Origin of the sequence: Oribacterium sp. NK2B42, assembly GCF_000424445.1 — a bacterium.
GTDB lineage: Bacteria > Bacillota > Clostridia > Lachnospirales > Lachnospiraceae > Oribacterium.
On record NZ_AUJX01000030.1, the window covers coordinates 1 to 51,317 of the forward strand.

General features: G+C 43.1%; 41 protein-coding genes. 6 read left to right on the forward strand and 35 right to left on the reverse strand.

Annotation, left to right across the window (positions count from 1 at the left end; translation table 11 throughout):
- Window positions 1–576 precede the first annotated feature (576 nt).
- From G625_RS0108790 to G625_RS0108835, 10 genes are all read right to left on the reverse strand, one after another.
- Complete coding sequence (locus G625_RS0108790) at window positions 577–1,242, reverse strand: HAD family hydrolase (RefSeq protein ID WP_029200827.1); 666 nt, start codon at window positions 1,240–1,242, stop codon at window positions 577–579.
- Window positions 1,243–1,385: 143 nt separating this feature from the next.
- Window positions 1,386–1,817, reverse strand: a complete 432-nt coding sequence (locus G625_RS0108795; RefSeq protein ID WP_029200828.1) for an aspartate carbamoyltransferase regulatory subunit — start codon at window positions 1,815–1,817, stop codon at window positions 1,386–1,388.
- Between the two features lie 11 nt (window positions 1,818–1,828).
- Window positions 1,829–2,755, reverse strand: a complete 927-nt coding sequence (pyrB, locus tag G625_RS0108800; protein WP_029200829.1) for an aspartate carbamoyltransferase — start codon at window positions 2,753–2,755, stop codon at window positions 1,829–1,831.
- Between the two features lie 209 nt (window positions 2,756–2,964).
- Complete coding sequence (gene pyrE, locus G625_RS0108805) at window positions 2,965–3,600, reverse strand: orotate phosphoribosyltransferase (RefSeq protein WP_029200830.1); 636 nt, start codon at window positions 3,598–3,600, stop codon at window positions 2,965–2,967.
- A 140-nt stretch (window positions 3,601–3,740) separates the two neighbouring features.
- Window positions 3,741–4,439, reverse strand: coding sequence for an orotidine-5'-phosphate decarboxylase (gene pyrF, locus G625_RS0108810; RefSeq protein ID WP_029200831.1), 699 nt, complete (start codon window positions 4,437–4,439; stop codon window positions 3,741–3,743).
- Between the two features lie 145 nt (window positions 4,440–4,584).
- Window positions 4,585–5,496, reverse strand: coding sequence for a dihydroorotate dehydrogenase (locus G625_RS0108815; RefSeq protein ID WP_029200832.1), 912 nt, complete (start codon window positions 5,494–5,496; stop codon window positions 4,585–4,587).
- Window positions 5,490–6,212, reverse strand: a complete 723-nt coding sequence (locus G625_RS0108820) for a dihydroorotate dehydrogenase electron transfer subunit (RefSeq protein ID WP_029200833.1) — start codon at window positions 6,210–6,212, stop codon at window positions 5,490–5,492. The genes G625_RS0108815 and G625_RS0108820 overlap by 7 nt, the downstream gene beginning before the upstream one ends.
- A gap of 64 nt (window positions 6,213–6,276) precedes the next feature.
- On the reverse strand, window positions 6,277–6,675 hold the full coding sequence (locus tag G625_RS0108825) for a hypothetical protein (RefSeq protein ID WP_029200834.1): 399 nt from the start codon (window positions 6,673–6,675) through the stop codon (window positions 6,277–6,279).
- A complete protein-coding gene (locus G625_RS0108830) occupies window positions 6,668–6,940 on the reverse strand; it encodes a type II toxin-antitoxin system HicB family antitoxin (protein ID WP_029200835.1) in 273 nt (90 codons plus the stop codon). Before G625_RS0108830 ends, G625_RS0108825 begins: the two co-directional genes overlap by 8 nt.
- Before the next feature lie 7 nt (window positions 6,941–6,947).
- Complete coding sequence (locus G625_RS0108835) at window positions 6,948–7,835, reverse strand: helix-turn-helix transcriptional regulator (protein WP_044932114.1); 888 nt, start codon at window positions 7,833–7,835, stop codon at window positions 6,948–6,950.
- Window positions 7,836–8,185: 350 nt separating this feature from the next.
- Here G625_RS0108835 and G625_RS0108840 point away from each other — a divergent pair, with 350 nt between their 5' ends.
- Window positions 8,186–8,971 (forward strand): type III pantothenate kinase, encoded by a 786-nt coding sequence (locus tag G625_RS0108840; RefSeq protein WP_029200837.1) that lies wholly within the window; start codon window positions 8,186–8,188, stop codon window positions 8,969–8,971.
- Window positions 8,972–9,056: 85 nt separating this feature from the next.
- On the opposite strand, the gene tgt is transcribed toward G625_RS0108840, so the two are convergent.
- From tgt to G625_RS0108885, 9 genes are all read right to left on the reverse strand, one after another.
- Window positions 9,057–10,238, reverse strand: a complete 1,182-nt coding sequence (tgt, locus tag G625_RS0108845) for a tRNA guanosine(34) transglycosylase Tgt (protein WP_029200838.1) — start codon at window positions 10,236–10,238, stop codon at window positions 9,057–9,059.
- 219 nt (window positions 10,239–10,457) lie between these two features.
- A complete protein-coding gene (locus G625_RS0108850) occupies window positions 10,458–12,647 on the reverse strand; it encodes a protein translocase subunit SecDF (protein WP_029200839.1) in 2,190 nt (729 codons plus the stop codon).
- Between the two features lie 198 nt (window positions 12,648–12,845).
- Window positions 12,846–13,370, reverse strand: a complete 525-nt coding sequence (locus G625_RS19095; protein ID WP_044932116.1) for a signal peptidase II — start codon at window positions 13,368–13,370, stop codon at window positions 12,846–12,848.
- 129 nt (window positions 13,371–13,499) lie between these two features.
- Window positions 13,500–14,585: a MocR-like pyridoxine biosynthesis transcription factor PdxR gene (gene pdxR, locus G625_RS0108860; RefSeq protein ID WP_029200840.1), complete on the reverse strand. Its 1,086-nt coding sequence runs from the start codon at window positions 14,583–14,585 to the stop codon at window positions 13,500–13,502.
- A 6-nt stretch (window positions 14,586–14,591) separates the two neighbouring features.
- Window positions 14,592–15,509 carry an AraC family transcriptional regulator gene (locus tag G625_RS0108865; protein ID WP_049895818.1) on the reverse strand — a complete coding sequence of 306 codons (918 nt, stop codon included), beginning with the start codon at window positions 15,507–15,509 and terminating at the stop codon, window positions 14,592–14,594.
- Between the two features lie 138 nt (window positions 15,510–15,647).
- Window positions 15,648–16,271: a manganese efflux pump MntP gene (locus G625_RS0108870; RefSeq protein ID WP_330365026.1), complete on the reverse strand. Its 624-nt coding sequence runs from the start codon at window positions 16,269–16,271 to the stop codon at window positions 15,648–15,650.
- A gap of 240 nt (window positions 16,272–16,511) precedes the next feature.
- Window positions 16,512–18,284 (reverse strand): methyl-accepting chemotaxis protein, encoded by a 1,773-nt coding sequence (locus G625_RS21215; RefSeq protein ID WP_049895819.1) that lies wholly within the window; start codon window positions 18,282–18,284, stop codon window positions 16,512–16,514.
- 376 nt (window positions 18,285–18,660) lie between these two features.
- On the reverse strand, window positions 18,661–20,052 hold the full coding sequence (gltA, locus tag G625_RS0108880) for an NADPH-dependent glutamate synthase (RefSeq protein ID WP_029200843.1): 1,392 nt from the start codon (window positions 20,050–20,052) through the stop codon (window positions 18,661–18,663).
- 15 nt (window positions 20,053–20,067) lie between these two features.
- On the reverse strand, window positions 20,068–20,949 hold the full coding sequence (locus G625_RS0108885; protein WP_029200844.1) for a sulfide/dihydroorotate dehydrogenase-like FAD/NAD-binding protein: 882 nt from the start codon (window positions 20,947–20,949) through the stop codon (window positions 20,068–20,070).
- A gap of 874 nt (window positions 20,950–21,823) precedes the next feature.
- Between G625_RS0108885 and mgtE the strand changes: the two genes are divergently transcribed.
- Window positions 21,824–23,113, forward strand: a complete 1,290-nt coding sequence (gene mgtE, locus G625_RS0108890; protein ID WP_442852569.1) for a magnesium transporter — start codon at window positions 21,824–21,826, stop codon at window positions 23,111–23,113.
- Window positions 23,114–23,367: 254 nt separating this feature from the next.
- Here mgtE and G625_RS0108895 read toward each other — a convergent pair whose 3' ends face one another.
- Together G625_RS0108895 and G625_RS0108900 are read right to left on the reverse strand one after the other, a co-directional pair.
- Complete coding sequence (locus G625_RS0108895) at window positions 23,368–24,669, reverse strand: IS4 family transposase (protein WP_029200846.1); 1,302 nt, start codon at window positions 24,667–24,669, stop codon at window positions 23,368–23,370.
- 418 nt (window positions 24,670–25,087) lie between these two features.
- Complete coding sequence (locus G625_RS0108900) at window positions 25,088–26,305, reverse strand: iron-containing alcohol dehydrogenase (RefSeq protein ID WP_029200847.1); 1,218 nt, start codon at window positions 26,303–26,305, stop codon at window positions 25,088–25,090.
- 458 nt (window positions 26,306–26,763) lie between these two features.
- Between G625_RS0108900 and G625_RS0108905 the strand changes: the two genes are divergently transcribed.
- A complete protein-coding gene (locus G625_RS0108905; RefSeq protein ID WP_029200848.1) occupies window positions 26,764–27,408 on the forward strand; it encodes a hypothetical protein in 645 nt (214 codons plus the stop codon).
- A gap of 65 nt (window positions 27,409–27,473) precedes the next feature.
- Here G625_RS0108905 and addA read toward each other — a convergent pair whose 3' ends face one another.
- Together addA and G625_RS0108915 are read right to left on the reverse strand one after the other, a co-directional pair.
- On the reverse strand, window positions 27,474–31,391 hold the full coding sequence (gene addA, locus G625_RS0108910; RefSeq protein ID WP_029200849.1) for a helicase-exonuclease AddAB subunit AddA: 3,918 nt from the start codon (window positions 31,389–31,391) through the stop codon (window positions 27,474–27,476).
- Entirely contained in the window at window positions 31,375–34,836 is a 3,462-nt protein-coding gene (locus tag G625_RS0108915) for a PD-(D/E)XK nuclease family protein (protein WP_029200850.1), read from the reverse strand. Before G625_RS0108915 ends, addA begins: the two co-directional genes overlap by 17 nt.
- Window positions 34,837–35,042: 206 nt before the next feature.
- Between G625_RS0108915 and G625_RS0108920 the strand changes: the two genes are divergently transcribed.
- Window positions 35,043–35,624 (forward strand): ECF transporter S component, encoded by a 582-nt coding sequence (locus G625_RS0108920; RefSeq protein ID WP_044932118.1) that lies wholly within the window; start codon window positions 35,043–35,045, stop codon window positions 35,622–35,624.
- A 192-nt stretch (window positions 35,625–35,816) separates the two neighbouring features.
- On the opposite strand, the gene G625_RS19105 is transcribed toward G625_RS0108920, so the two are convergent.
- A complete protein-coding gene (locus G625_RS19105) occupies window positions 35,817–36,821 on the reverse strand; it encodes a hypothetical protein (RefSeq protein WP_044932120.1) in 1,005 nt (334 codons plus the stop codon).
- Window positions 36,822–37,120: 299 nt separating this feature from the next.
- Between G625_RS19105 and G625_RS23045 the strand changes: the two genes are divergently transcribed.
- Window positions 37,121–37,627, forward strand: a complete 507-nt coding sequence (locus G625_RS23045; protein ID WP_049895820.1) for a hypothetical protein — start codon at window positions 37,121–37,123, stop codon at window positions 37,625–37,627.
- Between the two features lie 569 nt (window positions 37,628–38,196).
- Here the strand turns inward: G625_RS23045 and G625_RS0108935 are convergent.
- The 11 genes from G625_RS0108935 to G625_RS0108985 all read right to left on the reverse strand — a co-directional run bounded on the left by G625_RS0108935 (window position 38,197) and on the right by G625_RS0108985 (window position 49,849).
- A complete protein-coding gene (locus G625_RS0108935; protein WP_029200852.1) occupies window positions 38,197–38,535 on the reverse strand; it encodes a HepT-like ribonuclease domain-containing protein in 339 nt (112 codons plus the stop codon).
- Window positions 38,532–38,834 (reverse strand): nucleotidyltransferase family protein, encoded by a 303-nt coding sequence (locus tag G625_RS0108940; protein WP_029200853.1) that lies wholly within the window; start codon window positions 38,832–38,834, stop codon window positions 38,532–38,534. The genes G625_RS0108935 and G625_RS0108940 overlap by 4 nt, the downstream gene beginning before the upstream one ends.
- Before the next feature lie 145 nt (window positions 38,835–38,979).
- Window positions 38,980–40,122 (reverse strand): glycerate kinase family protein, encoded by a 1,143-nt coding sequence (locus G625_RS0108945; protein WP_029200854.1) that lies wholly within the window; start codon window positions 40,120–40,122, stop codon window positions 38,980–38,982.
- A gap of 196 nt (window positions 40,123–40,318) precedes the next feature.
- Window positions 40,319–40,747 carry a PPC domain-containing DNA-binding protein gene (locus G625_RS0108950; RefSeq protein ID WP_029200855.1) on the reverse strand — a complete coding sequence of 143 codons (429 nt, stop codon included), beginning with the start codon at window positions 40,745–40,747 and terminating at the stop codon, window positions 40,319–40,321.
- A gap of 249 nt (window positions 40,748–40,996) precedes the next feature.
- Window positions 40,997–41,887, reverse strand: a complete 891-nt coding sequence (garR, locus tag G625_RS0108955) for a 2-hydroxy-3-oxopropionate reductase (RefSeq protein ID WP_029200856.1) — start codon at window positions 41,885–41,887, stop codon at window positions 40,997–40,999.
- A 402-nt stretch (window positions 41,888–42,289) separates the two neighbouring features.
- Entirely contained in the window at window positions 42,290–43,936 is a 1,647-nt protein-coding gene (locus G625_RS0108960; protein WP_029200857.1) for a PrpR N-terminal domain-containing protein, read from the reverse strand.
- A 229-nt stretch (window positions 43,937–44,165) separates the two neighbouring features.
- Window positions 44,166–45,098 (reverse strand): alpha/beta hydrolase, encoded by a 933-nt coding sequence (locus tag G625_RS21225; RefSeq protein WP_029200858.1) that lies wholly within the window; start codon window positions 45,096–45,098, stop codon window positions 44,166–44,168.
- A gap of 271 nt (window positions 45,099–45,369) precedes the next feature.
- On the reverse strand, window positions 45,370–46,269 hold the full coding sequence (locus tag G625_RS0108970; RefSeq protein ID WP_029200859.1) for an alpha/beta hydrolase: 900 nt from the start codon (window positions 46,267–46,269) through the stop codon (window positions 45,370–45,372).
- Window positions 46,270–46,485: 216 nt separating this feature from the next.
- Window positions 46,486–47,979 carry a tripartite tricarboxylate transporter permease gene (locus tag G625_RS0108975; RefSeq protein WP_029200860.1) on the reverse strand — a complete coding sequence of 498 codons (1,494 nt, stop codon included), beginning with the start codon at window positions 47,977–47,979 and terminating at the stop codon, window positions 46,486–46,488.
- Window positions 47,980–48,127: 148 nt separating this feature from the next.
- Window positions 48,128–48,613, reverse strand: a complete 486-nt coding sequence (locus G625_RS0108980; RefSeq protein ID WP_029200861.1) for a tripartite tricarboxylate transporter TctB family protein — start codon at window positions 48,611–48,613, stop codon at window positions 48,128–48,130.
- 102 nt (window positions 48,614–48,715) lie between these two features.
- Complete coding sequence (locus G625_RS0108985) at window positions 48,716–49,849, reverse strand: Bug family tripartite tricarboxylate transporter substrate binding protein (RefSeq protein ID WP_029200862.1); 1,134 nt, start codon at window positions 49,847–49,849, stop codon at window positions 48,716–48,718.
- 279 nt (window positions 49,850–50,128) lie between these two features.
- On the opposite strand from G625_RS0108985, the gene G625_RS19120 reads away from it, so the two are divergent.
- Window positions 50,129–51,112 (forward strand): LysR family transcriptional regulator, encoded by a 984-nt coding sequence (locus G625_RS19120; RefSeq protein ID WP_049895821.1) that lies wholly within the window; start codon window positions 50,129–50,131, stop codon window positions 51,110–51,112.
- The last annotated feature ends 205 nt before the right edge of the window (window positions 51,113–51,317 follow it).

Sequence of the window (51,317 nt, forward strand, 5' to 3'; positions counted from 1 at the left end):
AAGGACCAAAACGAGTGAAAGCATCAGGATAGTATTGCTTTAGCAAAGATATCATCTTTGCCTGATAGGCGGCATGACCGCCTAGGTTAATAGGCTTGCACATGAACAAACACCTCCGATCGAGAATTATCCGGCGCCGCGAAGGACGCATTTACTTCTTAATCAGATAGGCCGCGAAGCGGCCGCAGATTTGGGAGGATTTGTCAAGTCCTATATTTGGTATTTTTTAAAAAAATGGGGGGATTTGAGAAATGGAACAAAAGAAAAAGCCCTTGGAATCTAGGCTAAAGATTCCGAGAGCCTATTCCAGAGTGGAAGGGGTGATCTTCCAGGTATTGTGATCCAGTAATGTATGATCCAGATCAAAGGCAACGAGGCCTTTGTATTTTTTGTTATTTGACATAAAACCTCTTTCTAAAGGCTGAAAAACAGGAACGCTCCTATTGTAGCATAAGATTTAAGTTATATACTTCTTTACTTATTATGTCTTCGTTAGAAATATTTTATGAATGTGTAGTTGACTCATATAACGCACATCAGATACTTTCACATTACTTTTTTACATCGAAACAGAAACTACTCCTCTTCTATCATTTTTATCACCATTTTATCCATGGTATCGGAGTATTCCTTTTTGTAATGAAGGGCACTTAGTCCTGCATTTAAGGCCCCTTCCACATCCTTCTTTAGGCTGTCGCCTATCATAAGTATATTCTCCCTGTCCACACTGAATTTACTCACAAGCAGGTCATAGGCTGAAGGTGACGGCTTTTCAGCTCCTGCCTCCTCACTGGTCACAAGCACCTCTATATAATCTTCAAGGCATAAACGTTCTATCTTTCTGTGCTGGATATGGGCAGTGAGATCTGTCAGCATGCCGATTCTGATGTCATGATCCTTCAGATATTTCATAAGAGGAAGAACGTATGGAAAAGGCCTCATATTATCAAGTATGGAGTTCCAGTAAACATCATAAAGCTCAAGAGCCCCTTTTGCGGGATTCAGTTTCATATCCTCCAGAAACTTCTGCATATAAAGTATCCTGTTATGTGAGGCCGCAACATTTTCACCTAAGGATTTTTTTACGGCAACTCTTGCTGCATCAAACCTCTGTTTAAATTCTTCATGGCTTAATGAATACTTGTCACATGCAAAACTGCAAAGCTCCGTAAGAGCGGTTTTTTCACAGCCGCTGTAATCATAAATTGTATTATCGATGTCAAAGGCTATCGCTTTTATCATTAAATTCTCCTACTATGTGACAGAACGCAGCAGTTCAGCCGGTGAACCATGGGGGACGGAGTTGGTGGTTCGTTTTTTAAAATGAGCCACCAACTCCGTCCCCATGGTTCACCGGCTTGATTGTTACATATATTGGATTTATATTAATTCAATTCTTCACTTCTGACAATGGTATCACAATACATGCATCTGTAAAGCGCTTTTGTACGGTCAACGATCTTGAATACCTGGGGAAGCTCCTGCTCGATGGAGATGATGCATCTCGGGTTCTTGCACTTAAGAACGTTGGTAAGGGTTTCGGGAAGCTGAAGAGTTTTTTTGTCAACTCTCTTTCCGTCCTTGATGTAGTTTACGGTTATGCCGGGATCGATATATCCAAGCACATCCAGGTCGATGTCCAGATCCTCAGAGATTTTCACGATATCCTTTTTGCCCATTTTACGGGAGGAACAGTTCTGTATGAGGGCCACCTGTGAATCAAGCTTGTCAAGATGAAGGTATTTGTATACAAGCATTGCCTTTCCGGCTTCGATATGGTCAAGTACTATTCCATTTTCAATTCCATCTACTGTCATCCTGCGCCTCCTTACTTATCAAGACCTAAAAGGAATAAAATCAGAGCCATACGCATCTGTTTTCCGCATAAGGTCTGGTAGAAATATTTAGCTCTTTCATCTTTGTCCACAGCCACTGAAATCTCGTTTACTCTTGGGAGCGGGTGAAGTATAGCCATGTCAGGTTTTGCGTTCTTGAGCTTTTCAGGAGTCAGAATGTATATATCTTTCAAACGGAGGTAATCCTCTTCGTTAAAGAAACGCTCCTTCTGAACTCTGGTCATGTAGAGAATATCAAGCTTGGGAATTGCCTCTTCAAGTGAGGTGGTTTCCTCGAATTCCACACCAGCTTCCTTAAGCTTATCAAGCTCATACTCCGGAATCTTAAGCTCTTCCGGTGAGATGAGGATGTACTTGTTGTCGGGATAGCGGAGCATCGCATCTATAAGTGAATGAACTGTACGACCGAACTTGAGGTCACCGCAAAGTCCCAGGGTAATGCCGCTGAGGGAACCTCTGGTCCTCCTGATGGTAAGTACGTCTGCAAGAGTCTGGGTCGGATGGAAATGTCCACCGTCACCGGCATTAATGAATGGCACTGTGGTATGCATAGAGGCAACCACCGGCGCACCTTCCTTGGGGTGACGCATTACCATAATGTCTACATAGTTTGACATTACGGAGATTGTGTCGGCTACGGACTCGCCTTTTGCAGCGCTGGAGCTTGAGGCTCCCGCAAAGCCAAGGATCTGTCCGCCAAGAGCCAGCATGGCAGACTCAAAGCTCAGTCTGGTTCTGGTTGAGGGCTCGTAAAAGAGTGTTGCTAACTGTTTGTGGGCGCATTTGTCCTGATATATCTCCGGATTCTTCTCGATATCATCGGCAAGGTCCATGAGATGATCGATTTCCTCAACTGTGAGGTCCAGAATGTTTATAATGCTTCTGGGGGTTGGTTGCATGATTTTTCTCCTCCTGACATGTGTTTGTAAACCGTCCGGAAAATGCAAGGCATGTGCGCCGGCCCACGAGATTGAAAGTACATCCTGCTTGGAATGTTCGCACCCGATCACACTTACGTGTGTCGTGTACGTACATTCCAAGCAGTCTGTTCTTTCAACTCGCAAGCCTATGCACCCATCCCTTGTATTTCCCTACATTTCTTAAAAATTTAATTTCTCCATGACTCATCCGAGGGGTTATCACGGAATTTTAAGAGTCTCGCTTCATCTTCTGGTTTGATGTAGTTCTCCTGAACGGCAAGCTTTACGAGGGTGTCGAGGTCGCAGAGGGAGGTGTTTTCGATGTTTGCTTCTTTGAGGCGGTCGATGCCTTTCTGCATGCCGTAGGTGAAGATGGAGATTATTCCGAGGACGTCGGCACCTGCTTCACGAAGAGGATTTACGCAGTCAAGTACTGATCCTCCGGTAGAGATGAGGTCTTCGATGACAACGACCTTCTCTCCCTTTTCGAGGCGTCCTTCGATCTGATTCTTTCGGCCGTGGTCTTTTGCGGAGCCTCTTACATAGCCCATGGGAAGTCCGAGGATGTCGGCTGCTATAGCTGCATGTGCGATACCGGCTGTGCTGGTTCCCTCGAGGGCTTCTGCCTCAGGATAGAGCTCTTTTACTTTTTCTGCGATGGCGTGCTCTATGAGTGTACGTACCTCAGGGTAACTGAGTACCAGTCTGTTGTCACAGTAGATTGGGGATTTAATGCCTGATGCCCAGGTGAATGGGTCATCCGGTTTTAAAAATACTGCTTTGATGGATAAAAGTCCCTTAGCGATTTCTTCTTTTGTAGCCATGATATTCTCTCCTTTATGAACTTCTGACAATTCTCACTGTCAGATAAGTGTCTTTGATGATTTCTCTTATTTTCCGATGTCGAAGAATGATCCAACGTCATCCTTGCGGTTACACAAACGGTCAGTTAAAAGCTCTTGCTTCAGCCAACGAAATCCTTCATTGCTCTCTCGTATGCTTCAACGGGATCAGCAGCTGCGGTAATGGATCTTCCAACTACGATATAATCGGAACCGATCTCCTTTGCCTTCGCGGGTGTTGTAACTCTTGACTGGTCACCTACAGCGTCTCCTGCAAATCTAATGCCCGGAGTTACAGTCATGAAGCTGTCGCCTAAAGTTTCGTGAATGCTTCCGGCCTCGAGAGGTGAACATACAACACCATCAAGTCCTGCGGCTTTGGCATTTTCGGCATACTTTACAACCACATCCTTTATGGGCTGATCGATGAGAAGCTCGTTTGCCATAGTCTCCTGGGAGGTTGAGGTAAGCTGTGTGACAGCAATAAGAAGAGGTCTTGTGCCGTCTTCTCTGGTAAGTCCTTCAACCGCAGCCTGCATCATTTTGATGCCTCCGCTTGCGTGAACATTAGTCATGTCTACGCCAAGGTCGCGAAGTGACTTCATGCCGCCTTTTACGGTATTTGGAATATCGTGAAGCTTCAGATCCAGGAATATCTTGTGGCCTCTGTTTTTGATTTCCTTTACTATACTTGGCCCCTCTGCGTAAAAAAGCTCCATTCCGATTTTAACAAAGGGTTTTCTTCCTGTGAATTTATCAAGGAACTCATAAGTCTTTTCTGCGCTTGGAAAATCCAGCGCGATGATCACATCTTTTCCCATAATATCTCCATTTCTCCGGTCTTATTCAGACGGTATTTACTCAGTTAGTATCTTGATATTTAAAATCCGTTATTACGATATTTTAATCTATCAAGCTAAGATTAATTCAAGTAAGTCTATTTAATAGCCAATCGCTGTTTGTTTACTACTCCACGCATCCAATGATGTCACTTAATTTTTCTATCTTCAGTTCCTCAAGAAGCTCAGGAAGCTCCTCGATGATTTTCTGGCAGGCAAATGGATCCACCAGATTTGCGGCACCAACTTCAACCGCACTGGCTCCGGCCATCATCATTTCAACCACATCCTTTGCGTTTGAAACACCACCCATTCCTATAACGGGAATGTTTACGGCCTTACTTACCTGGTAAACCATTCTTACTGCCACAGGGAAGATGGCCGGTCCCGAGAAGCCGCCCATCTTGTTGTGAATCACCGGCTGACGGCGTCTAATGTCTATCCTCATGCCAAGAAGTGTGTTGATAAGTGCAAGTCCGTCAGCTCCCGCATCCTCTGCCGCTTTGGCGATGTAAACGATATCCGTAACATTGGGACTAAGCTTAATGTAGACGGGCTTTTTTGCTGCCTTTTTAACTTCTCTTGTGACTTCCGCCACATTATCACTGCTGGTTCCAAAGGCCATTCCGCCGCCGTGAACATTAGGGCAGGAAACATTAACCTCAAGGATACCTACCTCAGGCACCTCGCTCATGGCCTCAGCAAGCTTTACGTATTCAGGGACGCTGAATCCGGAAATGTTGGCGATGAGGGGTTTATGAAAATGCTTCGCAAGCTCGGGGATTTCAAACTTGATGACTTCCTCCATGCCGGGGTTCTGAAGACCCACGGAATTGATCATGCCCTGATAGCACTCGGCTATACGGGGGAGCTCATTGCCATAACGCTCTTCGACTGTTGTTCCTTTGAAGGAAATGGATCCCAGTATATCAAGGTCATAAAGATCCCAATATTCTTTTCCGAACCCGAAGGTTCCGGATGCCGGGATCACAGGGTTACTGAGTTTGATTCCGGAAAGCTCCGTCGTTAAATCTACCATGCGATTTCCTCCATCATGAATATAGGACCGTCCTTGCAGACACGTTTAAATCCGTTCTTTGTCTTTTTGCTGCAGCCCATGCAGGCTCCGAAGCCGCAGCCCATCCTGGTCTCGAAACTGAACTGTCCGTCCTTAACCACGTTGTAAACTGCTTTCAGCATTGGCTCAGGTCCGCAGCAAAGCGCATAGTCATGGTCTCCGATGATGTCTGTGACGAAGCCTTTGGCGCCATAACTGCCGTCTACTGTTGCTATATTTACAGGTACGCCCAATGCCTTGAATTCGGCCTCATAGAAGACATCGGACTTTGTGTTAAAGCCGAGAGCTACATAGGGGGTGATGCCCATCTGCTTGAGGCATTTTGCAAGAGCATACATAGGCGGAACACCGACTCCTCCTCCTGCTATAACAGGATTCTTTGGAATCTTCCGGAGGTCATATCCGTTTCCGAGACCAGTAAGGACGTTAATATAGTCTCCCGGTTCCATGTAGCTCAGGTCTTCGGTTCCCTCACCCACAACTTTGTAGATCAGAGTTAGTCTGTTCTCAGACCAGTCGCAAACCGATATAGGTCTTCTGAGAAAGCGTCCCGGTATTTTAATGTCTACAAATTGTCCGGGTCTCGTGACATCGCTTGTATCACCGTCCAATGTCATCTTAAAGATGTCAGCAGTAAGTGCTTCATTGGTCAGTATCTTGAACTCAACATCCTTCATTTACATCTCCTGACTTTGTTCATTTTCATAGATATGCCCTTTTTACGGTAAAAAAATACCAGCCTCAAACAAATGAAATAACATTTGTCGAGTCTGGAATATTAAACAAACCGTTCATGTCATAAACGGCACTTCTATGAATCGTATCTGTGAATTTCTTGAAAATAAATAAAAGAACCGGAAAATCAAAAATATAAATATCAGAGACCACAGGGCCTTTTCTATCTATATTTTGGGTCTTAAGAAGAGTTGTCATAATTCCTCCCAAAAGTGGTTTCCAAGTTCTCGGATAATATAACATAAGGAATAGGGTATGGCAAGGGTAATTTAGTTGGCCGTACCCGCTGGCGCTCCGCCGGTCAGGTTCGGCGTTGATAGCCTCACCTGATCCCTTCGGGACCAGAGCTTCGCTCTGGCCATATCGGTCGGAGTTTTCCTGATGGAAAACTCCTCCCTCACTCATCCCAGCCCTCACGTGGCATGATGATCATCATTTCAACAAATCTTTCTTCGGGAGTAAGGTTTACATCGTCTTTGTGTGTTACTTCCGGGAGGTCGTTGGTGTCGGCCAGCTCGAGCTGGATCCAGTCGATGGCATTGGCTCTGGCATCTGCAAGGGCTTCGTCTTCTGTGGCTCCGTCTCCGAAACACTGGTCGAGATCAAAATACTCTACGCGGTATCCTCCTTCCGGTTTTTTATATAATTTAGCCGGGTAATAAAATGTCATGGTCTGATTAATCCTCCTTGCCAAACCGTTTACGGAATTTATGCGGTGTTTCTCCGGTTACGGATCGGAATATCTTTATAAAATTACCGATATTATGGAATCCGCACTCTTCAGCAATCTCATAGACATGAGTATCGGTGTCTTTAAGAAGTCTGGCGGCCTGTTCAACACGATATCTGTTGATATAATCAAGGGGAGATACCCCTGTGACACTTCCGAAAAATCTTATAAAGTACTGTTCGTTAAGTCCCGTAAGTTCCGATAAATTTCGTATATAAAGCTTTTCTTTATAGTGTTCTCTTATGAATATGATTGAATCCTTAATGGCCTTAACCTGCTTTTCCGTATCGGTAATTTCCTTGTCTTCTATCATACCGAAAGAATAGATAAGGGCTATCACATGCAAAAGATCTGCCTTTATCATAAGCTGATCTGCCACAGAATCAAGCTCATATTTACGTACACTCACACTGTTGGTATTGCTCTTTTTTCCAAACTCACGATACCTTCTCACCATATCATTAAAGGATCTCAGTACCTGTAGGAAACCAAAATCGGATACGGTAATGAATTCATTGAACCTGATACTGCCCTTAAGAAGCGGATAAATAAGAGCTTCATTAACCGGGTCGCTGTCATTTTTGAAGCAAAGATCCTCAAGCTTTACACGGATTGAGTATTCAACGCCCTTTTCATCAAGAGACTCAAGCTTACGGATAACCCCTGAATTCACGATACAGAAACACTCATCAGTGATGTCATACTCCTTCAGGTTGAGCATAAGCTTATAATGTCCGTTTTTAAAATATATGATTTCCGGTTCGTCATGCCAGTCCAGACCAACATCAAGCTTTTCTTCCTGACTGTTTATGGACTCATAAAGTAATGCTGCCATTATATCCTCGATTCAAAGCTACCATGTAAATGTAGCTTCGGTTAATGTTTACGTTCAAAATCATCGAAAAAGGATATTGAAACCTTTCGATATAGTACTAATGTCATGATAACATAATTTTTTGACGCAATCAAAGGATATTATGCCACCCAAATCTTACAAAAATCATTTTATTGTATAATTTTTATTTTTGCAATGATACAAGTAATGATGTATATTACTTTATAACACCAACGGCTATCGTACCGGTTAAAGAAAAGGTTCGCTATGCCTGAATAAGGTGTTACAAAGCAAAGACATTAAACTTAAGTATATTCATTAAGTACTGTCTTTAGCTGTTAGGAGGAATTATGATTCTGGCTGTGGATTGTGGGAATTCCCATACAAAAATCGGATGCGTAGATAACGGAAAAGTTCTGGATCCGGTGGTTCGACTGGAAACAAATCAAAACAAAACACTTTTTGAATATGCTTCGGACATTGACCGCATATTATGTCTTACCAACCTGAAAGAGAAAAAAATAGACGGAGTCATCATTTCCTGCGTGGTTCCTCCATTGAGAGAGGTGCTTTCGGATGCACTTAAAGTAGTGACGGGGAAAAATGCCGTGATAGTTGGTGCCGGAGTAAAATCGGGAGTACGTTTAAAGATAGATGATCCCGGAACCATAGGCTCAGATCTGGTTTCTGCGGCTTCAGCTGCCAAAAATCTATACAAGCTTCCTGCAATTATAGTTAACCTGGGAACAGCAACCACCGTAACTGTCATCGATAAAGAAGGGACATATACAGGAGGTGTATTCATGCCGGGAGTGACATTATCAATGAATGCTCTTTCCAGAGAAACCTCTCTTTTACCTTCCATCGATCTGACACCGCCAAAAAAGCTTATATGCACACAGACAAATGATGCCATGAAGGCAGGTATAATCTACGGCGCAGCCGGAGCTATCGACGGAATCATTGACAGATTCATAGAAGAGATCGGTGATTCTTCGCCAACCATCATTGCAACCGGAGGAATAGCCCCAAAAATCATCAAATACACAAGACATAAAATGATACTCGACGAAAACCTTTTGTTAGAGGGTCTTTGGTACATCTGGCAGGCTAATCAGAGTTCAAGATCAAAATAATCTTTCCAACAGAGGTATATCAACATAGTGAGGAGCCTGAGGGCATCCATTTTAAAATGGATGCCCTCAGGCTCCGTATCATTTACTACTCTTCCCCTCTGTCGTAGGTTCCGAGCTTATGGATAGCATCCTCTTTCCACTCTGTCCAGTTGTCACCTCTGATGGCTCCGCGGATCTCTTCAGTGAGATGATTGTAGAAATACAGATTATGAAGTACGCACATACGCATACCAAGCATCTCTTTAGCCTTCAGAAGATGGCGGATGTAAGCTCTGCTGTAGCCGCCTGTATAAGAACCGTCCTCCCTCTTAAGACCTGCGCAGACAGGACATTTGCAGCCCTCCTCTATAGGTCTTTCATCAAGCTCATATTTCTGATTGAAAAGATTCATCTTTCCCTTATGTGTATATACATGACCGTGACGACCGTTTCTTGAAGGATATACACAGTCAAAGAAGTCAATGCCTCTGTCCACCGATTCAATGATATTGGCGGGTGTACCTACTCCCATAAGGTATGTAGGCTTCTCCTTCGGAAGATGTGGGACAACAATATCAAGTATATGATACATCTGCTCATGTGTCTCACCGACTGCAAGACCGCCTACAGCATAACCATCCATATCCATCTTACTGATGATATCTGCATGCTGTATGCGAATGTCATCGATTATACCGCCCTGATTGATACCGAAAAGCAGCTGATCCTTATTTACTGTATCAGGCAGTGAATTTAATCTTGCCATTTCCTTCTTGCATCTTTCCAGCCATCTGGTGGTTCTTTCAACTGAAGGAAGTATATATTCTCTATCAGCAAGAGCAGGCGGACACTCGTCAAAAGCCATTGCAATGGTAGATCCCAAATTTGACTGGATCTGCATGGATTCTTCGGGACCCATAAAAATTTTCCGTCCGTCTATATGGCTTTGGAAATAAACGCCCTCTTCCTTGATTTTTCTGCCGGTTCCTGCAAGGGAAAAAACCTGAAATCCACCGGAGTCTGTAAGTATGGGACGATCCCACTTCATGAATTTGTGAAGACCGCCAAATTTCTTTATAAGCTGATCTCCGGTGCGTACATGCAGGTGATAAGTATTGGACAGCTCTACCTGTGTACCTATGGTTCGAAGATCGTCTGTTGATACTCCGCCCTTTATTGCAGCAACAGTACCTACATTCATGAAAACCGGTGTCTCGATAGAGCCATGTACGGTTTCCATATGCGCCGACTTTGCACGGCCGCTGGTTTTGATGATTTCATATTTCATTTTTGAACCTCAATTTCTTAGTTCCTGAAAGAGCACTCCGGGAAAGCAGCCCGGCGCCACTTTGATCATATCGTCCGGGGCAATACCATTTAACCGGTGAACATCGGTATGCAATGCAGACATCCCTACCCCTTTCGATACAGAAAAAGACCGACTCGCATGAGTCGGTCTCTAATTTATAAGAATATTCCAATTCCGTCAAGACTTGTGGCTAAGAGATTATTTCTTAGCAGTCTTCTTTGCAGCCTTTGCTTCAAGCTTTGCTGCCTTCTCCGCTGCAGCCTTTTCAGCCTGCTTCTTCATGGCGCGATTTGTAAGGTCAAACCAGAGCGGACCTGCAATTGTTATTGAAGACCATGCACCGGCTACGATACCAACCATAAGAGGCATTGTGAAATCACGGATTGAAGAAACTCCGAAGATATAAAGCACAATAACCATGATGAAGGTTGTAAGTGAAGTATTGATGGAACGTGTAAGTGTCTGTGAAATAGCTGTATTTACACAGTCTGCCTTATCCTTTCTCTTTTCAGGATCTGCAAGATTCTCACGTATACGGTCAAATACAACGATTGTTGCGTTGATGGAATAACCAACGATAGTAAGAATACATGCAATAAAGGTTGAGCCAACTGCCCACTTAAGACCTGCATAGAATGCAACTGTCACAAGTACGTCATGTGTAAGGGCAAGAACGGAAGCTGAAGCAAATCTGATATCCTTGAATCTGATCCAGATATAGATGAGCATGCAGATTATGGCAATGATAAATGCCCAAACTGCGTCAGCCTTCATTTCATTTGAAACAGCACCTGAAATGTTTTCTGTTGTAATCTTTGATTCATCAACTGCGAATTCGTCAACCAGCTTCTGGTAAAGGTCTTTTCTCTCTTCTGTAGTGAGAGTTCTTGTCTTGATGATTACTTCGTTTGTACCGGCTACCTTAGAAGCCTGAACAGAAGCATCACCACCGGTTACTTCCTTGAATATAGGTGAAACCTTTGCATCCACATCTTCAAGTGAAAGATCCTCGTTAAAGGTTACGTTTGTTGAAGAACCACCCTGGAAATCAAGATCATAATTGAAAAGATTTCCGATAGATGCCTTGTTCATGCCAAGGAATATGAATCCTGCAAGGATCACAACTGCTGAAGCTGTATAAGCTTTCTTACGGAACTTGATGAAATCAAAAATCTTGATATCCTTACGTACACCATAAAGCTTAGGATCTGTAGCTCCGAACTGTACAAAAGTCCAAAGAAGGCTTCGTGTTACAAAAAGTGCTGTGATAAGTGAGATAACGATACCGATGGCCAGTGTTGAAGCAAAGCCCTTAACGGTACCTGAACCTCTTAAGTAAAGCACTGCAGCTGCGATAAGTGTTGTGATATTTCCGTCAAGGATGGCAGAAAGTGCCTTGCTGTAACCGGCCTTGATGGAATTCTCTACGCTGTTTCCGAGACCAAGTTCTTCCTTGATACGTGTAAAAATGATGACATTGGCATCAACCGCCATACCTATGGAAAGGATGATACCTGCGATACCCGGAAGGGTAAGGGTTACTTCAAATGCCTGTAATATAACAAGCTCAAGTCCTGTATACATGATAAGGGCAACAGAAGCTGTGAATCCGGGAAGGAGATAGAAAATGATCATGAAAAGCATTACAAGACCAAGTCCTATGATACCTGCCTTTATGGATGTTGAAATAGCTTCCTGTCCGAGAGTAGCACCGATAACATTGGAACGGAGCTCTGTAAGCTGTAAAGGAAGAGCACCGATACGGATGGTGGATGCGATCCTTGTTGCCTCATCATAGTCGGAAATACCGGTGATTGAAGCCTGTCCTCCGGAGATTGCCTCCTGAACCGTAGGAGCTGAAATTACATTGTCGTTATAAATGATAAACAGCGGATTGCCTACATTGTTGGCTGTGGCATCAGCAAACTTCTTTGCACCTTCATCGGTAAATGTGAGCTGAATGATATACTCATTTGTACCATTGTTGTTTGTCATTCCGGCTGAAGCATTCTTAACATCATCACCTGTAAGAAGTACATTGCCCTGATTGTCAGCGAACTGAAGTGTACCCGGCTCACCGAGCTCAGCGAGGATCTCATTGGCATCTGTTGCACCGGGAATGTCAATGTTTATACGGTTTGATCCTTCCTGATAAACCTGGGCCTCTGTTGAATAGCCCTGGGCCTTCAGCTGAAGCTTGTAAATAGTGTCGGACATCTGTTCCGCAGTTGGGTTTGGTTCAACGGTCTGATAGGTTATGGATACACCACCGTTCAGATCGAGACCGAGTTTAATGTCTCTTGCGCCATTCACTCCCAGGAAACAGAAACCGGCTGTTATAGCCAGTATCAGGAGCAGACCAAGAGCTGCTTTAAGCTTGTTGTTCATTGGAATATCTTCCTTTTACCATAAAAATTTACTGGGGTCAAAAAGGCATAGTATGCCCCTGACCTTTTAAACAGCAAACGATATTATAACAAAACTGGTGGAAACTGACAAGACATTGATTCAGGAGCCGGAGGGCATCCATTTAAATGCGAGGTTTCTCTGCGCATTTAAATGGATGCCCTCCGGCTCCTGTCTGCATTATTCTTCTCCGAAAAGTGCGGCTATGGTGTAGATTATGCCGCCTACATAGATGGCGATGTCGCCAATGTTTACTATCAGGGATTTAAGCCCCGATACTCTGATATTCATATAATCTGTGACTTTTCCGTTGACTATACGGTCGAGAACATTGGAAAGAGCGCCCCCGATTACGATGGCCATGCCAAGCTTTCTCAGCTTATATTTACCCGGATAATAATTTGTTAGGTATTGCAGCCCTCCTGCAAGAAATCCTACAGCTGCTACCGAAAGTGTCTTTACCAGCTCCGGATATTTTCCCAGGTGTCCTCTGGAAAATCCGGGATTATGAGCACGCATGATCTTTACATAGCCCTTGGTATGCGGCATTTCGCGTGGGAAATTGCTTTCGGGTTCGGTGTCGATTGCGCTTTTTACCATCTGGTCTACTGCGCAGATAAGGCCGGCTATGGTCAGCAGGTGAATGAATTCATTGCTTATCGTCCAGAAGAAGTGCGTCGCTTTTAAATTCTTAAATAATCCCATGGGGTTCCTCCCTCTACTCCGGAAAATACAATGGACGTGCGCCGGCCCACGAGATTGAAAGCCTAGGCACCCATCCCTTGTATTTTCCTCATTGGCTTTTTTAGTCAGAAAATACATCGAACATTTCTATTATATCACTTTATTCGCCTGTCTGCGCTTTCTTCTGACGCGGTTTATGTGGCGTTCGAAGTCGCCGCTGTTCAGGAATTCGGCCAGAACGTACTGATCGAAGGTTGGAACTGTGCAGGAATAAATGGAAATTCTGCTTTTCAGTTCTGCGGAAAGCTCCTTTGGGAGCAGCATGTAGCCTATACGGATAGATGGTGAAATGGTTTTGGTGAAGGTGTTTATATAGATGACTGTACGAAGGGGCTCTAGGGAAAACAATGTATCCTCGGATTTTGTGGAGGTTGAGAATTCCGAAGCATAGTCGTCTTCCACTATGATGGCACCTCTGTTTTTTGCCCAGGCGATGTATTCCTGTCTTTTTCCGGCAGTTGCGGTAACTCCGCTTGGGTAACTGTCAAAGGGAGTGACATGGAGTACCTGAGCTGATGTTCTCTTGAGTTCACTGGTATGTATACCTCTTGATCCGAGCTTCAAAAGATCACAGGCGGCTCCGTTTGCCTTATAAATACTTCTGATCTTTTCATAAGAAGGATCTTCCACTCCGTAGAGCTTATCCCTGCCTAACATCTGAACGATCAGCCCATACAGATACTCTGCACCTGCTCCGACTATAACCTGGTCACTGTCTACGTGTATTCCTCTGCTCCTTTTTATATAGCGGCTAATGCTTTCTCTCAGAAGCAATGAGCCTTCATTGGGAGACTTCTCCAGTATCCTTTCGCCGTAGACTGAAAGGACATGTCTGACCGTTCTTGCAAATCCCGGAAAGGAAAAGGTTTCAATGCTTTCTTCGTACTTGTCTGTGGCAGCACCCTCTTCGTTGATGCTTATGTCCATTTCCTCCCCGACAGGAAAGGAATCTTCTGAAGTGTAGGTTACAAAATACCCCCGTCTCTGGCTTGCTTCGATGTAACCTTCATCCTGAAGCAGATCATAGGCATGTTCCACAGTTATGACGCTGGTCCCGGTCACTTCCGCAAAAACTCTCTTTGAAGGGAGCTTGTCTCCGGTCTTGAAATCGCCGTTTATTATTTGCTGTCTGAGATTTGTATATATGTTTAGATATGCTGCTGTCTTTGATTCCATGACTGATCAAGCCTTCGTTTTATACTTTTCCCTGAAATCCGTAGGTGTTATTCCCTTTGCCTCTCTGAAGGTTTTTGCGAAATAACTCATATCCTGAAAACCACAGTCTATCGCAATGTCTACTATCTTCTCTTCTGAAACTCTGAGAAGTTCAGCGGCTTTTCTTATCCGATAGTTCTTCAGGTACTGGATGGGAGTAGTTCCGAGCATGTTATGAAAACATCTCATGGTCTCAGATTCACTGATCTCGGCATTTTCCGATAGCACAGAGATATTTATATCCTCTTTGTAATGATGATCGATATAATCAAGCATCATCCTTATGCGGTCCGAGTCTCTCATATCCTTAGGTGACACTGCTCTTGTTTCAGAATCACAATGTGATGATAATAGGAATATCATCTGGGATACAATGTCCCTGACCCCGGATTCTATGGCTTCATCGAATTCGAGGCAGCTTCTCCAGCACTGCTCCGCAAGACGCAGGGTCTCCTTCTGCCAGGCCTCATCCTTATTAAGAGCAAATCCTTTTAACGCATTGTTTGTAATGATGGGCGCTGCGTAGTTGTCATAGAACAGGCCATCATTCGGATCTCCCACAAGTGTCGGAGAGAAAACAATCGAACGAATGCTGCATTCACCCGTATGATCCGGATGATGGATGCAGGTGTTCAATGTTCCGGCATTGATAAAATAGCCATGGCCTTTACTTAACGGAAACCGTTCAGCCTCCACACCGATTATTGCCTCTCCTGACATCACTATGCCTATTTCAAAAGCATTCTGCCAATGCCAGGGTATCTCTATCTGTTCAAGATTATCTTCATAACAAAGAACAGGAAGACTGTCTGTGCCTTCTTTTAGTGGAACTCTGCTTTTATCGCTTGTTGCAAAATTTTCTGATATTGTCATATTAATACCCATTCCGCCGCCTTTGGTCGGCGGCACAAATAGTGATGAAAAGTATTTTTCACACTATTCTCCAATCATCGAAATAAAAAAGTCAGAAACTCTGTTTTTTATGACAATATTATCATATCAATTTAGCGGATTAATTACAAACTAAAAGAAATTAGTAATGAATATCTCTATTCCGATACCTATAAGAATAACGCCTCCGAAAATACCTGCTTTGTTTTTGAGAAATCTTCCGGCTGTTCTGCCTATCCTGAGACCAATGATACAAATGATAAAAGTTGTTACGGCAATGATGACAGCAGTGATAAATGCTTCAAGAAGATGGTATTCTGAAATTGTGAAGCCAACCGACAGAGCATCTATGGAAGTTGCTATACCCTGCATGATAAGAGTGCTTGAAGAAAGTATCTCATCCTCACCGGTTGCTTCTGAATCCTCACCGATTTTTCCCTCCAGAATACTTTCATAGATCATATTCCCTCCGATATAGAAAAGAAGTATCAGTGCAATCCAGGGGATAAAAGCCTGAAAGGATTTAAAATACAATACAACTGTATGAACACAGACCCATCCGATCATCGGCATAAACCACTGGAAAAATGCAAAACAGCCCGCGATACGGCACATCTTTCCCGGTTTCATATTTGGATCCTTCAAACCATTTGCCATGGATACCGAAAAAGCATCCATAGCCAGCCCTATTCCCAGAATGATTCCATTTATAATAAATCCCGGTGTTAATGTCATGATAACTCCCAAAATAATCAATTAGTTTTCTTCCTTAGTTTTAGAATTATCTTACTGTTTTCGGACGTTAGTCAATAATAACCAATCGGATAGCGATAGGTTTTTCTCTCTATCACACAAATGAGACGAAAGTCTGCGAAGAAGACACATTCCTGTTGACGACCTTGCTGAAAAGAAATCCCCCTGGTCCACTAACTGAACTGTAACTCTTATAGAGAAAAAACAGCCGGGACATAAATCCCGGCTGAAATGAAATTCCTTTTATGAAAGTGTGAACTTGTTAACCTCATCGCTGAGACTCTTGGCCATTCTGGTCATTTCTTCACTGGCAGCCGCACTCTGCTCCGCAGTTGCAGCATTGGTCTGAACTACTGATGAAATCTGATCGATTCCAAGAGTGATCTGTCTGATACCGTCAGCCTGCTCACCTGATGCGATCGAAATATGATCCACAAGGTCTGTGATCTTCTGTGCACCCTTGGATACAGATGTGATGGACTCAGCAGTCTGAGCGGTTATCTCACCACCCTTTTGTACTGCTTCGATAGTCTGTTCAATAAGAACAGCTGTATTTTGAGCTGCCTCCTGAGACTTCTTAGCCAGGTTGCCTACTTCATCAGCAACAACCGCAAATCCCTTTCCTGCCTGACCGGCTCTTGCAGCCTCTATTGCAGCATTGAGAGAGAGGATATTGGTCTGAAATGCGATGTCATCGATAGTCTTTATGATCTTTGAAATCTCGTTGGATCTTTCAACGATCTCTTCCATAGCTTGAGACATCTCTTCCATCTTGGTGTTACTGATCACCATATCTTCACTTACAGAGCTTGTGAGATCCAGAGCGGCCTTTGACATATCAGCAGTATCCTTTACCTTCAGTGATATATCATTCATAGTAGCTGAAAGTTCCTGTATAGAGGAAGCCTGCTCTGTAGCACCCTGTGCCAATGCCTGAGCACCTGAAGATACCTGCTCTGCGCCTCTGTTTACATTATTTGCTGCAGCATTGATTTCTCCTAATGTGGAATTCAAGTGGGATATCAGATTATCCGTATTGGTTTTGATCTTTGCAAACTGGCCTGTATACTGCTTTGTAAGCTGTACCCTGAGATTACCGTCAGCTAACTCGGAAAGTGCACTTGCAATCTCATCGATATAACCCTGATAATTCCGGATCTGTTCTATGGTCTTGCCAAAGGAGTCAGCAAGCAAGCCTATTTCATTCCTGGATTTTATATCAAGTCTTACATCCAGATCACCATCAGAAATTCTTTCTGCAACAGCTGTAACCTTCTGAAGAGGTCCTACTACCTGACCGCCTATGACCATAGCAGCAACGAAAAGAATCACAAACCATATGATGATAAATATGATCATATTTCTTATTATACCTGTTATAGCTTCGTTTGCCTTCTGCATGTAAATTGCACTTGCATCATCGAGATCATCGATCCACACACCGGTTCCGAGCACCCACTGATAAGGTTCATAGGCACAGGTATAATTTTTCTTTGGTAATGGCTCTGTCTCATTAGGCTTCGCAAACATCAGATCTGTAAATCCGCCACCCTCTTTTTTTCCGTTGGCGATCATTTCCTGAATGAAATAGGTTCCGTTTGGATCCACAGAATCCCATCTGGACTTACCTTCCGTATCTCTTCCCAACAGGACAACATTTACACCCTCATAGGTATCTACCCAGAAATACCCATTTCCGTTATCATACCTCATTTCACGTACCAGATCCGCCGCAAATTTCTTTGCTTCACTTTCCGTGAATTCTCCTGCAAGCTGTCTTTCATGAATCTGATCAATGACACTTACAGCAATTTCAGTTTCCTGCTTCAGTTTCTCCATTACATCGGTTTCAAGGCGGCTCCTATAGGCTGCAGCCTGATCGTTGTTATTTCTAATGGTTCCTATTATTGAGAATACAGCAATTCCCAAAGCCGTCAGAAAGCACGAAACAAAGAGTGACATAACTACTACAAACTTCAAACTGTGAATACCGAGATTCTTTCCTTTTGTGTCCATGATCAATTCCTTTCAAAATCATTATTCGGTCTGAGAATCACTTATTGATATCCTGCCAGACAGGGACTTCAAACCCGTCATATTTACTTCGTCGACACTATATAAAGAAAAATAATAATATTTGAAAACAATTGTTAAATTTCGCCTTATCATGGCAAAAAGGTATACTTTCATTTAAGGAAGTACTTCCTCATTATAGTGTTTAAATTTAGTGTGTTTACACTTCAAGGACGCTTCTTTCTGACGAGATCTTTCCCCGGTGATTCTGATGATATAAAAAATGGGCGGTTCAGTGTGTATCCTCCGTTTGAGGAACTAACTTACTGAACCACCCATTCATATATTTTAGATCAATCTATAGTCTGATGACTTTACATCAGCTTCTGCCATTAAGGAAATCGTCGATACCCTTTGCAGCTGCCTTTCCTGCGCCCATTGCGAGAATAACTGTTGCTGCACCGGTAACTGCATCACCGCCGGCAAATACAGCCTTCCTGGAAGTCTCACCGTTCTCTTCCTTGGCTATGATACAGCCATGTTTGTTAGTATCAAGCCCCTCTGTTGTCTGCTTGATAAGAGGGTTAGGTGATGTTCCGAGGGACATGATAACCATATCACACTCAAGATCATATACATCACCCGGAATAGGCTCAGGTCTTCTTCTGCCGGATGCATCAGGCTCTCCGAGCTGCATTCTCTGGATCTTTACGCCCTTAACCCAGTCATTTTCATCAGCATAGATCTCAACAGGATTCTGGAGAAGATCAAAGATGATACCCTCCTCCTTAGCGTGATGAACCTCTTCAACTCTTGCAGGAAGCTCTTCTTCCGAACGTCTGTAAACTACATGAACCTCAGCTCCGAGACGAAGTGCTGTTCTTGCAGCGTCCATTGCTACGTTTCCGCCGCCTACAACTACAACCTTCTTGCCAACCTTGATAGGGGTATCAGCTTCCTTAAGGAATGCCTTCATAAGGTTGTTACGAGTAAGGAACTCGTTTGCTGAATAAACTCCGTTTGCAGTCTCACCGGGAATATTCATGAACTTAGGAAGTCCTGCACCTGATCCGATAAATACTGCATCGAAGCCTTCCTCATTAAGAAGCTCATCAATTGTGAGAGAACGTCCAACGATAACATTGGTATCAATCTTAACACCCAGCTTCTTAACGTTTTCGATCTCAGGACGAACTACGCGGTCCTTTGGAAGACGGAACTCAGGTATACCGTAAACCAGAACGCCGCCGGGCTGATGGAATGCCTCGAAAATAGTGACATCATAGCCAAGCTTAGCAAGGTCTCCCGCACAGGTAAGACCTGCGGGACCTGAACCGATAACTGCGACCTTCTTGCCGTTTGGCTCTCCTGCCTTTGCAGCTACATAATCATGCTCTCTTGCCCAGTCGGCAACATATCTCTCAAGCTTACCGATGGAAACCGGCTCACCCTTGATGCCTCTTACACACTTGCCCTCGCACTGTGTTTCCTGAGGACATACACGTCCGCAGACTGCAGGAAGTGCAGAAGATAATGCTATAACATCGGCAGCACCTGCGATATCTCCCTCTTTAACCTTAGTGATAAAATCAGGAATATGAATAGAAACAGGGCATCCCTTCATGCAAAGAGGATTCTTACAATTAAGGCATCTTTCAGCCTCAAGCTTAGCTTCCTCATCATTATATCCAAGACATACTTCTTCAAAGTTTGTTGCTCTTACCTTAGGCTCCTGCTCACGAACAGGAACTCTTGTCATAGAATTGTTCATTTTGTGCCTCCCCGATTATTTATCTGCTTCGCAGCCGCCGGAGTGTGTTGAACCCTCCTGTAATGCCAGCATAGCTCTGCCTTCTTCATCCATGTACTGTCTCTGACGCTTCATAGCAAGGTCAAAGTTAACCAGATGACCGTCAAACTCAGGTCCGTCAACACATGCGAACTTAACTTCATCACCTACGATAAGTCTGCAGGCACCGCACATACCTGTTCCATCGATCATGATAGGGTTCATGGAAACGATAGTCGGGATTCCTAGATCCTTTGTTGTAAGGCATGCAAACTTCATCATGATAACAGGTCCGATAGCGATACACTGTGTGTACTTCTTGCCCTGCTCATTAACAAGTTTCTTAAGAATATCGGTAACGACACCCTTGTCACCGTATGAACCATCATCTGTACATACATAAACATTGGCAGCTACCTTACGAAGATCATCTTCCATGATAAGAAGATCCTTGTTTCTTGCACCGAGGATAACATCTGCCTCTACTCCGTGCTCATGGAGCCACTTAACCTGTGGATATACAGGAGCTGCTCCTACACCGCCGGCTATGAATATGATAGACTGCTTCTTCAGCTCTTCTATCGGGGTATCTATCAACTCAGATGGCTTTCCGAGAGGTCCCACAACGTCTGTAAAGCAGTCTCCTACTTTAAGATGGCTCATCTTCTCTGTAGATGCACCAACTACCTGGAATACGATAGTGATAGTACCTTCTTTTCTATCGTAATCTGCAATAGTTAATGGAATTCTCTCACCAAGCTCACCGAGCTTTACAATCAAAAACTGACCGGGTTCGCATTTCTTTGCAACAAAAGGTGCCTTTACGACCATGAGCCAGTCTTTATCAACTAAGTGCTCAACTTTGGTTATTTCGTACATGATCTCCTCCACGCGTTTTATCGAATTTGCAATAGTTTATGGTCTTTAAGCCTCCATACTTAATTCCCTATCGCAACGTCCTAATTATAATCATTTTGTACCGAGATAACAATAAATTTTTAACAACATTGTGACGATTTTAACAAAAAATACAAAAAAATGCTGTATACAATGGTGTAAATGACTAAGAGCCAGAGAGCATCCATTTACATACGAGTCGCTCCGGCGGATAAATCTATAATCGGCCCCCTAAGAACCACTAGGCCCTCGCCAATGTCAGAGTTCTCTTTATGACAACATCTGACTTGGCGAGGGAGCTAAGGAAAAGGGAACCAAGTGGTTCTAAGGGGGCCGATTATGATTTATCAACGCCGTAGCTCAACGTATGTAAATGGATGCCCTCTGGCTCTGATCTACATATTACAATGATTTACAATCATCTTTTTTGTAATTAAAACAAGTTGCCCAAACCGGAGATTTATTTTAAAATTAAAGTTCGTGGATATGATTTTTTAACTACAGGAGGTGCATTATGGACAAACTGAAAAACCAGGATACAGAGCTTGTTCAGGACCGGAAAACCAAAGATGCAGAGATTCCTGTAGCAAATGATGAGGCAGCTCTCGCAAGCAGAAGGGCCTTTCTGAAAGCCCAGGCCGAGGCTATGGAGGAGGATCAGGAACCTGAATTTCCTGAAGAATCAAAACCCAACCTCACCGATCTTATAGAATCCATCCCTGACGAAAACAAAAAGGATAATGAAGACCGTAATCTCATCCATACCGATTCCGACGAATTCGATGATACGCCGGATGATGAAGAGGAGGATGAGGACGAACTCGAGGATCTCATTGATGAAGGTAACAAGCAGGACATCAGTGAGTACTACGAAGACATGCAGCCTGCGGACTTCGTTGAAGAGATTGATGATCTTGATGATGAAGACATTGAGAAGCTCCCTGAGTTCCTTAATACCGAACAGCTGACCGAGATCATGGAGGAAGCTGACGATGATACACGTCAGCGTATCGGAGATCACCTTCCTGATGATACTCTCCTTGAAATGTTCGAGGACATGTCAAAGGACGATATCGTTGATATCCTTGGAGAAATGGAGATCGCCCGTCGTAAGAGACTTCTTAACCGTATGAAGTCCGGCGACCGAAAGATCATTCATACTCTCCTTCAGTATCCTGATGACAGTGCAGGCGGTATCATGACGACAGAGTATATCGCTCTTCGTGAGGACAGAACCTGTGCAGAGGCCCTGGACACCATCAGAGATATAGGTCCAAAGACAGAAGTTATCGAAACCATATATGTAACAGATGAGGATCGTCTGAAAAAGCTGGTGGGAACCGTTGACCTGAGGGATCTTCTGAGTTCACCGAGAAACACAAAGCTTTGCGATATCATGGATGACCAGGTGGTTTCAGTTGAGCCGGAAGTTGATCAGGAGGAGGTTGCCCAGGTTGTTTCAAAGTATGACCTGCAGGCTATTCCGGTGGTTTCAAGCAAGGGTTCCATTCTCGGAATCATCACCGTTGATGATATCATCGATGTCATCAATGAGGAGCACGATGAGGATATCGCTCACCTGGGAGGAACTTCAGCAGAGGAAGGCCTCGATACCACTCTTTGGGAATCGGCGCGTTTACGTCTTCCCTGGCTTTTGGTAAACCTTCTTACCGCGTTCCTTGCATCCTTTACAGTTAAGATTTTTGAATCCACCATAGCTCAGGTGGTCGCGCTCTCCGCAACCATGACCATCGTTTCAGGTATGGGCGGTAATGCAGGCACCCAGACCATGTCCGTAATGGTCAGAGAACTTTCAAACGGAGATGTGGATTTCAAGGAAAACTGGAAATCCTTCGTCAAGGAAATTTTTCTAGGGGTTGTAGACGGAGCCGCCACAGGACTCGTTACAGGAATCATCGTTTCCCTGGTTTATGGCAATGCTTTCCTCGGACTTATCATTTTCCTTGCAATGATAGGAAACCTCATGGTTTCAGGAATATTCGGATTCCTGGTTCCGCTGATCCTTGATAAGCTTCATGCTGATCCGGCATTGGCCTCCAGTATATTTGTTACTACGGCAACAGACGTCCTGGGATTCTTTATTTTCCTGGGTCTTGCGGATCTGTTTCTTCCGTTTCTGACATAAAAAGCAAACACCGATTGAAGATTTATTTGATCCTCAATCGGTGTTTTTTATTTACCGGGTACTATCCATCGGGGACGGTTCCAATGTCATTCAGATTACTCAATGCCCTAAATTGGTGTATAATGGGTTTCGCGATAAATTCCTTGCGGATATGCTTCAAAAATAACACTTTGCAGGTCCAGATTAAATTCTGGGTACAGCAAACAAACAGTCGGTTATGGCTGTTTCGATGAAAGTATTCTGTTTTTAAGGATTTATCTGTAGTTTAATGTATCAGCCGACTGTCGTCGGAGTAATCGGTCAAATTTCCTATCCAGTCGGACTGGTACATAGTGTTTCAATATCAGCTTCTCTAAATCCTTAATAATACCTTTTAGGTATTTAACGCAGGACTTTTGTGCCTGAGTGTGATTTACTTTATAGGTATACTTACCTGTCTTTTTATCCGGTGCAGTTTCTTTCATGATAAAAGATGAAAAGTTATACATTGTCAGCTTTGCATAAATCTCCTGTATGGTGAAATCAGGCTTCAGTGAATGTAGTTTCACCATCTTTCCGGCATATTTCAGATGTCTAAAAGCAGTTTCCTCATTCCACCGCAAGTGATAGAGCTTTTTTATTACGGCTTCGCCGAAAGAATAGACAGGAAGGTTTGTAGCAATGTACTCGAACGAACATTTTCCGATGGGGAATTTCAGTATTCGGAATTTCAACGTATCTATCTCATCTGATCCGGCTTTGGCGTAATCATAACGTGTGGATTTGATCAGGTGATAATTCTCGAACTGACAGTTTTTCTTAGTATTACGGCGACCAATGTTTATGGTCACTTCTCTGTCTACATGCTCACCATACAGCCAATTTCCCAGATCCGGACATAAAGTTTTGACATTTGATTCCGACATTCTGATAAGGAAGAACTGGTTGTTGTGGATTGCGTGTGCAAAAACATTGAATGACGCATATCCACGGTCTCCCATATAAATCCTCTTTCTTGCTTTATCTTGAAGTCTGTTTTTATCAAGAAGCTCACAGAATGCAGCCTTTTCATCCATTTGTGGAACGCTCTGCAGGAACACATCCAGAAAAACATCATTCAGTGGGTCATAAAGTGAACTCATATGCAGCTGGTTTAGACCTTTTCGTTCTTTCACGGGAGTATAAAAAGTGTAGGAATCAGAAGGATTGTAAGGGAGATTGAGTCTTGTCCCATCGCAGGCAACGAGCTGATATCCCATAAAAAATTCATTGAGGGGAATCCGTTCGGTAAAACAATCAAATAATCTGACAAACGCTTTAGGCTTTATCTGGCTGCGCCTCTGGATCATAGCAGAAGGATAAGGAGTTTCATCTTCTCCAAAGAAAGACAGGAGCTCTTCATTTGCATCGCCGGATCCGATTGTCATGGTAAAAAGAACGGTCTGCAAAAAGGATATCTTCTTTTTACGAGTAAAACTTGAAGCGGGATTATATAGAAGAGCATCCCTTTCATCGAGCAGTGAATTAATTGAAGAAAATAGTTCTTGACGTACATCGTCAACAGAAAAATGTATCATTTCAGTACCTCCAAAAAAGTAGTTTCTAACAAGGCGGGCCGCATTTTTTCGTTGATTTGTCAAGCTTTTTTGTGAAAAAAATCGAACTATTTTCTTTTGATTTTCAATATGTTCAGCCTTCCCTCATGAGCTGGGGTGGGGCCGTCACATATCGGTTAATGTAAACGTGAATGGGGTGGGCGAAATGAGAGGAAGGCTGTATTTAAGGCATAAAAAAATCAGAGGGTATTTCACCTCTGATCTAAATAGATATAATTTGGCAAGGGGGGGTCCCATTATCTGAATGACATTGGGACGGTTCTCGCTGTCGAGAACCGTCCCCGATGGTCTCTATTCGAATGTGATAGAAATTATGCATGCAAAAAGGAGGGGCACTGCCCCTCCTTCCCGCTATGTAATATCAACCGGTAATTGTAAATCAAAAATCCACTTCTGTGTCATAGTAACAGCACTTAAGAAGCTTCTCCATCTCTTCCTGAGACGGCTGACGGGGATTTGATCCTGTACATGCATCGCCGATGGCAAGTTCAGCAATCTTTGGAAGTCTCTCAAGGAATACTTCCTCAGGAACAAAGCCCTGTTCTGTAGGATATGAATCCTTGCCGTAATTCTTGATGCAGTGAGGAATGTTCATATCATCATTCATCTTGCGGAGATACTTGATAAGAAGCTCAACCTTCTCGTCATCGTTTGAACCGCCAAGGTGCATATAATCAGCGATAACACCGTATCTCTTCTTTGCTGTCTCATCCTTTGCATTGAAAGCGATAACCTTTGGAAGGTACATAGCATTTGCAGCACCATGGATGATGTGTGCACCGTAATCAGCAAAAGCAGCACCTGTCTTATGAGCCATGGAATGTACGATTCCGAGAAGAGCATTGGAGAATGCCATACCTGCAAGGCACTGAGCATTGTGCATAGCATCACGTGAAGCCATGTCCTCATTGTAAGACTTGACAAGGTGCTCCTGGATCATCTCGATTGCATGAATGGCAAGAGGATCCGTATAGTCACAGTTGGCTGTTGAAACATAAGCCTCAATGGCATGTGTCATGGCATCCATTCCGGTATGTGCAACCAGTTTCTTTGGCATAGTCTCGGCAAGATCCGGATCTACGATGGCAACATCCGGTGTGATCTCGAAATCAGCGATAGGATACTTAACACCATTAGCATAATTTGTGATGATCGAGAATGCTGTCACCTCTGTAGCTGTTCCTGAAGTTGAAGATACAGCACAGAAATGAGCCTTGTGACGAAGCTCAGGGATACCGAATACCTTGCACATATCTTCAAATGTGCAATCAGGATACTCATACTTGATCCACATAGCCTTTGCAGCATCTATAGGTGATCCGCCGCCGATGGCAACGATCCAGTCAGGCTGGAACTTAGCCATAGCCTCTGCACCTCTCATAACAGTCTCAACAGAAGGATCTGACTCGATACCTTCGAAGATCTCAACCTCAAATCCTGCTTCCTTTAAATAATCTTCTGCTCTTTGAAGGAAACCGAACTTCTTCATTGATCCACCACCAACGCAGATCATAGCTCTCTTACCCTTGAAGTTCTTAAGCTCTGCTAATGATCCTTTTCCATGATACAAATCTCTTGGTAAACAAAATCTTGCCATGACGTTATCTCCTTTTGGAATTGATATAGTAAATAGAATGTTATTTATTTAACGTTCTCAGCTATTATATCACCGGCTCAGCAGTATGACAATTAATTAACAATTAACTGTTATACGAAATTTACCTTGTATTTTTGTACATATTTACATATAAAAATATCTTAACAGAACTATAATTTAAAGATATTGCACACGAACTATTGCATCAATCCTTTTTCAAATCCTGACATAACCAACACTCTTTCCAATCAGATATTAGTAACAGTTCAGCCGGTGGACCATGGGGACGGGGTTAGTGGTCCACCGGCTGAACTGTTACAGATATTATTATCCGGATTATTGTTATATAAATCACTATCCTATCATTTTCTTTGAATATTTGTTAGAATATATAGAAATAGTGATTAGATATATCAGAATTGTAAATTTTTTGATTCTGATGCGGAAAAGAGGTAATTATGATTAAGATTGAGAGAACTTCTGTGATGAATCTCGAGAATGCCATGCGTGGCGCTCGTAATCCATTGAATTCCTGGGCACGTTCCGACAGCTCCTATGATGACAATGGTGACTACATTCTCGGACCTAACGATCTTTCACTTGCAAAGCGCCTTCGTGTTGCAGGTTCGGATCACCGTAAATATGTCCGTATGATCATGGTTTGCTGCGATATCACTGCTCCTCTTTACTGGTGGAAGGAGTATGATACCTACAAGGTTGCAACAGTTGCAAACTCAACTTCAACCATGCATAAGATCCACAGTAAGCCTATCGAATATGATGATTTTTCTCATGACCATCTCACACTGGATGCCGAGAAGATCATGAAGGATTATATCGCTGAAATCGAGAAGATCCGTGTTCGCTACATGGAAGAGGGTAAAAACAAGGAGGACTGGTATGATCTCATCCAGATGATTCCGTCATCTTATAACCAGATGAGAACGGTTACTCTGAATTATGAAACTCTTATCAATATTTATTTCGCACGTCGTACTCATAAGCTTGATGAGTGGCACACATTCTGTGAGTGGATCGAGACACTGCCTTACGCTAAGGAGATTATCATCGCAAAGAATGATGAGGTAGAACCTTTAGATTAGTAAAGTGAATATGACACGCAGTTAATTTAATTCCGGTTATCTGCGTGTCATATTTTTTTCTATGCTCAGACCGATATGGTTTTTCCCAGTATCACTGAATATATCAGCTTTTCCTTTACTGTTTTCCCTGTGATTGATTCCAACGCGCGGGCGTAGAGGTCAAGCTGTTTTTTATACCGTCCGACGAGGGTGTCTGCGTCACGGACATGATCGGTTTTATAATCCACCAGTACGATTTCATCGTCTTCCAGGAAGAAGGCGTCGATTATCCCCTGTAACAGAACATCTTCTGAAATAGTGCTTCCTTCGAAAAGTTCGTTGTGGGGAAGTCGCAGCATAAAGTGCTGTTCCCGGAACAGAACATCGGTTTTCTGTGCTTCCCGGAATCTTTCCGCAAGCTCAGACTGAAGAAAGGTTTTAAAACGATAATCTTTTATGAGTTCGATTTCGTTTTCGGGAAGTTTTTCTCTCAGCTGATCCATGAAATGACCGGGATCATCACTGTAATCATATTTCTCAAAGGCATGGTGATACGCATCACCAACATCGGCTCCTGCTTTCTCACTATAGTGTTTCTCTGTTGCCGGAAAGTTGCCTTCCTTGATAGTTGTTTCCACCTGGTCATCGAAAATCCCCTGCTTACCTAAAGTCTCTACGCCATTAGTAAAATCGTTCTGACTATCTGCCAGATTGCCATTCTGCTTATCTATATCCGTAGAACTATGATTATCGGTGATATTGTACCTCACTTCTGTATCCGAATTATCTGCCTTTATATGCCAATGCTCCTGTCCCTGAGCCTTTCTCTCCTCTTCAAACTTCTCGATCTCCACTTCTTTAAGCTCTGAAACCGAATGCTTTGGATATAGGGTTGTGGATTCTATATAAGGATAAACATATGAAAAATCCTCAAGTATCGCTTTATAATCAGAGCTTTCCGGATCCACCTTATTGATCTGTCCGATAAGGGATTTCTGCTGTTCCGTGAAGCTTTGATCCTTTTCGGCCATTATCTTCTTAAGCATTTCCATGTCGTATTTTTTCAGCTTTACAGGTTCGTTAATGCTTCTTTCTCCTGATTCATCGCAAAGCTTTCTGGCTCCTTCTGCCATCATGATCCAGTCAAGAAAGCAGGAGGCACTTCTTATGGTTGAGATACTGAGGCCTTTTCCCGCCTCGGCATACTTGTCCAGCAGTTTCTGCAGATCCTGTGTTCCGGCTGTCAGTATCAGCTTATCAACCGCACGGGTCATGCCTACATAAAGTACTCTTAGCTCCTCTCCCAGCAGTTCTGTCTCAAGCTTCAGTTTCAGTGCCTGTTTTTTTAATGCAGGTACCTTTACCTTTTCCTGAAGATCCACATAATCAAAGCCTATTCCGTATTCCGAATCCACAAGTACCTTGTTCCTGAGATCCTGTTTATTGAACCTTCGTCCAAGTCCCGACAAAAACACAACCGGGAACTGAAGTCCTTTTGATTTATGAATAGACATGATCCTCACAAGGTCATCCTGATCCGAATAAACCGAAGATTCTCCCTGGTCATTGTCATATTTTTTCAGTTTTTCAATGTATCTGATGTAATCGAACAAACCCTTATAAGAGGTTTTTTCAAAGGATAATGCCATATCCACAAGCGCATCAAGATTGGCCTTTCGTCTGTTTCCGGAAGGCATGGCTGTAACGTAATTATAGTAGCCGGTCTCGTCATATATTCTGTAAAGGATCTCATGAATGGAAAGATATCGGGACATCTGCCTGTAGCTTTCTATATCCTTATAAAATGACAGAAGTTTTCTGGCCAGCTCATCTCTCAAAGGTTCAGAAGAAGAAACCTTCTTTTCGTCCAAAACAGCATAGATACCATATACCTCCGCATCTCTCTCCCACAGCTCCTCCGTTGTCAATTCCTTCTCAGGGAGTGCCAGCTCCGACTCTTCTTTTTCTGCAAGAAGTCCCCTGTATAAGGGCTGCAATGTTCCTCTGGAAGCCACTATCTCTGCCATTTCATCATCGCTGAAATCATATATGGCTGAATGCATAATGGCAGCCAGAGCGATATCCTGCTCCGGATTATCTATAACATTAAGCATTGAAAGAATGGTCTCAACTTCTACAGTATTGAAGTAGCCTTCAATGCTGGTGCAATATGCCGGGATGCCCTCTTCATTAAGCACATCCACAATGGTATCCGCCCAGGCCCCCGGGGATCTTGTAAGTATAACAATGTCTCTGTAGGGAATTTCTTCTGCGCCGAAATGAAGCTCATGAATCCTGTGAGCTATCATCCGCGCTTCTGCTTCTTCCTTGCTCATTGGATCTTCCCTGCTCATGAATTCTTCCTTGCTCGCCGGTTCTTCCTTGTTCCCAGGTACTTCCTTGTTCGCAGGGTCTTCTTTACCTGAAGATTCTTCCGATGAGGTTTCCGCATCTTTGCCGGGATTCTCCATTAGAAGAAGTTCTGTTTCATATTCCGGCTTCAGGATGTCACTGTACTCCGCATTGGGAAAACCATAGTGGAGTGCAGCATTGTCCGTATAATCAATTCCTCCGACAGTGGCCTTCATAACGCATTTGAAAACATCATTAGAAGCACTGATGACTTCATTTCTGCTTCGGAAGTTTTGGCTTAACTCAACGGTAGGATAATTCACATCATTATACTTCCGAAGGAACAGCTCGGGCTTTGCCTGTCTGAAACTGTAGATGGACTGCTTCACATCTCCTACCTGAAAAACATCCGGTCTTCCGAAACGTTCTGAAGACAAGGCTTCAATGAGCGTCTCCTGAACGAAGTTCGAATCCTGATACTCATCCACAAGTATTTCACGGTATTGTTTTGCAAGGTCATCGGCGAGGGCGGAAAATCTCCTGTTGCCTTCCTCATCCGAAATGTAAAGTATTTCCAATGTCTTATGCTCGAGATCACCGAAATCCAGCATATGTCTCTTAAGCTTTTCTGCCTGAAATCTTTCGACGAACTCTTTCGTGATACCGATAAGGACAGTAACATGACTTAAGCTGTCCTTTTTCATTCGTGCCAGAGTCTCCGGATCGGGTATCACTATCTCCTTCTGCATACCCTTTATGTCGTCCTTAACGCTGTCTCTCAAACCCTTTGCCGCATCCTTTAACTCTGCCTTTGACGCCTTAAGTCGTCCGAAGACAACAGAAAACAGACCTTCAAAAAGCGACCTGATATCGGGAGCCTCCATCAATCTGTCAAGAGCATTAAGCTCAGCGGTGAATTCCTCAATATAGCTTTCCGGTCCATCCGGATCCTCGCATATGGAAAGAGCATCCTCCATGGTCTCGATATCGTCCTTTATTCTTTGCTTAAGCTGATTAAAATAATACTTCTCCCAGCCCTTGTCAACATCCTCCCGGGACTCCTCCAGAAGGCACCTGTCCAGATACTCCATAGGCCAGGGATTGGCCTCCGCAAACTCATAAAGCTTCAGGACGATTTCCTCGATTCCCGAATCCCCCTTACCCGTTGCGAAGGAATCCACAAAGTTAAGGAAGTCTGCATTATCCTCCATAGCATAATGTTCCTCCAGAATCTCTGCTATCACATCACTTTTAAGCAGCTTAAGCTCACCCGTATCTCCTATACGGAAGCCCGGATCCAGATTTATGGCTGCATAATTTTCGGTTATCAGCTTTTTACAGAAGGAATCAATGGTGGAGATATTGGCATTCTGGATATTTCCGGCTTCACGGATAAGCCCCGGGTCATGAGGGTTTAACTGAAGCCTGGCTTCTATTGCAAGCTTTATACGTTCTCTCATTTCCTGGGCGGCTGCATCGGTGAAGGTCATGATGACCATTTCATTAAGAGATACCGGATCCTCCTTATCTGTGATCCGGTTTATGACATGCTGAACCAGAACTGCGGTCTTTCCCGATCCCGCAGCCGCTGCCACAAGCAGATTTCCTTCTTTATGATCTATAACCTTTTGCTGATCACTCGTCCACTTCATCCTGCTGTTCCTCCGGCATTATCTCCTGCCATATCTCCGATCTTTCCTTAACTATCTGTTTTCTGAATTTAAATCCGTTTATACGTTTATCAAATTTGCAAATGCTGTGATAAGGGCACCAGTCACAGGCATTATGATCCTTATCGATTTCTACGGGATCTATGGCAACTCTTCCGGAGATGATATCCCGGGAGAATTGTTTCATGAGCTTATCCACATAGTTTTCCAGGGCCTCGAACTGTTTTGTTGATGCAATATTCTTTTTACCCGTATCAACCACGCCCTTTTTCATGGTGACCGGAACAACTTCAGATTTATCTGACATATCCCTGTCAAGCAGCTTTACGATCCCGGCATCCGGGTTTACAAGACCGTCCAGCTTTAGCTCATTAAGCCACTGCTTTTCCCTGTCCTCCGGAGTTCTTCCGGGATCATAATCAAGAAGCGGTTCCTTTATCCGGTAGTAAAGCATGGCTGCCGGCAGAACCTCTTTTTCAGGAAAACGGTTTTGATAATCCGTCATGGCATAGCTCATGTAGGTCACAAGCTGAAGCTGAAGGCCGTTATACACCTTCGTGAGATCAAAGGCAGTGCTGCCGGTTTTATAATCAATGATCTTCACATAAACATGTCCTTCATCCTGAGCGATATCGATACGGTCGATACGTCCCTTAAGCTTAAGCCCGTTACGTACGTACTCAAAGCTTTTCTCAATATCAGCAACGTAAAACTCTCCGTGTCTTAACTGCTCTCTCAGGGCCCACATGGTGGTGCCTGCGATACTCTGAGCTTTATGGATGATATATCTGTTCCTTGCGGTGCCGAGAAGCATGCTGTACTTATAGGCTTCTGCCACTTCTTCAACATTAGCCGAAGTCAGACTGTAAAGCTCTTCGTTACTGAGATCGGTAATGCTTCTGTTCTGAGCCTCCACATCCCTGAAGCTCTTTTCGATGGCGGCATGGTAAAGATTACCTATGTCAAACATCTGTATCTCAAAGGTATCTCTTTCCTTAAGTCTGAGGCCGTACTGAAGAAAGTGTGCATAGGCACACTGACTGTACTTTTCAAGCCGGGTAATGGAGGAATCCGTGATCATATCCCCGTACAGTTCCCTGGCCACTTCATCCTTGAGTCCGGCTTCCTCATAACGTGTAAATGCTCCGGAAATAAGCTTTGCCACCTTCTCCCGGAACTCTTCGTCATTTTTTAGAATGCTTAGGAAATTCAGCATCCTTTCATAATCCCTGCCGGCTGAGATTTCGGCATCTACTGTTTCCGCAAGCTCTCTGGAAACAAATCGTTCGGCTTCCTTTTTTGTATATATATGACCTTTCTTTCCACGCAATTTCTCTATGCATAAATCCGAGAACATATTCTTTATCTCACCGATAAGACCTGAGGGCTTTACACCCTTTCCGTCTCTGCCCTTTGTAGGGTAACTAAGGATCTGTCTCTCGGAGGGATTAAGCAGCGCCCTGTAGATATAGAATCTCTGTATCAGCGCGTCCTCCAGCCTTCCGGGGGCAAGCTCAACACCTATATTTTCAAAGAGCTTTCTGTCTCTGTCTGAGATTATCTTATGATCGCTCTCAGCCTTCGGGATTCTGTCAGCAGTGATGCCGGCTATAAAGAATACCAGAGGATTTGAGAATCTTGAGCGGGTAAGGTCTCCTATGACCACCTGATCGGAGGTTGCCGGGATCACTCGTACAGATGCCTGATTTAATCCGGCATCCAGGATATCTTTAAAGTCTCCTGAAGACATATAGGTGGTTCCCAGAAGCTTTGACATCTGATCCAGCACCGAATCTATGGCACCGATACTTTCACGAATGGCTTCCGCTCTGTTCTGGTCACCAAGAGCCCTGAGTTTTTCGGTAAGAAGAAGTACCTTATCTTTGCTCCTGATATCCTCCATAAATTCCTTGAGAGAAAGGATCTTCTCAGAAACATTGGCATCCTTACCTCTTAGCTTTTTATGAAGCTTTAGTAACGGGCTCATAAGTTTATCACGGAGGGGTTCCATTTCGTCAGCATTACCCTCTTTATCAAGCCAGGTTTCACTGTATTTTCCGATGCCGCGCTTGCCGGTCTTTCTCAGGTAATTGTCCATGGCATCTACTTCATGCTCTTCGTCGGGGTCATCCTTTGGCAGGGACTTGAGATATCTGGTGACTGAATCAAAGCTGAAATTCTGATCAATGACAAGAAGTGCCGAACAGAGTATCTCCGCATAGGGCGAATCCTTAAGACTTATGGGATCATCAAAAAAGTAAGGAATATCCGCTTCCGAGAAAATCTTGTATATGATGTCCCTGTAGCTTTCCGGCTCCGTCAGGATGATTCCGATATCCTGATAACGCATTTTCCCGTTTCTGATAAGGGACTCGATTTCTGTGGCTATGGCCTCTATTTCCTGTCTCTGATCTGCGGCCTCACGAATAACCAGGGTATCTCCTGCCCCGGTTTTATCTTCTTCCTTATTTCCGTATCTGTACAGTCTTCTTTCTATAACATCAAAGGCATGACCATGATCCGTATCAAACCTGTATGCAGGTTTTTGGGCGTCTCTTGTTTCTCCGGTCCTTGCGTCGTATCGGTTCACGTCTATAGTCGGAGTGACCTCTACCTCAAGCTTCTTTGCCATAGCTGTAAGCTTCTTTACGGTCTGACGGGAAAGGTAGAAAAGATCCTCCGGACCTCTTTCGTCATATATGGAGTCCTCAGGGTCAATGCTTACATCGCAGGTCACCAGGGTTTCTTTGGTCACCGGAAGTACTTCCTCAAGGATGTTTAGCTGTATGGGAGTGAAGCCTGTGAAGCCGTCGAAGGCAACCACGGAATCCTGTAATAGCTTAGAATCCGGCATGACTCTGTACAGCTTATCAAGGATTTCCTCCTGAGTAAGATAGCCGTGATCTGTCATATAATCCTGAAAGCCCTGATAGATGAGAGCCAGGTCATGGAGTTTACTTCTGGTATAGGCAGAGTCTGTGTGTGCAGCCGCCGTGTCGATCATATCCGGAGTGACGCGATACTGGTAGAATTCCGATATCTGGGATTTAAGTTCATTCAAGAATCCGGGTTTATCCAGTTCCCTCTGATAGAGTTTCAGCTTGTCCTTCATGTTTTCCGTGACTGCTCTCAGGATCATAACTTTTCCCATGTCGTCGATCACGGTCATATCGCTGAGACGGATATTCTGTTCTTCGAACACGCGGTAGGCCAGTCTGTTGAAGCTAAGGACATCTATGTTCAGGATTCCGTTTCCTTTATTAAGGATGTGTCCTGTTATCTTTTTCTGCATTGCAAGGGTGTCCTGCTCCGGCACTATGAGAAACCAGTTCTTTTTCAAGTTCCCCGGGGCGTGCTTCAGGAAATACTGCAGGATATATTCTGTTTTACCGGCGCCGGTGGCACCGAATACGAAGGTAAGACTCATGTGGATCTCCAATTTATTAAATGTGGCGGGTTCATAAGATCTATTTTTTAGGATTACATTATACAATAGAAATTACGTTTTAAGAAATCGGGAATCTGGTTATATAATAATTTTAGAAACTGGTGATTACAATGTGGTCAGTCAGGTTCTATAATTCATATCAACTTAGGGGAACTAAAATTTGAAGTTATGGGGAGGAAATAATTATGATTCAGAATAATACTTACAAGCTTTCGCTGGCGGCTCTTTTTGCGGCTCTGTCGTATGTAGTATTTACTTTTTTGCAGATAAAGATTCCGGTTGGCGGAGATATGACTTCCATACATCTCGGAAATGCGGTTGTGGTTCTTGCTTCACTGATCATCGGCGGACCCCTTGGTGGTCTTGCAGGCGCAATCGGCATGAGTATCGGAGATTTCTTTGATCCGGTTTATGCTCCGCTTGTTCCGAAGACTCTCATCTGCAAGTTATGCATCGGTCTCATCACAGGTTTCGTTGCTCACAGGATCGGTAAGATCACTTCGAGCAATGATGAAAAATACGTACTCAGGGTTTCGGCTATCGCTGCCGCTTTAGGTCTTCTGTTCAATGTCATCGCCGACCCTATCATCGGCTACTGGTACAAGATCCTGATTCTCGGAAAGCCTGCCGCAGATCTTTCACTGACTATCAATTTTGTTTCATCCGGTATCAATGCTGTTATTTCTTTGATCGTCTCTGTAGTGGTTTATATGGCGCTTCGCCCGGCACTTAAGCAGTCAGGATTCTTCCTGAAGCTTGCAAACTAAAAAGATACAAATCTTAAAATATATCAGGCGAGTATCACCGGATTGTTTCCGGTGTACCCTTTACTTAAAATGTAAAGACCATTGAAGATGATTCTCATTTTCGAGAACCTTCCTCAATGGTCTTTTAACACATAAACTATACTCACATATAAATATATATAACCAATTACGTTATATAAACTGTAAATTGCTTCAATCTTCCACTGGATTAAGAACTGCTTTTATCACCTTTTCTTCATCATAGTCAGGAGCGAATTCTGCTGCGGTGTCGCAAATGACCTGAACTCTGATTTCGCTCTCTTCAAGTTCATCAGCTATCTGACTAATATTTTTACCCTTGCGAAGTTTGCGACATATCTGCCTTACAAGCCGAGTTTCCTCTCCTTCAGCAACTGCCGCATCATATTTTCTAAGCCATTCCAAAGTACTGTCCATCATTATATCACCTACCTTCCTGATGACATTCACTCTATTTTCATTAAGTCTTTTGGTCACTTTTTCCATTTCCTTGATTATAACACCCTTGGTTCTTAGCGACAATACAGCCTCCGGGAGCTGATGTATACGCTCAATCACCTCGAAATATATATCCTCAAACTCCTTTAATTTCTCTTTGTCGTGTTCATAGATATCCATTTGGCTTTCGAGATTAAATGCAAAGAATGGTAACAAGAAATGCAATTTGTTTTCAAACATCTCTTCAATGCTGAACCATGCCTCACAGATCACCGGGGCCTCGTAAGATACTTCACCTCCCGGAGTTATGATTCTGAATTTGGCTTTTTCAGGAGGCTTACCCTTGTCTCTTAGCACAAATAATACACTCTGAGGTATTTCGATTTTGATTTCATCATATTCGTAGGTGCTATCGTCAATAGCAGTTTGGAACGCATATTGAATTATCCGAATCAACATGCTCCCGGAATATCCATTACTCTGACACTCCATATTATATTTCTTGGTTTTTCCACGGAAAGTAATGCTAAAGTGTGAATCTGTGATTTGTTCTTCTGTTTTACCATCTGTATGCTCTACAAAGTGTTGATTGCGTAGCCTGATTATCTTTGCAGTATTATCGTAATCCTCGTGAAAAATAAAATTCACAAATTGCAGCAATGCATCATCACATTCTGTTTCAAGAATTCTTACAGCTTTATCATATGCAGTGTAACTCACTGTTCTCTTTTTTTTTGACATAAAAGTACTCCTTTCTACGCCAATATTATAGAACAGCAGTTCTTGTATGTCAATATACACGAGTACATATGTTCCGCTTTTTGTTTTTTTGTTTAATTACGCTTCTACTTGAACATTAACTTGAGCAATATTAGCGCCTCGGTAAACATTTCTATGCTCATTAAAACCTCAAAGCGCTTTGTGATCTTTTTATAATCTTTTAATGGTGCTACTATTGCACGAAAAATTTATACTAGTAAAATTAAACTAAATGAGTCATGTTTTTTGAATTACATATAAGGATCAGGAGGGTAATAAGCTTGAAATATTTTAAATTATTTTTTGTTACATTGATGGTTTCAATCCTAATGATGATATCTGCATTTGCCGGACAGTGGCAGCAAGATGCTCTTGGAAGTCGTTATCTGAAGGATGATGGTTCTAATGCTATCGGTTGGGAATGGATTGATCGCAACAATGATGGAATAGCTGAACGATACTATTTCAATGAATCCGGTTATTGCCTCATAAATACTGTCACACCGGATGGATGTATAGTTGATGCTAATGGTGCATGGGTTGTAAACGATGCAGTTCAAACACAGGCATTGGCTGCACAACAATCTATAACGCAGAATGCTTCGGCTTCTGCGTCAACGTCAAAATCGGAGCAAAGTAACCTCGGAACAGTATGGCTCTCCGCAACCGGATCCAAGTATCATTCACGCAATAACTGTGGAACCATGAACCCGGCTAAAGCCAGAGAAGTATCTCTGGATGAAGCTCAAAGTTTGGGAATGACAGCTTGTAAAAAATGCTTTAAATGATCCCCCTGAAATAAGATATTAAAAGGCGTTTGGCACATTCGCCTGATGCGCTGTGCAGGAAGATTGAAATACACCAGTATCCCGACAAGCATTGCCAGAAGAATTACTGTCACTATAGAAATAATTAAAACCAAATGTGATTTCTTTTCCATACATACCCCTGATCGCTCTTTATGGTTAATACCTTCCAAATATAATACATATTTCCGCAAAGAAAAACGCCCAAATAAATTCTATCGAGATATTTTGAATGTTTTCTTTTGTATGCATGTATATTAACATTTGCATCTAAAATTTCGTTTTTAATCTGACATAATGCATTATTCGCTGATGGATTGTAACGAGCATCAATTTGTCCGGACTAAAAGACCACCGGAGACGGTTCTCACATGCGTGGACCGTCTCCGGTGAATCTTATTACGTCAGGAACATCTACAACCACAGATTTATCAAATAAACGTAGCCATATAAAGTAGCAAAGTAATGATTCTATCTTCGCTTACCCCAATATTTCCATCAATAAATCTATATAAGACAGTTTCATATCTTACATCCGGAACCTAAAATTATTATTCAGATAATTCTTTTATCTTTTCTATCAATAATGGAATTTCATCCAAAACAACATCTGCAATGATATTCCAATTCGTTCCATCATAATCATGGATAAGTCTATGTCTCAACCCGGCTATCATATTCCACTCTATGTCCGCATGAAGATTTTTGAAATCATCACTGATATGGTATGCATGTTCGCCAATATTATATAAAGGGGTTGTTACAAGCCACTGTAGGGCATAATCATCCATTAATCTATCTTTGGTGACTTTATTGCTCTTAATGTATTCGTTTAGTTTTGAAGCATTTTCATAAATCTTTTTAATGCGTTGTTCATCTGAATACTTCATGCAACAAGAACCTTCTCTTTCATTATGGTTTTATAAAACTCACTATCCTGATTAACTTCATTTATTTCAAATACATCCACATCTTTATCCAAGGCTTTACGTAATTCTTCAGCAAAAGCAAAAATTCTAGTCAATTTAAAACCGGCTCCACCATATACAAGAAAATCTAAATCACTTTCGGAATTAGCCTCTTTTCTTGCATATGACCCAAACAAATACACTTCTCTTATTCCATACTTTTGTGCTATGGGGGCAACAACACGTATGATATCTTGAAGTGTTAATATATCTCTTTTCATATCCTCTCCCGATATTATTAATCACCACACAACACATATAACTATGATTTGATTATACGTTTATAATCAGATTCTTTCAATCGTAAGAAAAGCTCCGGAAACAAGTCATTCACATAACTTGTTTCCGGAGCTTTTACTTTTTAGCTTACTTTTTCATTTCCATTCCTGCCTTCAGGAATCTGAACATTCTGATTGCGCCTTTGTAGTAAAGGTCTTCGGCATTATCAAGTGCATCCTTGAGGGGCATGGGGCCGTCAACGGTTGTCATGATGGAGCTGATTCCGTGAGCGTAGATCTTGTCGTAGTCGCGGCCGAGGCTTCCGCAAAGAGCTGCTACGGGAACGCCATGCTTCTTTGATCTGTCGCCGATTCCCTGCATTACCTTTCCGAAGCAGGACTGCCAGTCTGTGCGGCCTTCGCCGGTAACTACTACATCTACTCCCTGAAGACGTCCTTCGAAGTCGATGAGGTCAAGTACTGTCTCAATTCCGGACTTCATCTCTGCATCAAGGAATACCTTAAGAGCTGCACCGAGACCGCCGGCAGCACCGGAACCCTGGATGGTATCAACGTCGATACCGAATTCCTTCTTTATGACATCACGGTAGTTCTGCATTCCCTTTTCAAGCTCATCAAGAATTTCAGGAGTACCGCCCTTCTGCTTTCCGAAGGTATAGGTTGCGCCATCAGGTCCGCAAAGAGGGTTTGTAACATCACACATTACTGTAAAGTGAGCATCCTTAACCTTAGGATCAAGGCCGCTAATGTCTATATGCTCTACCTTTATGAGGTCGCTTCCCTTTCCTTCCAGAACGTTGCCGTCCTTATCGAAGAATCTGACTCCGAGGGCTGAAGCAAAGCCCATTCCGCCGTCATTTGTAGCTGATCCGCCGATTGCGATGGCAATCTCCTTGTAGCCTGCATCGAGAGCAGCCTTGAGAAGCTCACCGGTTCCGTAGGTTGTGGTGTTTAAAGGATTTCTCTTCTCTTCCGGAACCATAGGGAGTCCGGATGCGGCAGCCATTTCAAGGATTGCTTCTGTATCAGAAAGTCTTCCGTAGAAGCCGTGCTCAGTCTCCATCAAAGGGCCGTGGACGTCAACATTAATCATCTCTCCGTTACGGGCTTTTACAACTGCTTCTGTGGTGCCTTCACCGCCGTCAGCAACAGGAACGCCGCTGGTTTCGCAGTCTCCGAAAACCTCGTGAGCTGCCTTCGTGAGAAGTTCTATTGTCTGGTCACTTGAAAGGGTGCCCTTGAATGAGTCTGATGCAAAAAGTAATTTCATTGGTTCTGTCCTCCTGCGTGAAAACATCTTTCTATGTATAATTCACTGTTTCATAGCTGATGTGATTTTTAAATATCTTAACGTAAACCATTTACGATACACCCAATATACAAAGAGCAAACGTACTCGAATTCCGTTCAGATTCATTTGTCATTTTTGTTTGTGCTGATACCTGATATGCTCCATGAAGTTTTTATCAGTCAAAACAGAAAAGGTTCAACCCGGTATCAGTTATCTTATCTTTTTCTCTTCCCACATGTCCGTCTATTACTGTAATAAACAGCTCACTTGTACCGCTGATACGCACTTCCTTAAGGTGACCGCCGTAGGCATGTCCCTCCGAATCAGCAGCTGTTATATGAACATGCAGGTAAGGCTTTCCATCCATTTCCGTAACGCTTCCGACTATGGAAGTGAGTTCCAGCGGAATGTCCAGCCTTGTTTCATTAAATTCCTGCCTGCCCACATCATAGAGTCCCATGACCAAATGGTCCGCAGCACCTAAGCCTTCTATGGAAGCCAGTAATATCTTTTCTTTTTCACACAGCTCCATAATGGATGACATTACCTCTTCGCCACGGTCAATCCTGAGAACTATCTTGCTTTCGAATTTTCTGTAGTCCATATTTAATCTCCTAACTGAAATCTGATCACCGACAATGATTTTTAGTTGTTAGATAATATTTTCATATATGGAGAAAGAGACCGCAAGTACCTCTCACGATCTCACCTCAGATGTATCATTTTCTATAGACCAATATAGATAATACCTTAATCGCTTATAAGCCCCCGATCAACGCAGGACTCATAGGCAGGATACCGGATTTCCGGAGAAAGAGGGTATCCTGCTTATATGAAATTGGGATAAAGGAGATTACTTCTCAACGATTGAAGTTCCTGACATACGCTCATAATATCTTACGATATCGTCGTGGTCGCAGGCACCTTCGTCATGGTTCATGAGCTCCTGCATTACTTCCATCATCTGAGCAGTCATAGGAACCGGCATGTTGATTGCATGAGCTGCGTTTAAGGCATTGGTCAGATCCTTGATATGAAGGTTGATACGGAAGCCCGGCTCATAGTTTCCTGAAAGCATCATCGGAGCCTTTGCATCCATAACCGTTGAACCTGCGAGACCGCCGCGGATTGCCTGATATACAAGCTGTGGATCTGTGCCGGCCTTCTTTGCAAATGTTAATGCCTCTGCAACGATACCGATGTTTGCGACAACGATCATTTGGTTTGCAAGCTTTGCAACATTACCTGAACCGATAGGTCCGACATAAACAACTGATGCTGCCATAGCCTTGAGTACTGGGAGATACTTGTCAAATGTCTCCTTATTTCCGCCTGCCATAACCGAAAGTGTTCCGTCGATGGCCTTTGGCTCTCCGCCTGAAACGGGGCAGTCAAGAAGCTCGATACCGCTCTTTGCAAGCTCTGCAGAGATCTTCTGTGACTCAACCGGATCGATGGAAGACATATCCAGAACTGTGATTCCGCTCTTTCCTCCTTCAACGATTCCGCCTTCACCAAGTGCAACCTCACGAACCTGTGGGCTGTTGGGAAGCATTGTGATGATAACTTCGCATCCCTGCTTAACGATATCTGCGGCATTCTTTGCGCCTGCAGCACCCATTGCAACAAATTCATCTATAACAGCCTGCTTATGTGTTGTAACAACAACCTCGTATCCTGCCTTAACAAGATTCTTAGCCATTGGCTTGCCCATGATTCCAAGTCCGACAAATCCGATCTTCATATGAAACTCCTTTTCCGGCATAGTGGTTCAATGCCTAAAAAACTGATATTTCCGGTAGCTAAACTACTGATAAAACCTGTTAAAAGTTTTATAAATCCGTGCCTTGGGGAACTTTTCCTCTGCACGATTTATATCTTATTAGAAATGAAATTTTTAAACAATCTGCATTTAGCACAAAGGAACGCTTCGTAAATATGCTAAATGTTAATCGGCGCAGGTTGCGTTTCTATATATTTTAATATGGTTCATTTCGGTTCAGATGTTTGCATAGATTTAGCTGTTACAAATATATCATTCCATTTCTTTATACAGTTTTAATATTTAAAAAGGAGCCATCGATGAAAGTGTCCCGGCCGGGAGGCACATATCAAATCGATGACTCTCTGAGATCATTAGTATTTTTTAAAGTAATCCGTATTTCCTTAGCTTCCTCCAAAGAGTGGTCTTGCTGATACCAAGCTCTGCGGCTGTTTTTTCACGGTTGCCCATGTTGTCACTAAGGGATTTAATCAGTCTGTTTTTCTCCAGATCCCCGACTGTTATGGTCTGTTTTTTAGAAGCAGCTTCCTTCTGACCGTTGCTGAAACTTAAAGGTATATCCTCTGATTCCATCATATTTTCAGAGCTTAACCTGAAGGGCATATCCTCCTCGGAACTGATACCCGGATTAAAATCCGGAACCGCCCTCGGATCGTAATCCGTATCTGAGATTTTTCCGGGCTCAGCATTAGCCTCAGGGCCAATGTCTCCGCCATAAAGTTCCTCATAAAGTTCACATACATCGGTAACCTTCAGGCTTCTATGGTCCGAGGTGATCACCAGTCTTTCGATGAAGCTTTCAAGCTGTATCCTGCCTCCGGGCCAGTAAAAACTCTGAAGCTTTTTCTCGGCATCCTTTGTCATTACATGATACATTCCGTAGCGTTCTGTGCAGTTCTGCATGTAAATATTGGAAAGATACGGAATATCCTCGGAGGTTTCCATAAGTGTGGGTATCCTTATGGCAAATGCCGAAAGTCTGGCATACAGTTCAGGTATCAGGTAGGCTTTCGGGTTCCTGGTTTTCGCTATCAGGATGACATTCCTGAACATAAGTATCTCCAGAAGCTTCTTCTGGGAACGAACATCCATGTATTGGAAATTGTCTATGACGAGAGTGCCCCGGAGGGAATCATTCACCCTGCCCTGACGTCCGTAAAGATCATCATAGGAAGACTGGCCTTTTATGCATTCGTAGCTCACAAGCTTTTCCTGTGAATGTTTTGAGTGGTTGTGCATGGCGTTCACAAAGGCCTTGTGGAGATTTCCTATAGGCTCAAGAATAAGCTTCGGGCAGTCGGTTTTTGACAGCTTTTCTGCCAGGTCAACGGCCGCCTGCATTTTTTCGCTCTTATAGGGGAAGTTCACAAACTGCTCTTTACGTTTACCGGAGGATTTTCCTTTTTCAAGGACAGCATGGGCCGGTATGTCGCTGTTTTCAAAGGTGTCTGCAAGAAGAAATGCTTCTTTAATGGCATTCTTCATGGCATCTTCGGTATTGGCCATAAAAAGTGCCGGGATGCCTGCATTATCAGCAATGGTGAGAACGGTTTTTCCGCCCAAGATGAGATCAGCCTTATCTTCCACTGCCTGAAGTGCGGCGGCTTTCAGAAGTTCAGGGTTCTGCACCAGATATTCCTTCAGCTGAACATGGCATTGCTCACTTATACCGGTCATATCACAAGTCATGTTCTTGAACATAACTATGGCGATGTTGGGATTCTCTTTTCCAAGTACCCTCTTCGCCTTCTCGATCATATTGATGAGTCCCTGCCGGGTCATAACGATCTCCACAACCGGGATATCCGTGTACTGTTTAATGATGGTAGCCTGGAGACCTCTGGCGATAATGATATCTGTTCCCTGATTTATGGCCTGTCTTGCTTCCGAAACAGCGCTTTCGGTTTCGATGACCTTCATCATAAAAAGGCGCTTCTTCATTTCCTGTAAGGCGTCGTGGGCAAGGCGGAACAGTTCGTCATTTGGTACAAGCAGGGTTATGTTTGCCATATTTCCTCCGGTTCATTTCGTTTCAAAGTGTTTCATCTTCACTATTTTATCAATCGTGTCTGAAGGTTTCAATCCTAGAACAAAATTAGTTCAGTGGGCTGCCTACGGAACCTATTGTCCGGATGTAATCCACTGAACTAATCTTAGTACTTTATTTATGGTGTTAGATTGCTTTCTGGCTTTCTTCTGCGTGTCATATACCAGACCAACCTTTTTTACGCTTAACGCCTTATTTATTCTTCAGGTTTCTATCGAAAAACTCTGCAATCAATTCCTTAACGGAATCCTGGAAGAAATCCTTTGTGCCGTGACCGGCGTTATGAAGGATATAAAGATCTGCCTTGTCACCCTGACCGGCATCAATTATCTTCTGGTAAAAATCTTCACTTACATCTACCGGTACCAGCTTGTCAATGTCTCCGTGCATGATCATCATAGGACACATTTTGTCGCTGATGAGATATGGAGGACTAACCTTCTTTGAACGCTCTATCATATCTTCATTATACTCCCCACCCATAACTGCTCCGCCATGGGATGCCGCAACATTTTCCCAACGATAGTTTGCTGGATCAGCTTTATAAAGGCTTTCCTCGAATTTAAGGAGCCAGGGAATGTCTACCGGACCGAACATATCAACGCAGGCCTGCACTTCGTCAGACTCTGATGCCCACTCGCTTCCGTGGAAATCATCAACATTCATTCCTGCAAGGGATGCCAGATGTCCGCCTGCTGAGCGGCCGATGATTCCAATACGGTTCGGGTCAATCTCATATTCTGCTGCATGAGCTCTTAAAAATCTTATTGCCGTTTTGACGTCGATGATCTGATCCGGCATATGTCCTTCCGCAGAGCTTCTGTAGTAAATGGATGCAACCACATATCCCCGGTCTGCAAGAAATGCCATCTCAGCCACCATGAGATTTTTGTCGCAGCCTCTGTAGCCGCCGCCCGGTACCCATACGATACAGGGCTTCGGGGTCTTGTCCTCTTCGTCTACGATACCTGCCGCAAATCTCATCTCACTGTTTCCGTTCTGAAGCATTACAGACATTTCCAGTTTCATGGGATTTCCGTTCAGATCCTTTACTTCACTATAAACTATACTATCCAGGAAATTGATACTCTTTCTTTTCTTTCCCGGTTCTATAACATTTCTCATTATTTTCGATATCCTTTCCTTCAACTATCAAATAGTTTTTTCTTGACTCATAACCAGATTTTGAGGGAATTAGTCATATACAATAGGCTGATTTATTGACTCATATTACGATTTTAGAGATATAGGTCATATAGAATTTATAAGCTAATTGACTCATAATCTATATTTTAGGATATAAGTTCTATATAGATGATGATAAAAGTAATTCCGCGGTTTAGCCGCGGAATTTTTGAACTTTATTACTGTTCATAAAAATCTGTAGAGACTCTCTCTATTTTATTCCGGCCTTTGCCTTCAAACTGTCAATTATGAACTGCTGTGCTTCTTCCCACTCTCCCGTACAGTGAATGATAAATCCATGACTTGAGTTAAGGAAGCACTTCATGGTTACCTTTACTCCGGAAAGCATAAGCTTAACCGCATAGTCACCATCTTCAAATCTGAAGTTATCCGATCCTGCAGTTATTACCAGTGCCTCTGGAACACCTTTAAGCTGTTCAAAGGAGGCCTTAACAGGACTGCAATAAGGTGATGCCAACTTTTCAGGATCATTCTCCGTGTAGCACTCGTTGAACATCCTTCCTCTTTCGGCAGGAATAAGGTTTTTGTCTGCATCCGGCTTGTCAGCAGGGTCTGTCACCATGTCAAAACAGCCATATCCAAGTACCTGGTAACAAAGTTTGAAATCCTTTGTTTCATTTGACTTAATGGAAACCACCGCAGCCAGATTTGCTCCGGCACTGTAGCCTCCGATGGAAATCTGCTCTTTGTCAGCCTTCCACTCTTCTGCCTTTGAGAATACCCATTTTGTGGCATCATAGCACTGATTAACAGCAGTTGGATATGGATATTCCGGCGCCAGACTGTAGTCAAGATCTACAGCTATTCCCTTTAATGCATCTGCCACCTTGCAGGACCATACTTCATCTCTTATTACATGTGGTCTTACAAATCCTCCGCCATGGATATTGATATGAACCGGACAGTTTTCTGTTCTGTTCTTAGCTTTGAATACATAAAGCTTCAGAGGTCCGCCTGCGGTTTCGATTGTAAATTCTTCCCTGTCGCACAGGAGAAGATTCTTTTTATATTCTTCGGTAATGTTTTCTTTTGCAACGCTGTGGCCTCTCAATGCCTCAAGCAGCACAGCTTTTCTTTCTTCACTGATCATTTGATCTACTCCTTGATTTCACTATGTCGGAAAGCTTCATGCCTGTATTACAACTCATCATTCGAGAATTAAATGGTCTTGATTAATGATTTGACAGATTTAAGTGCTTTAAATTCATTTGTCTATATATCTATATAATGCGCTACAAGTGCTACATGAGGCATTCCGATTATAAAATTCAGATTAATCTGACATCCTTTTATCCTTTACGCTGCCTTAGCCAGCTTGCTTGCGTTGTTTTTTTAATGCTTTCTGGATCATAGGTCCAAACAAGCTGTAAACAGTTATAAGAATAAAGATAAGTGAAATAGGTCTTGTGAAGAAAAGTGAATAGTCTCCCTTTCCGTATGAAACACCCATTCTGAAGTAGCTCTCGATCTTTCCGCCCAGGATAAATGCAAGCATAAGCGGAGTCATGGGAAGTCCAAAGTAATCCATCACTATACCAACCAGTCCGAAGAAAAGTACCAGATAAACCGAGAACATGGAGGTTGTTGATGAAAATGCTCCCATGAATGCGATCATAAGGATAGCACTGTAAAGGTAGTGATATGGTGCCTTAAGGAGCAGAGGGAAATATTTCTTTGTAAGGAGCTCAGTTACAAAAATAAGGATTGCAGAAACAAGTACTGTTGCGAAGATAAGATCTGCAAGTACAGGGTTTGTTCTTATGAACATAGGTCCCGGCTGAAGTCCATGGATGGTCATAGCAGACATGAGAAGTACGGTTGTAGCATCTCCCGGGATACCAAGAGATATCATAGGAATGATAGCACCGCCGACGCCGGCATTGTTTGATACCTCTGTGGCCCATACACCCTCATCCACACCAGTTCCGAAAAGCTCCGGATGCTTTGACATTTTCTTAGCCTGACCGTATGCAAGGATGTTAGAAATACCTGAACCCATGCCCGGAAGGAATCCGATCCATAGACCGATGAACAGTGAAACGACAATTACCTTAATGTTATCTGTAAGGTCCTTAAGTGTAAGTCCGATTCCGCCGAGAGCGCCCTCGTCTACCTTGGGCATCTCCTGGTTGCCCTTAGCATAGCTTGTAGCCACCTGCTGAAGGGCGAAGGTTCCCATGAGAAGGCAGACAACATTGATACCACCGAAAAGGTTATAGTTGTTAAATGTAAATCTCATCTGATTTGTTACGGAATCAGTTCCGACGCAGGCAAGCCAGAGACCAAGGAAAGCTGCTGTCATTCCCTTGAAAACAGAACCGTTTGAAAGTCCAACAACCATGGTTATGGCCATGAGGCATAGGCTGAAATACTCCCATGGTCCCAGTTTTAATGCTATCTCCGCAATATATGTGGAGCAAAGTGTAGCAACGATGATGGAAATGAAAGTACCGATGAAGGAACCTGTGATACCGATGGAAAGTGCCTTTGCAGCCTTTCCTTTTTTAGTCATGGGATAACCGTCGTAACAGGTTGCGATGGATGCAGCCGAACCGGGAATTCCAACTAGAACCGCTGCGATAAAGGAACCCGAAACACCACCGACATACATACCGACAAGCATTGAGAAGCTGAGCTCAGTGCTCATTGCAAATGTCAAAGGAAGTATAAGTGTGATACCCAGTCCTCCGGAAAGTCCGGGGATGGCACCGAGAACTGCACCCACCAGCGTACATAAGTACATCATTATGAAATTCATGGGCTGAAGCAGTGTCAAAAGCGCTGTCATATAATCTGCCATTTTATTTCTCCTATTTTTTGTTTATCTGCTTTCTATTACCGAAATGCAAATGTCTATACATTAGCTTTTATTACTACACATCAAGTCTCTTTCAGAATTCATCAGAGGCTTATGGTATACATGTACTATCTGATCAAAAATCGTAACATCAGATCATCTTGATCCCAAGACTGCTCCAAAGTGTTCCCTTCGGAAGTGGGATGTTGAAGCCCTTTGTAAATCCGAAATAGCAAATGCTTCCCAGAAGCATGCAGAAAATAATGCAAAATACTACATTGAATTTCTTCTCACCCTTTAGCGTGAAGATAAACATAAACAGTCCTGCCATGGAAGTGATCCAGAAGCCAATGAAGTTCATGAGAAAAGCAAACAGGAGACATTCGGCTATAATGATTGCAAGGCGTGTGTAACCTGCCTTATCGAGATACTCTTTGTTTTCATCTTTCTTACCGTCGAATACCATTGAAAGAATTGCAAATACTGCTATGCCTATGGCAGAGATAAAAGGGAAAAGTCTCGGTCCCGGCTCATTTGAAACAAGCAGCTCGGGGATATGGGTACTTTCAAATGCTATCCATGCTGAAAACAGAACCATGAAAATCCCCATCACATATGTACGGTTAAGTTTTTTCATAAAAGGTTGCTCCTTTAAATGTTTTATTTAGAGATGATTTTTAGAGAGGATGAGCCCGGCAGCATCAACATACCGGGCTCTGAAAAAATATGAAAAAATTTATTATTTCTTGAGACCCATTGATGTTACAAGAGCATCAAGATTTGACCACTCATCATCGAGACCCTTCTGTGAATCAGCAAGATTTGTAGGCTCTGCAAAGGTTGCCATCTTGTTCATGCCGTCAACATAGGAAGTCTGCTCTTCTGCCTTTACGATAGCCTGGTTGATAGCCTCAGCAGCTTCATCTGAGACACCTGCAGGTGCAAGGATATAGTAGTTGGAATCCCATGTTGTTTCTACACCCTGCTCTACTGTTGAAGCAAACTTGGCATCAAGCTCTGAACCAAGGAGCTTGCTCATGGACTCAAGTGTAGAAGCTTTAGGTCCGAGGGTTCCGAGAACAGTAAGCTTTCCGTCAGCGTCATAATCCTGAGCATTAGGAATTGAGCAGTTTGCAATGTTGATTGCATTTGAAGCTACGTTTGTAAGCTTGTCAGCCTCTGATGAGCACTGTACGTAGTTTACAAGTGAAGCATCACCGACAAGTGCATCCATAAATGAAGTGAAAAGGATCTGTGTTGTTCCGCCAAGTGAGCATCCTACAGTAAGCTCGCCCGGATGAGCCTTGATATACTCAGCAAGTTCTGTGAAGTTTGTGTAAGGTGCACCGGGATTTGTAATGATAGCCTGTGGACCACCCTGATTGAGAAGTCCTACTGCTCTCATATCATCCTTTACGGAAACGCCTGAAGCGCCGGTCAGGAACTTGATAACAGCACCGCCATGGCAGGTAAGAAGTGTTGTTCCATCAGCCTGAGCATTCTTGGCATGCTGCATACCAACTTCTTCAGTATCATAGTTAGTAACTACGAAGTTAACATTAGGACAAACCTCTGTAAGTGCCTGTGTAAGATAACGTGTGTAAAGGTCGGTTCCGCCGCCTGCCTTTGCAGGAACATCTACATAAACTGTGGTTCCGTCAGGCCATACTGAGCTTACATCTACTGCTCCTGCTGATCCTGTATCGGCAGCTGCGGCAGTTGTTTCACTTCCTGCTTCCTGCTTTGCTGCTGTTGTTTCAGCCGGCTTTGCTGCAGCTATTGTTGCAGCTGTGTTTGATGAAGATCCGCAGCCTGTAAGCATGCTAAGTGCCATTGCCGCTGTGATTACTGTTGCCATAAACTTCTTTTTCATAAATCCTCCTAACAGACTGTATTTCTCATTAGTACAGGTTATTTTTGAACAGGCCTCCCTCTTTTAAATCAATAAAAATTTTTCGGGTTTATAATTTTCAAAAATCAGGGTATACTTATGCAGAAATACATAAATCTTTTTGATTTGTCTTGCGACCTTTCTTAATATGGTTTGATTATAGGGATTTATAAAAAATGTATCAATCTTGAAATAGTTATCCGATTTATTAGTAAAAGTTATAGATATATGGCAACATTAATAGATGAGGAGAATGATAGCATGAATATAAAGGCATGTACCTACCTTGTAACAATAGAAGAATGTAAATCACTTTCAAAGGCAGCCAAACAGCTTGGTATCTCCCAGCCTGCACTTTCGAAATTTCTGGCAAATACCGAAGCCGGTTTAGGGCATCAGCTTTTCATGAAAAGCCGTAAATCTCTGATACCTACGGATGCCGGAAAAATATATCTTAAGACTTGCAGAAATATCATAAACATTAAGCAACGTACCTATGCTTCCATTGCTCAGCTTTCTATGGTACCATCCAGTACCATCACCATAGGGATTACACCTTTCAGAGGTTCCCGGTTTTTCAGTAATATCTATCCTGCTTTTTCTGAAAGATTTCCATTTATACAGATTCAGACAAAAGAAGGATATATGTATGAACTCAAAGAGGCTGTTAAGAAATCAGAAGTAGATTTGGTGATCGGAACGATAACCCCCTCTGATGAAAAGGATTTTACATTTGCCTCCGTAGCCTATGAGCAAATGTGTCTGGCGGTTCCCCTTTCTCATCCCGCAGCTTCAAAAAGCGATGACTCAGGGAACTATTTTCCGACCATAAACATTAAAGAATTTTCAGATGCCCCTTTTGTTATGTGGGGATCAAGTACAACAAACTCGAAAATAGTAGAAGAATATATGGCAAGAAATAACTTCACTCCCACAGTTGTACAGCGAAGCAACAATGCCCTTATGATGAATGAAATGCTTAAGACCGGTGTGGGCGTCGGATTTCTCCCCCGATCCTTCTGCAGAGCTCACGAGGGAAGAGTCTACTTTTCCACCTGGCCGCCGGTGCAGACCTTCAACGGAGTCTTTTACCTAAAGGACAGACGGCTTTCAGAAGCAGAACGCTATTTTATTTACCTTATGATCAAAAACTCCCTTATATCCGATACACATATCGGTACCAATGTTTATTTCAACAAAACCTCCCGAGCCGTAATCAATGAATTCGGGGGCTTTGAGATGTAAGCACGATAAATAAAAAATGAGCCGGCATGCTTCCTTTTAAATACAAATCGCTGTAGCTGTAAAATCCATAACAGCTGAACGTACAAAAATGGGTGACAATTCAGTCGATGGATAGCCTTTCGGAATCCAACCGGATTTTGACCATATAACAAGGGGATTAGCCCCGAATGAACATTGAAAAGAGAATACTATCCTAAAAACAGAA

Coding starts and splice junctions, on each gene's coding strand:
- G625_RS0108790 (WP_029200827.1), bottom strand. CDS start 1,242: ATGATAAAAGCGATAGCCTTTGACATCGATAATACAATTTATGATTAC.
- G625_RS0108795 (WP_029200828.1), bottom strand. CDS start 1,817: ATGACAGTAGATGGAATTGAAAATGGAATAGTACTTGACCATATCGAA.
- pyrB (WP_029200829.1), bottom strand. CDS start 2,755: ATGCAACCAACCCCCAGAAGCATTATAAACATTCTGGACCTCACAGTT.
- pyrE (WP_029200830.1), bottom strand. CDS start 3,600: ATGGCTACAAAAGAAGAAATCGCTAAGGGACTTTTATCCATCAAAGCA.
- pyrF (WP_029200831.1), bottom strand. CDS start 4,439: ATGGGAAAAGATGTGATCATCGCGCTGGATTTTCCAAGCGCAGAAAAG.
- G625_RS0108815 (WP_029200832.1), bottom strand. CDS start 5,496: ATGGTAGATTTAACGACGGAGCTTTCCGGAATCAAACTCAGTAACCCT.
- G625_RS0108820 (WP_029200833.1), bottom strand. CDS start 6,212: ATGAAGGATGTTGAGTTCAAGATACTGACCAATGAAGCACTTACTGCT.
- G625_RS0108825 (WP_029200834.1), bottom strand. CDS start 6,675: ATGAGTGAGGGAGGAGTTTTCCATCAGGAAAACTCCGACCGATATGGC.
- G625_RS0108830 (WP_029200835.1), bottom strand. CDS start 6,940: ATGACATTTTATTACCCGGCTAAATTATATAAAAAACCGGAAGGAGGA.
- G625_RS0108835 (WP_044932114.1), bottom strand. CDS start 7,835: ATGGCAGCATTACTTTATGAGTCCATAAACAGTCAGGAAGAAAAGCTT.
- G625_RS0108840 (WP_029200837.1), top strand. CDS start 8,186: ATGATTCTGGCTGTGGATTGTGGGAATTCCCATACAAAAATCGGATGC.
- tgt (WP_029200838.1), bottom strand. CDS start 10,238: ATGAAATATGAAATCATCAAAACCAGCGGCCGTGCAAAGTCGGCGCAT.
- G625_RS0108850 (WP_029200839.1), bottom strand. CDS start 12,647: ATGAACAACAAGCTTAAAGCAGCTCTTGGTCTGCTCCTGATACTGGCT.
- G625_RS19095 (WP_044932116.1), bottom strand. CDS start 13,370: ATGGGATTATTTAAGAATTTAAAAGCGACGCACTTCTTCTGGACGATA.
- pdxR (WP_029200840.1), bottom strand. CDS start 14,585: ATGGAATCAAAGACAGCAGCATATCTAAACATATATACAAATCTCAGA.
- G625_RS0108865 (WP_049895818.1), bottom strand. CDS start 15,509: ATGGGTATTAATATGACAATATCAGAAAATTTTGCAACAAGCGATAAA.
- G625_RS21215 (WP_049895819.1), bottom strand. CDS start 18,284: ATGGACACAAAAGGAAAGAATCTCGGTATTCACAGTTTGAAGTTTGTA.
- gltA (WP_029200843.1), bottom strand. CDS start 20,052: ATGAACAATTCTATGACAAGAGTTCCTGTTCGTGAGCAGGAGCCTAAG.
- G625_RS0108885 (WP_029200844.1), bottom strand. CDS start 20,949: ATGTACGAAATAACCAAAGTTGAGCACTTAGTTGATAAAGACTGGCTC.
- G625_RS0108895 (WP_029200846.1), bottom strand. CDS start 24,669: ATGATACATTTTTCTGTTGACGATGTACGTCAAGAACTATTTTCTTCA.
- G625_RS0108900 (WP_029200847.1), bottom strand. CDS start 26,305: ATGGCAAGATTTTGTTTACCAAGAGATTTGTATCATGGAAAAGGATCA.
- G625_RS0108905 (WP_029200848.1), top strand. CDS start 26,764: ATGATTAAGATTGAGAGAACTTCTGTGATGAATCTCGAGAATGCCATG.
- addA (WP_029200849.1), bottom strand. CDS start 31,391: ATGAAGTGGACGAGTGATCAGCAAAAGGTTATAGATCATAAAGAAGGA.
- G625_RS0108915 (WP_029200850.1), bottom strand. CDS start 34,836: ATGAGTCTTACCTTCGTATTCGGTGCCACCGGCGCCGGTAAAACAGAA.
- G625_RS0108920 (WP_044932118.1), top strand. CDS start 35,043: ATGATTCAGAATAATACTTACAAGCTTTCGCTGGCGGCTCTTTTTGCG.
- G625_RS19105 (WP_044932120.1), bottom strand. CDS start 36,821: ATGTCAAAAAAAAAGAGAACAGTGAGTTACACTGCATATGATAAAGCT.
- G625_RS0108935 (WP_029200852.1), bottom strand. CDS start 38,535: ATGAAGTATTCAGATGAACAACGCATTAAAAAGATTTATGAAAATGCT.
- G625_RS0108940 (WP_029200853.1), bottom strand. CDS start 38,834: ATGAAAAGAGATATATTAACACTTCAAGATATCATACGTGTTGTTGCC.
- G625_RS0108945 (WP_029200854.1), bottom strand. CDS start 40,122: ATGAAATTACTTTTTGCATCAGACTCATTCAAGGGCACCCTTTCAAGT.
- G625_RS0108950 (WP_029200855.1), bottom strand. CDS start 40,747: ATGGACTACAGAAAATTCGAAAGCAAGATAGTTCTCAGGATTGACCGT.
- garR (WP_029200856.1), bottom strand. CDS start 41,887: ATGAAGATCGGATTTGTCGGACTTGGAATCATGGGCAAGCCAATGGCT.
- G625_RS0108960 (WP_029200857.1), bottom strand. CDS start 43,936: ATGGCAAACATAACCCTGCTTGTACCAAATGACGAACTGTTCCGCCTT.
- G625_RS21225 (WP_029200858.1), bottom strand. CDS start 45,098: ATGAGAAATGTTATAGAACCGGGAAAGAAAAGAAAGAGTATCAATTTC.
- G625_RS0108970 (WP_029200859.1), bottom strand. CDS start 46,269: ATGATCAGTGAAGAAAGAAAAGCTGTGCTGCTTGAGGCATTGAGAGGC.
- G625_RS0108975 (WP_029200860.1), bottom strand. CDS start 47,979: ATGGCAGATTATATGACAGCGCTTTTGACACTGCTTCAGCCCATGAAT.
- G625_RS0108980 (WP_029200861.1), bottom strand. CDS start 48,613: ATGAAAAAACTTAACCGTACATATGTGATGGGGATTTTCATGGTTCTG.
- G625_RS0108985 (WP_029200862.1), bottom strand. CDS start 49,849: ATGAAAAAGAAGTTTATGGCAACAGTAATCACAGCGGCAATGGCACTT.
- G625_RS19120 (WP_049895821.1), top strand. CDS start 50,129: ATGAATATAAAGGCATGTACCTACCTTGTAACAATAGAAGAATGTAAA.